A 45,576-nucleotide genomic window follows, 5' to 3' on the forward strand; every position below is an offset into this window, starting at 1 on the left:
GGAGGTGTTGGAGTTGGTGTTGGTGTTGGTAACGGAGGTGTTGGAGTTGGTGTTGGTGTTGGTAACGGAGGTGTTGGAGTTGGTGTTGGTGTTGGTAACGGAGGTGTTGGTGTCGGTGTTGGTGTTGGTAACGGAGGTGTTGGTGTCGGTGTTGGTGTTGGTAACGGAGGTGTTGGTGTCGGCGCAGTGTCGTTATCGGTAATGGCGACATTGACAGTCGGTATTGCAACTCCGTTATACTTCGTATCGGTACTCGTAACCGTATGTCCGATCGCCCCCGCATGATTTCCTTCCACAACCGTATCATCTGTAGCCGTTACTGTGACTGCTTTCGCTACATTCCAGTTAGTAGAGTCGAAGGTAATCGGTGCGATCGCACTTATTTGATTTCCCGCATCTAAACTGATAGTAACTGGTGCAGTTGGCTGCGAATTTAACTGGAGTGTATAACTGCCTGTTACACCGCCTTCTGTAGCAGTTGTACTCTCCGGTGAAATACTCGCGCCTGCTGTATCGTTATCAGCAATTGTGGCAGTCACGGGAGCAATTGTCAGGTTGTTATACTGAGTGTCGGTACTGACAGACTGGTGAGAGATCGTGCCGCTGCGGGTTCCTTGGGCTATGCTGTCATCGATCACCGTAACACTGACATTTTGCGCTACATTCCAATTATCCGGCGTGAAAGTGACAGGTGCGATCGCATTAATTTGACTGCCCGTGTCAAAATTAATCGTGACGTTTGCAGTAGGTGCGGTAGTCAGAAGTACGCCGTAGCTATCCGTTGCACCGCCTTCAGCAATAGCTGTCTCGCCTTCTGATTGCACAATAGAAATACCGGGACTATCGTTATCTGTAATTGATGCCGTCACATTGGGAATGACTTTCGCGTTATAATTCGCGTCGGTACTCGTAACTGTGTGAGCGATCGTGCCGCTGTGGGTTCCTTGTGCTAGATTGTCGTCGATCGCACTAACAGTGACAGTTTTCGCAACATTCCAGTTAGTGCTATCAAAAGTAATAGGTGTGGCGATCTGATTAAGTTTGTCGCCAGTATTGAAACTGATAGTAACCGGTGCAGTTGGTTGCGAAGTTGGCTGAATTTTGTAACTGCCATTTGCACCGCCTTCTGTAGCAGTTATGTTCGTAGGTGCAATGCTGAAATCGGCAGTATCATTATCGGTAATGGCGACACTAACAGCCGGAATTGTCATGCTATTATAGTTAGTATCGGTACTGGTAGCAGTAGGGGCGATCGCACCTGCATGATTTCCTTCAACTAAATTGTCATCAACTGCTTTCACCGCTACAGTTTGCTCGACATTCCAATTAGTAGCGGTAAAAGTAAGTGCGGTAATTGGTTGAATTTCACTGCCTGTAGCCAAGTTAATCGTAACAGGTGCTGTCGGTTGAGTATTTAATTTAACGCTATATTTTCCAGTTGCACCGCCTTCCGTCGCAATCGTGTTATTCGGAGTAATGCTAACGCCTGCGGTGTCGTTATCGGTAATATTAGCATTGACGGTATTGCCAGCAGTGCCATTAACCGTAAAACTTACACTCGCCCCGTTATAACTAGCATCGGTACTGATAGCAGTGTGAGTAATCGGGCCGCTGTGTGGCGAAGTTTCTGTTACTGCATCCTCAACTGCACTGACTGTCACTGTTTGCGGTACAAACCAGTTAGTTGGAGTGAAACTAATGCCAGCAATAGGTTGAATTTGAGTGTCGGTATTGAGTGCGATCGCCACATTAGCAGTAGGCTGATTAGTTAGCACAACTGTATAAGTATCTGTCGTGCCGCTTTCAGCTACATTAGTGCTGCCGCCCGACTCAACAATCTTTACCTGCGGCCCGCCAGGAATTATTTTAGTAATAAAAGCATCAGAAGCACCTCCCCCATTAGCCGCTTGCAAAGGATTCGCAGTAGGCAAATTAGTAGAGGTAGTAGATCCCGCCACATAAACTGCACCAGAAGCATCCACCGCAATACCACTACCGTTGTCGTCGCCGCTGCCACCCAAATAAGTAGAATCAACTAAGGCTTCACCCGATGAATTTATTTTCGTGACAAAAGCATCTTTCCCGCCACCGCTGACACTTTGAATAGCATTCTTAGTCGGGAAATTAGTCGAAGTAGTGTTTCCCGCCACATAAGCATTACCCGCACTGTCAGCAGTAATGCGAACGCCACTTTCATCTCCGCTGCCGCCCAAATAAGTTGAATAACTACTCTCCCAATTGGCAGGCTCAAGACCGTTGTTGTCAATGAAATAATCTTTGCTAATCTTGGTAATGAAAGCATCTTTCCCACCTGCATTAGCCGCTTGAAGTTGACTTAAATATAGAGGAGATTTACGAAAATCAGTTGAACTGGTAGTTCCGACAATATAGACGTTTCCAGAACCGTTTACAGCGATATCGACACCTTCGTCATCGCCGTTACCGCCTAAGTAGGTAGAACTGTCAACCTGTCCTCCCTTGTTCAGTCTAGTCACAAAAGCTTCTTGACTGCTAATATTGGAATCGAACTTGCTGCTATTGAACTCCTGCAAAATCTTGTACTGAACACCTCTTGGGCTAATACCATCCAAAGCGCCACGAGTGGGGAAGTTAGTAGAATAAGTAACTCCGGTAATGTAGGTATTTCCTTCACTGTCTACGGCAACAGCTTTGGCATCTTCTCTTGCACTCCCGCCTATATAAGTAGAGTAAACTAAACCACTGCCAGTGGGATTAACTTTAGCAACAAAGGCATCAATTCCGCCTCCGTAAGGTTGAGAGGAATTTCCGACGATGGGGAAACCATCGCCTGTCGGTCCGGTAACATAAGCATTGCCGCTACTGTCTACCGCAATGCCGTTGCCTAGGGCGCCACTGGTGCTCGTGCCTAAAAAGGTAGAATAAACTAACGCATTGCCGGCTGCATTGAGTTTTGTTACCCCAGCAGTGTAATTAGGTGCTGTCGGTTGAAAAGCACCCGGTGTAATTGGATAACCCGGATCGATTTGTCCGGTTAAATAAGCATTGCCTTGACTGTCTACCGCAATCCCAAAACCGTATTCATTGCCAATACCGCCGATATAAGTAGAGTAAACTAACGCAGTTCCTTCGGGGTTAATTTTGGTAACTAAGAAATCAGCGTTACCTGCTGGGGTAGTTTGGAATGCACCAGGAGTAGTCGTAAAATTGTTAAAAGTAGTGCCAATAATGTAAGCCGCACCTGTACTATCTACAGTCATGCGGTTGGCGTAGTCATTGCCGTTGCCGCTTATGCCATCGCCACTGCCACCTAGGTAAGTAGAGTAAGCTAAAACCGGGTCAATAACTAGGGGTTGAGTGGGGTCAAAATATCCCAAACTAAAATTAACTTGATTGTTTCCTAATAAATTGTAAGCTGCGGGAACATTCACCCGCTGTCCGTTGATGTCTTGATAAACGATCGGTGCGTTATCGATTAATTCACCTAGCGGTGTTTCTAAAATCAGTGCTCCGTCGTCACGCAAGCGGATGTCGTTAACACCACTATAGTTCATCTTAATTTGACTCGGATCGGCAAAAGGTGCAACTAAAAACTCGCTCTTAAGTTGTCCTTCTGTGCCTTTGAAAACGCGGTCAATTCCTTGATAGACGTTTTGATAAACAACGCCGTTAAAAGTAGGCACATTAGTCTGCCATTGACTAGAATCTTCGCCTAAAAGAAAGTTAGCAACTCCCGGCAATTGTTCCAGCCCGGAAATTGTGGGGTTCGGGTTGCTGTTGGCTAAGCTGCTGCGGACAACTGAAGAATTTGTTGCTTCCTTCCCCGGTTCATTCGGTGCCTGGAAAGCGACGAAAGAAATTTCGTTTGGAGTGAAATAGATGCTGTGACCGGCGCCTTTTACCTGGAATTTCACATTGGGGTCTGTTTGTCCAGCATTTGCAATAAAACTTAAGGGAATTTGACCGTAAGATGCCTGTTGATTTTGAGAGCTCATAGCTGGTACCCCTGGTTAATGTTATGCGAGCAACTCTACAAAATTACGAGCTCGGCTGTATTGTAAATTCTTGCGGAAAATTTGCGAAAAATACAATTTTCTTGCGAAATTTCACCTAATTTTATGAATATTTGTAACAACGCTGACGGGTGCGATCAGTCAGTAAGTGCCAGAGTCCGACATTCCGCCAGTTCGATATTCCGAGAGTCCGATATTCCGCCAGGGGTTAAAAACCCCTGTCTCATAGCGAAAGTCCTCTCAAAGAGGACTGGTGTTGATGATAATTTAATTGGATTGATCAGTCGGTTGAAACCGACTTTCGCTATGAGACCGGGAATTAATTCCCCGCCGGACTTGTGGGTGAATGCAAAAACTCAAGAATGCCAAAAACTTTGGGTAAGTCCGAGAGTCCGACAGTCTGGCAGGAGTTTTTAACCCCTGCCAGACTGCGGGTGTTACCTTTATTAAAGTTGAACGCGATATTTCTTAGGAGTCAAACCGACGATTTTGCTGAAAGTCTTGCTAAAGTGACTTTGGTCGTGAAACCCGACTTGCTGCGAGATATAGGTTATTGATAAATCTTGCCTTTTCAATAACTGTTTGGCTTTTTCAATCCGGCACTGAATCACGTACTGATGGGGCGTGACTCCAATTGATTGTTTAAACAAACGACCGAAATAATAAGGACTCATCTGCACTAAATTAGCAAGTTCACTTAAGTGCAAATCTCTGTGTATGTACTCATTTATGTAGTCAATAACTATTTGTAATTTGTGAGGATCAAGACCGCCTTCAAAATCTCGCATCTTGGTTTTTTGTGCACAATAGCGGTGCAGTATATGAAGTGAAAGCGCGTTTTTCAGGGCATCGACATAAAGAGTACCGTTTAATCCACCGGATGCGAGTTCGGTTTTGAGGGCCCAGCCAATGCCGAGAATCAACGGATCGCGGATTTGCCAGTGCGGTATAATTTCAATCTGATTGGGATTTGTCGATTCGCAAACTGTATTGTCGAAATCGGTAGGTTCTAGTGCGATCGCAATAAATTCATGGTCTTCGACTGCATAGGGGTGGTAATCAGTACCAGCAGCAGCGATAAAAATCTGTCCACTCTGGCAGGGTTCGCTACCGTAGTGTTTCCCGTTCAGTTTGGCTCCCCCGATAGTTGGAGAGAGTATCATGCCAATGCTGTGCTGTTGCAGACAGTGTTCGGGGGATTCGCTTGGCGGCTGATGGTGATATTCGACATGAATTCCCTCCCAGTTTGCCCCGTGACTTGACAGGATTGCGGGATGGGGGAGAATCGATTTCATCGCGTCTGTCTGGGCAAAATCAAGAATTAATGCTTTCTCTGGGGACATAGCTTGCACCTGGGAGAGTTGCTATTATTCTATAGGTCTGAAGTTCTTCCAGTTATACAAAAGATACCCCGCACTTACGATACATATTCTCGCTCTGTTTGTCAAAATTTCGCAATAAAAATTAATGGAATTTGACCCTAGGGCGGTGGAGGGTCGATCGATCATCGGCACTTTTATACCAGTCGTTGCGCCTACAATTAATTACCGATAATTATTAAATTTTAAAGATATAAATATAAAATCCCCAATCCCAACTCTAAAATCTAAAATCTAAAATCTAAAATCTAAAATAAAATGACGCCCGCGAAAGTTTCCCACCAGTACCAAAGCACTTTAGAACAAACCCGCAGGCGTCAAAATCAAGCAAACTTAAATCTTAGAAAAGACCCAGAGTGAAAGATTTGTCGATCGGGAAAATAGCACCAATACCCAACCACAGAGTTACGGCAGTTCCCAACAGGAAAACAGTAGTAGCAACAGGGCGGCGGAACGGATTTTGGAACTTGTTAACATTCTCGATGAACGGAATCAAAATCAAGCCAACGGGAACACCAGCCATGCAAGCAATACCCAACAATTTGTTAGGCAAAACGCGCAAGAGTTGGAAAACAGGCCACAAATACCATTCCGGCAGAATTTCCAGCGGAGTAGCAAAAGGATTAGCAGGTTCCCCAACCAAAGCCGGGTCTAGTACGGCCAAACCCACGCACAGAGAAATCGTTCCCATGATTACTATAGGGAAAACGTAGAGCAAGTCATTAGGCCAAGCTGGTTCGCCGTAATAGTTGTGACCCATGCCCTTAGCGAGTTTAGCGCGGAGGTCTGGATCGCTCAAATCTGGTTTTTTGATAATAGACATAGTGAGAGTGTTCTCCTTTTAGTTTTACCCGGGCCTGGGATTCCACTGTATTCGTTAGTTTGAATCAGTGGCGCGATCGCAGGAAGTATTAGCCGTAAATAAATATCATGAGCGATGAATTCTGAATTTTCAACTCAAAATTCAGTGGGGGGCAAAAGAATACCGCCCCCACAACTCAAAATTTACAACGGGCCAGAGATACCTTGCTTGCGAATCATCAAGAAGTGAGCCAGCATGAAGACTACAATCAGCCAAGGCAACACAAAAGTGTGCAAGCTGTAGTAACGGGTCAAAGTGCCTTGACCAACGCTGACACCGCCGCGCAGCAGTTCAACCATCAAAGAACCGACAAACGGGATAGCTTCGGGGACGCCGGAAACGATTTTAACTGCCCAGTAACCGATTTGATCCCAAGGCAGCGAATAGCCGGTCACGCCGAAAGAAACAGTGATGACTGCCAAGATTACTCCTGTCACCCAGGTTAATTCGCGGGGCTTTTTGAAGCCGCCTGTCAGATAAACCCGGAAGATGTGCAAAATCATCATCAGCACCATCATGCTTGCAGACCAGCGGTGGATGGAGCGGATCAGCCAGCCGAAGTTGACTTCAGTCATCAGGTATTGCACTGAAGAAAAAGCTTCTGCTACCGTAGGACGGTAATAGAAAGTCATGGCGAAGCCGGTGGCAAACTGGATCAGAAAGCAAACTAAAGTAATTCCGCCCAAGCAGTAGAAAATATTGACGTGCGGGGGTACGTACTTCGTAGTGATGTCGTCGGCGAGCGCCTGAATTTCCAGGCGTTCCTCAAACCACTGGTAGGTTTTTGAGTCGGTGATTTGTTTAGAAAACATGGAGCCAGAATTCCTAAAAGAATATTGCTGTGGTTGAGGTTCAGGGCAGCAGCCACAAGGTTTTTTGTCGCCCCGCGCCGAGCAGCTTGCTTTTACTAGCAAATGCCTGAGGCTATTTTTTAAATTTGGAGCTGACGAAAGGAACTCTCTTGTGCGATCGCCTGCAAGCCCTGGGAAACTAAGCGGTGGCTTGTCCCTACTCGCTGGCGTTGCCCGATCGAATTCCAGACTGTGATAAAAAATGTAACATAATTGCCGTGCAATTTTCACGCGGGCGATCGGTTTTTGGACACTTAAAAGGCTTTTTTCGCAATCTCAACATCCGCCCAAGCTGATATGCGGGGAAGGCTGAGCTACAGCAAGCAGTCCGAGCCGAAAACAGGTTTGCCGGGAGAGCCCAAATTTCATCTCGATCGTAAAACTTCACTTTCGGGCCCAAACGCCCTCATTGTCGATCGAGTAACCCGAACCGGTTCGATCGTACAACCGAATCTTGTTTTGTAGTAAGGACTTCAGTCTTTTCTAACAAAATCTGATGGCTGCAACCTGCGTATTTCCGTAAAAAAAGCCGGTGATTGCCCCCATCCGTAAAAGTCCTATCACAATTGAAAAGAAGGCAAACTTTCCACAAAAACTGGCAGCAGTGGCGAGAAAGGAGAGGGAAGCGGCGGTATCGGGAAGGGAATTTCAGGAAGAGACGGGAAGGATGGAAAGTCTCGCGATGGCGGTGTAAACCCACTCGAAACGATCGCGCAATCTGATAGATTCACATCAGTAATATTTTGAACATCGGCGATTAAATCCGATCCGGCTAATATCCGAGTTCCCCGTCTCGTACCGTCATCATAAGATTCAAATTGATAAAAGAAGAAGCGAGGACCGTTACGATCTTGTACGAAACCAACGACTTGGATTTTGTCGCCTTCGCTCCGCTTAAAATCTTGAATAATGGCATGGCGACCTTCACCGCCATAGAAGAGGTAAGGACTGGCATTTAATGAACCGAGAACAAATATGTCAGCTTCACTTTGCCCAATTAAGTGATCGATTTGTTCTCCAGTTGATGAAAAGCTGTAACCCGATATGATGTCCTTACCCGGCCCGCCAATCAGGGTGTCGCTGCCTTCATTTCCCTCCAGCAAATCGTCTCCTGAATTGCCGTTAATGTAGTCATTATCTAAGTCACCTCTTAAAGTGTCGTTCCCACTGTCTCCCAACAGGCGATCGTTACCCTTGCCACCAATTAACAAGTCGTTGTTGCTGCCACCAAACAAGCGATCGTCTCCATCTCCTCCGATCGCCGTATCATTGCCTTGACCGCCGTAAAGACAGTCATTGCCAGCCCATCCCAAGATACTGTCGTTATTGTTTTCTCCTCTGATTAAATCCGCCCCTTCGCCACCCTCAAGAATATCATTCCCGGCACCTCCTTCAAGTTTGTCATCGCCTTCGCCACCGCTGAGACTGTCGTTACCAGAGTAGCCCAAAAGGCGATCGCTACCGCCTCCACCTACGAGACTATCATTTCCTTCTCCGCCATCTAAAGTGTCATTACCACCCAAACCAGATAGAATATCATTGCCTCCAAGCCCGCACAGCGAATCATCGCCAATTTCACCGGCTAGCAAATTATCGAGATTGTCACCGCATATAACTACCATAAACTTGTCCTCCTGAAAACTATTTCACAATTACAGTCACTCAATTTTAGATTTTGGCTTCTTCCCGTCCACTCAATTTTGAATTTGGGATTTTGTAAAGACTTTAGTCCTGATATCAAGTCTCTTAGCATCGGAATTATTCCTATCTCTCTTCTCGACATCTGCGTGAATCAGCGTCCATCCCTTGTCATCTGCGGTTAATACATTCTCTTTTTTTCACCGCAGATGATGGCAGATAAACACAGATTAACGCAGATGAATTAGAGCGATTCCGGTTGCATCATCCGTGATTGTTGAACGAATTTCAGGGACACAGAATTTGCCTGTGTCCCTAATGTTTTAACTGAAATTGGCGAGGCTAATTTGGTTAGCTGTCACGCCACTGATAGCAGCTAAAACTTCACCTGTTGCTGTCAAGCTGATTAAAGTTGCACTGTTGCTGGGGATAAGAGAAAGTTGCGAGAAGGTTAAATTGTCGGCAAGGGCTAGGAAGTCGATGCCCGGTTCAAAATCGAAAATGATATCGCTGCCCGAATTGGCTGAAATTAAGAAGCGATCGCTCCCATTTCCTCCTATCAAACTATCATCGCCGTTTTCACCGCTGAGAAAATCAGATCCGTTACCGCCCAGCAGAATATCGCTAGCTTGACCGCCGTAAAGACTGTCATTGCCTTCACCTCCACTCAAGCTATCTTGACCGCGATTTCCAAATAGGATATCTTCCCCATTATTGCCCAACAAATTATCGATTTGTTTGCCGCCGTAAACAGTGTCATCGCCGTCGCTACCGTCGAGGGAATCATTGCCTTGATTGCCGTGTATCCAGTCGTTGCCACCCAAACCGCTGAGAGTATCATTGCCGCGTTTGCCGGCCATTGTATCGCTGCCACTGTCGCCGTCGAGGCTGTCGTCGCCGTCAGTGCCGGTGAGATTGGAGTTAGCTGCGATCGCATCTATTTCTCCTTCAATCACCGCAACAGCAGGTGTATCGGGCAATGTCGTTTGTTGAATTTTGGTATCTAAGGCAGTACCCGTATTTTCGGCAATAACTTGGGCGATCGATTTCGTACCTGTACCGACTGCTTTTAAGTCTTCAGAGGTTGCGCCTAGGGCTACTTTTTGGACGCGGGCAACTTCTCGGTTAATTGAAGCTGTTGCAGTGTTGGATACAACTTGGTCAATGCGCTGATTTGCTTCGGCCATTACCTTAGCTGCATCCGGGGCAATTTGCAACAATTGCTGAGTGTTTAAATCCGAGTCAAATTGTTGCGCTGCTGTGACGGCGCGATCGACAATTGTTGCTAACTGGTTTGGATCGCTGAGATTGAGAGTTGTTCCCGATTGAATTTGTTGAACGATCGCACTTACAACTGCTTTTACGCTGTCGGTATTGTCCAGAATCGACGCACCGTCTATTAAAGCAGCAGTTTGGGTAATGACGTTTTGTACCTTGACCATTGCAGTCAAAGTTTCTACTCCACCAGCGATCGCGTTTTCGGTAGCTGCGATCGGATCTAAGTCAGTGATGTCAACATTAGCGGGAATTGAAAGAGCAGATTTGACGAGAGATTCGGCGCGATCGCTGTCAATTCCTTTGTCAATTAAATCCGCTACTAAACTGGTTAATAAGGTGACAACAGTAGCGTAAGGCGGGGCAGTGACAGGCGTTTCCAAAGGCAAACCCGTAGCAGTGTCTATACCGCCGAAAGCCACAATATTGCCTTCTTCCGGATCGAGTTCGCCGTTGCGATTTTTGTCAAAAATTTCCAAGGAAATATCGAGTTCGTATTCACCTTTTGGGCCAGTTGTTGCAGAGGGTTCGCTAGCATCAAGTTCGCCATTTTTGTTAGCGTCTAAGAAAACTGTAGCCCCAGCGATGTAGCCGTCAATAACAGAACCTCGACCTCGATTATAAAGATCGAAAAATGCTATATCTGATGCACCAGTAGCATCCCTTGCTGTTACTCGAATCCAGTAGTTGCGATTGCGCTGCAAGCTATCATCAACCCTGAAAGTACGGCTAGCCGGATCGAAACTCATGCCAGTTGGTAAGGGGCTAATGCGACTCCAACTTGTCGGAATTGGCGATCGTCCTCCGCTGACATTTCGCCACTCAAAGTTGGTGACATTTTCATACCAATCTGCTGTATAAGTTAAGGTATCGCCCGGATCGGGATCGATGAAAGTGTCGTTTTGAAAAGTAAACTGCAATTGAGGACTCGAACCCGGTTGCAAACTCAAACCTTGTTCCCGGAACGGAATATTTAAGACTGGCGGACGGTTGACAGGATTGAGAACATTGCGAAGATTTAAACGTCCTCCGCTAACAGTTCTGCCTGCGAGAGAAGGCAACGGGTCAACTGTTGAGAGAATAGAGTTTCTTAGTTGGGCGACAGTCAAGGTTGGATCTTGGGCTAACAGCAACGCCGCCGCACCTGCTACGTGGGGTGCTGCCATTGAAGTTCCGTCATAGAAACCGTAGTTATTACCGGGAACTGTGCTCAAAATGTTTCTTCCGGGCGCACCTAAGTCTACGGTACTGGCTCCAAAATTGGAGAAAAATGCTAGTTGGTCATTGCGATCTGTTGCTGCAACTGAAATAACATTGGGAAGGTCATAGTTAGCTGGGTAAGAAGGTCTGATGTCATTATTAGAGCTGTTATTACCTGCTGCTGCAACAAAGAGAACTCCTGCACTGTTAGCTTCACTGATAGCGTCAAATAAAGCTCTAGAGTCAGGAACATTCCAACTAGCATTAATGACATCTGCACCCTTAGTGGTAGCGTAACGAATCCCTCTGGTGATAGAGACTAAATCTGGTGCTATGCGACTGCCAATCTTCAAAGGTATCAAACTAACATTATGGTTAATTCCAGTAACGCCAATGCGGTTATTACCAATTGCACCAATGGTTCCAGCAATGTGGGTTCCGTGACCGAGATCGTCACTTGGATCGTTGTCGTTGTTATAAAGGTCATAGCCGCGAACATCGTCTGTGTAGCCGTTACCGTCGTTGTCAATACCATCGCCAGGAATTTCTCCCGAGTTAGTCCAAATATTGGCTATTAAATCTTCATGGTTGTAGTCTACGCCACTGTCCGTAACTGCAACAATTATCCTTCTGTCACCTGTTTGACTATCCCAAGCTTCCGAGGCATCGATATCAGCATCTGATGTGCCTCCCTCTAATCCAGTATTATTTAAACCCCACAGTTCGCTAAATCGGGTATCGTTTGGTATGAAATCATAGGAACCTTGGTAATTCAGTTCTACTGCCTCTACGTTGGGATCTCGAGCTAAGTTTTCTTGAATTTGCAGCAAATCTAATTCTGAAGAAACTTTGACAATTCGCCACCGATCTAATGGACTGGGTGTGAAGTCAAATTGGGAGCTTGATGGTACTAGGTTTTCTAGCGCTATCTCTCCATTAGCTTGAAAATTGCCTAGAAAATCATTGCTTGCACCGGGTCTCAGTTTCACTAAAAGTTCGCCTGGTTTGTATTGTGAACCAGTGACAGGATCGATTGGTGGCAATTGACCGCCGTTATCATTCGATCGATCGTTATCAATAGAGACCGCGATCGCATCTGCTGCATTTAAACCGGAATAATTGCGATCGTTGCTGACAGCAGGTTTGGTAACAATCCTGTAAGTTTTATCACCGTCAACAACCTTGTCATCAACACCAGTTACCGTCACCGTTTGCGTTTGATTCCAATTAGCAAAGTTGAAGTTCAGCGATGGTGGAGAAATTATGCCTTCTACTGGATTGGAACTTTCTAAATCAATTCTGACATCAGCAGTTGGCGGAGTATTTAGTTTGACTGTAAATGTTGCTTTACCTCCCGCTTCTGTGGTGACTAATCCTGATGTCGGATCGACAGTAATGCCAGCAGGTATCGTCGGAGGCATGATTACTGGTAGCACCGACGGTGTTGGAGTTGGTGTTGGTGTTGGCGTCGGTGGAGTTGGCGGAGTTGGCGGAGTTGGTGTCGGTGGAGTTGGCGGAGTTGGTGTCGGTGGAGTTGGCGGTGTCGGTGGAGTTGGCGGAGTTGGTGTCGGTGGAGTTGGCGGAGTTGGTGGAGTTGGCGGAGTTGGTGGAGTTGGCGGAGTTGGCGGAGTTGGCGGAGTTGGTGGAGTTGGTGGAGTTGGCGGAGTTGGTGGAGTTGGCGGAGTTGGCGGAGTTGGCGGAGTTGGTGGAGTTGGCGTTGGCGTTGGCGGAGTTGGCGGAGTTGGTGTTGGCGTCGGCGTTATATCGTTATCAGTAATGGCGACAGTGACAGGGACGATCGCAATTCCGCTATATTTCCCGTCGGTACTTGTTACCGCGTGATTGATTGTGCCAGTGTGACTACCTTCTACAACAGTGTCATCCGTCGCAGTCAAAGTTACAGTTTGGGCAATATTCCAATTAGTGCTGTCGAAGGTGATGGGGGCGATCGCACTTATTTGATTCCCCCCGTCAAAGCTGACTGTTACCTGCGCTGTTGGCTGCGAATTTAGCTGAAGTGTATAACTTCCCGTTGTACCGCCTTCTGCTGCTGTTGTACTGGCGGGATTAACGGTAACGCCGACTGTATCGCTGTCGCTGTTAGTAACGCTGACATCGGAGGGATTGAAATTGTTGTAATTGCTGTCTGTACTAACAGCAGCCTCAGTAACAATAGTGTAAGCAATATCACCGTCAGCGATATTGTCGCCAACACCTGTCACCGTTACCGTCTGCGCCTGATTCCAGTTATTGGGAGTGAAACTTAAGGTATTAGTAGAAACTGTTCCTTCTGCAGGATTGGAACTGCTTAAAGCTACCGTAACAGGTGCCGTAGGTTGAGTGTTGAGGACAACACCCAAATTAGCCGTACCTCCCGCTTCTGTTGTAGTTAATCCTGCTGTGGGATTAACGGTAATGCCGGGAGTTTCGTTGTCGCTATTCGTAACGCTGACATCGGCAGGATTGAAATTGCTGTAATTGCTGTCTGTACTAACAGCAGCCTCAGTGAAAATAGTGTAAGTTTGAGTGCCGTCAGCAATATTGTCGTCAACGCCTGTTACCGTTACAGTTTGTGGGGCACTCCAATTGGCGGGAGTGAATGTCAGCGATGGTGTAGAAACTGTTCCCTCGGCAACATTGGAACTGCTTAAGCCAACAGTCACGTTAGCAGTTGGTTCAGAGTTGAGTTGGACAGTAAATGTTGCTGTTCCTCCTGCTTCTGTTGTACTTAATCCGCTATCGGGATTGACTGAAATTCCAGCAGTGTCGTCATTAATAATCGTAGTTGTAGCAGTAGCAGTACCAATTGTCGAACTGCCGCCGGGAAAACCGCCATCAGGCAATGTGACGGGATTAGATAGAGTGACGGTAATAGTTTCGTCTGGTTCAACGCTACCATCACCCAACACATCTAGGGTGACAGTTTTCGATGTTTCGCCAGAGGCAAAATTAATCAGGCCAGTCGTACTTGTTGCGCCAGAGGTGCCGCCGATATTGTTGTAATCGCTGCCGTTGGTTGCAGTGCCACCAATTGCATAATTGACAGTACCTCCTGAATCAGTACCGCCACTGCGACTAACAGTAAATATCAGCGGATTTGTGCCGGAGTTGCCTTCAGGAACAGTACCAGCACTAGCACCAACTGTGTAAATAATCGGATCGTTAGCAGGAATTGTTAAGGTAGTTTCAGAGATTGTACCTGCAAACCCTCCCCCTCCCGGACTCGTACCAAAACTCAAGACAACTGCTTCATCCCATTCTGCAAGGTTGTCTGGTTTGATAGTGACAGCTAGATTTTGAGTGGAACTGCCGCTACCTGCGGGGAAAGTAAGGGTATTAGTAGAAAGAGTATAGTCAGAACCTTGAAAAGCTTTTACGGTACCAGGAGGAACATCTAAAACAGTTGCGATCGGTACAATCAAGTCTGTAAATCGTAAACCGTCTTCGACTGTCACAGGAATATTAACAGTCGCATCTGCGTCTCCTTCAAGACTGCTGTACGCAGAATTAGCAAAACTTGCTTTCAATAGCACATTCAACAGAATTGAAACTCTGTTACTGTTGGTATTTGCGACAGCAATATCTGGTCTGGTATCAGAGTTAAAATCTCCAACCGCGATCGCGCTAGGACTGGTTCCCCCAGTATTATAATTAAACGGCCCGTTAAACGTTCCTTGACCGGTGCCAGTTAAAATTGAAACATCATTAGAACTGACGTTCGCTACAGCTAAATCGGGTTGACCGTCAGCGTTGAAATCACCAACGGCAATATCCTCAGGACTTAATCCAACATTAAAGTTAGCAGGATTGCTAAAGGTGCCTTGCCCTGTCCCTGATAAAATTGATACGTTCTGACTGCCTGCATTGGTTACAGCCAGATCTGATCTGCCGTCAGCGTTAAAATCTCCAACGGCGATCGCGCTGGGACTTGTGCCGACATTCCAGTTGGTTGGATTGCCAAAAGTGCCTTGACCAGTACCGAAAAAAATAGAAACGCTGTTAGCCGGATTCCTGTTAGTGGCAACAACATCTAGATTGTTGTCGCCGTTAAAATCTCCGATCGCGATCGCTAAGGGGTTGGTTGCAGTCCCCACATAGTTGAAGTTACCAAAAGTTCCTTGACCATTGGCTAAAGCAATAGAAACTTGGTTGTCTTCTGCCACAACTAAGTCAGCCAATCCGTCTTGATTAAAATCTCCCGCAGCGAGCGCCTCTTTAGTGATGCCGGGGCCAAAGTTGTTAGGATTGCTAAAGTTGCCTTGACCTGTTCCTAAAAAGACATACACCCCTCCTCCTATATCGCCGCCAATCGCTACCGATACAGCTAAATCGGGAAGCGAATCCCCATTAAAATTCCCCGCCACAATACCGCTGGGAGATCCTGCACTCCCCAAGGTCAAGTTAGTAGCAGTTCCAAAATTACCTTGACCTGTTCCCAACAATATCGAAACACTGTCAGAACTTCTGTTAGCTACGGCTAAATCGGGAAGGCCATCTCCATTAAAGTCCTGGCTAACAATAGCTGTAGGGAGATTTCCTGTTGTCAAGCCAGTAGGTGTTTGTTTAAACGTATTGAGGACGTGGCCGTAAGCTGCGATCGCTTCTGGCCCAAATGCAATGCCAGCTTTGATTGTCCCCGCTGTCACTGTTAATTCCCAGTCGCCGCCTTTTTCTGCACAACCTGTCAGATTCTCAGAAGCAGCAACACTTGCCCCTGTTAGTTGACTCAAACGCTGTACAAATGCTTTGCCTATATTTCCTTGGCCAACATTACAGCCGTAGAGGATAATTTCGGCATTTGGTGTCAGCGATCGCGCCCATGCTTGGACTGCTTGCACGAAATTACTGGCGCGATCGCTCAAATTTTTCCAACTCAATTCAACGTTCCCCAGTTGCACGCAGCCTGGGTGCCCGTGGGCAATAATATGAATTATTGAAAATTGCTCTCCCTGCAAAGCTTCGGCAATTTGTTCGAGGCCGTTGCGGTTTGACTCTAATTTAATTACTTCGGTTTCAGAGATAACGCCGTCGATTAAGATTTGAGGGTCGGGGACGGCAGCATCGATAAATGCGATCGCTTTTGAGGAAAGTGGAGTTAGTGAGTTTAACATGACACACCTGGTAAAATTTAAATAGGATATCAGAATATCCTATGACTTATGTTCTTGTTGAGCAGCTCTCCAAAAAATTTTTGTTTTTCCCACTTTAGTTATCAAAAATTCATATAAGTTTTGATAACTTAACCAACTATATAATCATTAATTTTTAACGTATCGATGATGTACGGAGGCCACTCAATCTTGTTGCATCCAGACAGATAGTCCTGGACGCACTGCGAGACTCAAAAACCAAGTTTTTTACCGAATCTGAGGGCGAGAATGCGTCTTCTCATACATCAAACCCGGTTTCTCAACTCCGATGCGTCCACGACTAATGGAGATAGTCAGGCGGTTTTTAGTATCTCTGCGGAGAGTCAAACAAGGTTTACAAGCAATCCCTCGCTGGTCGCGCCAGCCGAGGGCGCAAGCGAATCGCGCCCTATTCCTGAGACGATCGCGTAATATCATCGACGACCGATCGCCTATATTTATTTACAAGTGCCAGCGGGAAGCTCGCGATCGTTCAAAAGGCGGGTTAAATCTGCAACAGCGTTCCCAGCGTACAAACGTAAAATACATAAAATGTAATACTTACTGGTATTTTACAGAACAATCATGCACAGACGAGTTTTCCAGATTGCTATTGTACTTTTCCTCCAAGTCGTCCTGGTTCTAGGCGGGTGGGCCCAGCCTGCCGCGGCGCTGACTCCTGAACAGCAGCTATTGAGCGAAGCTTGGCGAATTGTCAATCGCTCTTATGTGGACGACAGCTTCAACTCTCAAAACTGGTGGTCGATTCGCCAAAAAGCTGTCAAGGAACCGCTTAACGACAGACAGCAGACTTACACGGCGATTCAGGGGATGCTGGCGAAACTTGACGACCCGTTCACTCGACTGCTGAAACCCGAACAGTACCGCAGCTTGCAGGTTAACACTTCGGGAGAATTGACTGGTGTGGGGCTGCAAATTGCGATCGACCCCGAGACAAATACCCTCACAGTGGTGGCTCCTTTGGCCGGCTCACCGGCGGATAAAGCTGGCATCCAACCCCTCGATCGCATTCTGAAAATTGATGGCACTCCTACCTCAGAATTGAGCCTAGACGAAGCAGCAACTCGAATGCGCGGCCGCATCGGCACTGCCGTTACCTTGACCTTGGGGCGCGAGGGAAGGGACGTTGCTGAGGACATTGAGCTAGTGCGCGATCGCATTGCTCTGAATCCGGTTTACGCCGAATTGCAGTCGGGTTCAGAAAATTTGCCGGTGGGCTACATTCGCTTGAGTCAATTCAGCGCTAACGCCACTGAGGAAGTCGCTCACGCGATCGACCGCTTGGAAAAACAAGGAGCCGCCGCCTACATTCTCGACCTGCGGAACAACCCGGGCGGACTGTTGCAAGCGGGGATTGAAATTGCCCGCCTGTGGCTCGATTCCGGGACGATCGTCTACACGGTGAACAGACAAGGAATTCTCGGCAGTTTTGAAGCCTCTGGACAAGCCCTAACTAACGATCCACTGATTGTTTTGGTGAACAAGGGAACTGCCAGTGCTAGCGAAATTTTGGCGGGTGCGCTGCAAGATAACGGCAGAGCTCAACTGGTAGGAGAAAATACTTTTGGCAAAGGGCTGATCCAGTCGCTGTTTGATTTGTCTGACGGTTCCGGGTTGGCCGTGACTGTTGCTAAGTACGAGACACCGAACCATAAAGATATTAACAAGCTGGGGATTGCGCCCGATCGCGTAGTGCCTTTGGAACCTATCGCGCGCGATCAAATCGGCACCGAAGCAGACTTGCAATATCAAGCTGCACTGCAACTACTGAAAGAAAAAACCGTGCTGGCAAAGTCAGTATAAGCCGGAGTTTGAAGTTTTGAGCTTGCAGCAGGCGTCAATACACAGGTCTAAGTCTGTCTCTGCGTTTCCTTCGCAAGGACAGACAACAATGATCCTAAAAACTCTTTAACTCAAAAGTGATATCACGTCCGACAGATTCATCTGTCATTGTTCGCTGTGCGAAGCAATGACATAAAAGAATGATGCACATCGGACGTGATATCCAAACCCAAAACAGCCGTTTCCTTAAGGTTGCGGGGTTGATTCCTCGGCGTCGGGTACCTCGGCTTCTTGCAAAATCACCGGACGCTGCTGCGGGTCACCTTGGTTGCTTTGCTCTTGCATCACAGTTTTAGCAAGACTAGGGTCAAAGTAGCGGTTAAAGTCCGATCGCGACTGATTTACTCGCCCTTGGGTAAGATTGACTTCAGCTTGGATTTCGTGCAATTTTTCTTGCACCGCCCGGTAGTGAGGCCAAAGCTGAAGCAAAGCAGAAGTGGCACAGACTGAAAGTACCATGTTGACTGCCAACTTGACGCCTGTTTCGGCCGCGAGGGTTTGGTGAGGGTAGGAACGCTGGCGGCTGCTGCTGCGACCAGGAGTAACCCGAGGGGAGTTTTTTACAGGACGCAGTGGGGTAACGGTGGGTTGAATCGCTTGCATAATTTTTTTTCAAATACCTGAGACTGACGTTTTAGAGTTCAACAGAGCAAATTCTGAGCTTAACGCACACTCGCCGCTGTTAGTCAGGGTGCTGACAGCCAAAATTGTTGAGACAAAGGTGACGCCTGAAGACGGAATTTTCCCATAAAAATGCCTGCCCTTGCAGTCTCGTCTTGCTGAACACAAACAATCTACTGCACTGGGACAGCAATTGTCTGTATCTGTAATGCGAGAGATTTAACTGCTCAGGCAGGCGTTTTGCGGTTCGCAACTGGTGTCTGGAAACTATTTGTACAGTTCAGTTGACAGCCGGAAAGCCAAGATTCCGGGAATCAAAGCAATTACGAGCGCTACGTAGACTTGGGTATCTGTTAAAGACATATTCGCAAAACTCCTTTTCGCGGGGACGAGCTTTCACCAATTTGAGACAAATTGGCGCTTTTGGGAATCATTTGTTACAACTTGCAACACAAATGCTGCCTCCGGGAAGGAGTTGCCCAGTGCCCCTGTGCCCCTGTGCCCCTGTTTTTGAGTATCGGAGGGGAGAATTTTTCCTTGTTTCCTGGGACTGCTTGCTTAGGACGTTGTTCGGACGATCGCCTCCCACAGAATTACCGCGTTAGGTTAAGATTTAAGTGAAGGTGACACTAATGTTAGACAGAGCGGGTAATTTGCGCTGCGCTCAACCCTTGCAAATTTTAGGTGCACAAAATAGTTAATGCTAGATCAATTTCTCGACGCTTCACCCAATTTTGGAGTTGACGGCTTTTTATTATTGTTGGTTTTGGTGGCTTTGGAAGCTGTACTTTCGGCTGACAACGCGATCGCCCTGGCGTCTATCTCTAAAGGTTTGGAAGATGCCAAGCAACAGCAAAAGGCTCTCAACGTTGGTTTGATAATTGCTTTTGTACTGCGGATCGCCCTAATTTTAACAGCTACTTGGGTGATCCAATACTGGCAGTTTGAGCTGCTTGGTGCTCTCTACCTGCTGTGGCTTGTTTTCCAACATTTTACTTCAGAGACAGACTCCGAAGGAGAGCATCACGGGCCCAGATTTGCGACTGTGTGGCAAGCAATTCCCATGATTGCTTTTACGGATTTAGCGTTTTCCTTGGATAGCGTTACTACGGCGATCGCTGTTTCTGATAACACTTTTATCGTCGTAACAGGCGCTACTATTGGAATTATTGCCCTGCGATTCATGGCCGGGTTGTTCATCCGCTGGCTGGATGAATTCGTTCACCTAGAAAGTGCTGGTTACATCACAGTTGGGTTCGTGGGAATGCGGTTGTTGGTGAAAGTAATTAATCCAGATTTAGTTCCTCCGCAATGGCTGCTAGTTTCCAGTATCGTCTTGATGTTTGTCTGGGGATTTTCTAAGCGTACTCCTGAGTCAGTCGAGATTGCAAAATCTCTAGAAATGGCTCTGAATCAGCCGGATTCAGAAGTTGCTGTGCGAGAATCACAAGGACAGAAGTCCGAAAATTAACATACTTTCATTTGAATAAAATTAGCTTAAATCTGTCAAACCAACAAGATTGAAGGCTGGTCAAAACGTGCAAAAGCCTTTCATCCCGGTGACTTTAGTCTGGGGATGAAAGGCTTTTATTTTTTGGTAATATTGTTTCTTTCACTAGCAGATCGAACTCATTGGAGTACAATTAAGCCTATGGGAAGACCGTTATCAAAATCAGACTCAGCAATGGTTAGACTGGTGGGATAGCGAGGGGAATTGGTGGCTGAGGGGGTTGGCGGCATATTGGCGATCGCAGGCGATCGATCCGGATCTGATTTGAGCCTTGGTGGTGGCTGTATTGTTTGAGGCTTTAGGGAAATAAGGCGGGCGAGGGGAAGAGGTTGTAGGCGATCGCGTTTCACCTGTCGGTAAAAAATGTAACCTTCCGGTTGAGCGGCTGCCAGAAAAATTCGCAATGCACCAGAAATCTGAGTCAATCCACTCCCACAGAGATGTGATACGTCAGTCACCTACAAGTTCATTAGGAATCAATACAGGATTACGGCTCTTCCGAATTCTCTCAGAGCCGCCAAGACTAAGATTTTGTTCGGCTTTAATAACCCTAAGCTGCGCCATTTTATGATGATATCGTCGAAACTTATCCTTTAACTGTTGATCAATCATAGTTGTTTGAAACTGGGAATCCTGGGACATTAACAACATTTCAGGTTTTATTTCAATATCATTAGCGCCAATAAAAGTGTTCACAAGAACCTGAAATGTCAAGGGTTTTTTATGGTCAAGGTGGCTCTCATAAATAGCTACTTTATCACCAGTAATATCGCATTCAACTCTTCCATCCTGATCGGCAAACTTTTCAAAGAATCTTTTTTTAGTTAGCCGCAGATCATCTTGAACAGCAGCACGGCAGGCTTCTAAAAAATCTTGCTCAATAGACTTTACTTTAGCAGAAATCGCTGTGCGATAAGAAAAATCCGTTCGAGAGCCATCTGTTCTTTCTATCCAAAAGCAACTTGTCGGCATATCTGTTCTATCTTTGTACAAACGTTTTACACCACATCCAATCTTTTTATCTGCTTCAGGATGGCGCTCCAGAAGAGCCAGTAACATATCGCGATCGTCACCTGCTATGGTTTGACCATTTCGATAGCGCTCCAACATATTTCTGAAATGCTCAATAGCATCTTTTTGGAATTTGAACTCTATTCGCTTGAGAACAATTGGTTGCCTTGCCATTTAAACTCCCTACCAGTTTTCTATGACGTATAACTTAAATTGTATCGCAGATGTGTTACCCTAGATCATAATAAGCGATATCTGCAAGACATAGGAGTTCAAAAAGTCCCTGCTTATCTCTCCTAACCTCAATTCTCGAATGTCGAATGTCTAGACGCGATAATTTACACTTCTCCCTACGTTGCACCCTCGAAAAAGACGGGTGGACAATTACGGACGATCCTTTAGTCTTAGTGTTAGAACAGACACTTTTGAAAGCCGACTTAGGAGCAGAAAAGTTTTTTACTGCGGAAAAAGAAGGGCAGAAAATCGCTGTTGAAATCAAAGACTTCGATTCACCCTCAGTCATCAGTGAACTGGAAAAAACGATGGGACAGCTTCAGCTTTACCAATGGGCATTGGAAGGGCAAGAGCCGGAGCGTCAGTTGTTTTTAGCTGTGAGCCAAGCGATATACATTAAACACTTTCAAAAACCGATTTTTCAGTTAGCCGTCCAGCGAAATAAAATTAACTTATTAGTTTACGAACCAAATCAAGAGGTGATTCTCCAATGGATAACTCACTAAGCTATGCAGACATCCTCAAAAAAACCCTGCAAGAAGCAACTCGCGCCCAACCCCGTTTACAAGCGATCCAGCTTTACCCCGTCTGTGATGTCGATTCGGGTCAGTTTCTGATTCTGGCTACAGGCTGGGATAAACAGCGCTGGATTGACACGATTCTGTTTCATGCTCGTTTAGTCCATAATCAAGTTGTAATTGAAGAAGATAACTTCGAGGAAGGTCTAAGCCAAGCGCTGATTGCAGCGGGTATAAAAGCAGAGGATATCGTGACTAGCTCCTTCCCTGACAACAGCGATAGACAGAAAACCTATCAGGCAGTATAAGGAAGAAGGAAGAGGGGGAGACTGAGAGACGAGAAGAGGGGGAGGATTTTTTCCCAATTAGCAATTAGCAATTAACTATGGCTTAGGCTTACCGACAAAGAAAGCTAAGGGAGAATTATCACCACAAGATAACCGAACTTTAGAACCAATGGGAAAAACATTTCCTGTGGTTGTAAGTGCATATAACTTTTCGCCAGACGGAGTTTTTAAACAATAACGATTTTCTCTGCCTAAAAATTGGCGATCGCAAATCACAACAGCCGAATCTTCATCTAAGAATAAACTTAAATCTTCCTGCCGGATCATCAATTCTCCTTCAGTAGAAGCATCACAAGGAACCTTTACAAATGAATCTCCTTTAACAGCAAAACAACCTACTTCTGTTTCCCAAAAATCCTCCTTTAGCGATGCAGACACAAAATTAGCTTGCGTCACAAACTCAGCCACAAATCGAGAGGCTGGTTCTTGATAAACTTCCTCTGGAGTGCCAAACTGTTCTAATTTGCCTTGACGCATCACCGCTACCCAATCTGAAATCGAAAGTGCTTCTTCGCGATCGTGCGTGACAAATACACCAGAGGTTCCCGTTGCTTTGAGAATCTCGCGGACTTCCTGACGCAATCTTAACCGTACTTGTACATCTAAATTACTCAATGGTTCATCTAGTAAAATAATCGCAGGTCTAGGGGCTAAAGCACGGGCCAGGGCCACTCGCTGTTGCTGACCCCCCGATAATTCATGGGGATAACGGTTTTCCAATCCTTCTAATCCCACCAGCGCTAATGCTTCGGTGACACCTTTCTGAATATGATGCTTTGACTCTTTTCCTTGATGCGTCAAGCCAAAAGCTACATTTTTCGCGACTGTCAAATGGGGGAAAAGTGCATAGTCTTGAAACACCATACCAATGTCTCGCTGTTCCGGCGGGACTGACATATTAACACTGGCTACAGTTTTTCCTGCTAAAGCGATCGTCCCTGCTTGTAGCTGTTCAAAACCAGCAATTAACCGCAGCAACGTTGTTTTCCCACAACCCGATGGCCCCAACAACCCCAGTATATCTCCTTGATGTAAGGTCAGGGTGACAGATGCCACCGCAGGTGATGCTGCTTGGGAATACTGTTTTGTTACACCATCCAAATGCAGAATTATCGGTCGAGCCATTATTGCTATAAATAATCAACAACTTACTATTCTACAATATACCAGTTTAGTGAGATTAATTATCAGAAAGGCTTGACAAATGTTTACACCTACTGATAAACTAGCAAGCTAGACTTTTTACTAGCGATGAAAAATTCTCAAAAATCACTACAACAAACAGCAATCAGGACAATCCAATGGCGATCGACCTTACGCGGTTTATCCGCTAGTGGGTGGACACTTGCGGTTATCGCTTTAGCATTGCCGATCGCCATACCAGTTCTCAGTGTCTTATCCAGTATCTTTGTTGAAGCTAAAGATACATGGCAACATTTAACCGATACAGTTTTAACCCGTTATATAGTCAACTCTTTATTGTTAATGATCGGTGTAGGCTTTGGTGTTGTCGTGATTGGCGTAGGATGTGCGTGGCTAGTAACAATGTGTCGCTTTCGGGCCAGCCGCGTATTTGAATGGGCATTACTGTTACCCTTAGCGGCCCCAGCTTATGTTTTAGCTTATACTTATACAGACTTTTTAGAATTTTCAGGTCCAGTTCAAACGGCTTTGCGTTATATTTTTGGCTGGAGTTATGGAGACTATTGGTTTCCTAACGTGCGATCGCTCCCTGGAGCCATCTTAATGCTAATCTTAGTTTTATATCCCTACGTCTACCTATTAACAAGAGTTGCTTTTTTGGAGCAATCCACTTGTACGCTAGAAGCTAGTAGAATACTGGGTTGTAGCCCTTGGCGGAGTTTTATTACAGTTGCCTTACCAATGGCAAGACCAGCAATTATAGCAGGTTTAGCACTGGCTTTGATGGAAACTCTCAACGATTATGGTACTGTTCAGTATTTTGGAGTTGATACATTTACCACAGGTATTTATCGGACTTGGTTTGGCATGGGAGAACGAATTGCAGCCAATCAATTAGCTGCCCTGCTCTTATTATTTGTTCTGGGTTTAATTTTACTAGAACGCTGGTCGCGAAGTCGCACTAAATATTATCAAGCTAGCAGCCGGTATCGCCAACTGCCAACTTATAAACTTAAAGGAATTAGGGAAATTCTAGCGGTAATTGCTTGTTTTTTGCCACTGTTTTTTGGTTTTTTATTGCCAGCGGGTCTTTTAGTCAAGTTGACCTTAGCTAATTGGCAACTCACTTTAGATGAACGTTTTTGGATCTTTGCCCGTCATAGTTTAATTTTGGCAACACTGACAGCAATTTTAGCAGTAGTTATTGCCTTGATTATGGCTTATGGCTTACGGTTATTTCCTAATTTAGGAGTGCAGTTTGGAACGAGAGTTGCGGCAATGGGCTATGCTGTACCTGGTTCTGTGATTGCAGTGGGGATTATGGTTCCCATTGGAAAATTTGACAATCTATTTGATAGTTGGATGCGCCAGCAATTCGGGATTTCTACAGGCTTGTTGTTAAGTGGTACGATCGCAGCTTTAGTATTTGCCTATATAGTTCGCTTCCTAGCTGTTTCTTTAAATGCGGTGGAGTCAAGTTTGAGCAAAATCAAGCCTAATTTAGATGATGCGGCGAGAAGTTTGGGTTATAGTCCGATGCAAACTTTAGTTACAGTTCATACACCAATGATGACCGGAGGTTTACTAACTGCCATGATGTTAGTATTCGTTGATGTAATGAAAGAGTTACCTGCTACTATAATTATTAGACCGTTTAACTTTGATACCTTGGCTGTGCGAACTTATCAACTTGCCTCAGATGAGCGATTGGCTGAAGCTTCTGGCCCAGCCTTGGCAATTGTTTTAGTGGGGATGTTACCGGTTATTTTATTAAGTTGGAAAATTGCGCGATCGCGCAAGTCTTCAACACTATAACCGCCAAATCTCTTCCCTGCTTGCAGAGGTGATTGATTCTTTTAAAGCTATACGCCGACAGGGGTTGAAACCCCTGTATCATAGCGAAAGTCCGACAGGGGTTGAAACCCCAGTCTCATAGCGAAAGTCGTCTGAAGACGACTATACAGCTAGGATTTCAGTCGGTTTCAAACGACTTTAGCTATAAGAGGGGGAATTTATTCCCTGGCGGGTTTCAGAAGAATGTATCAACCCTTCTTCCCTCTTTCTTTTTCCTTCATAAATCAAGATGATTAATAAAAAATTAGCAATGTTACTCCGCACTACTGGCACGATCTCTTTCTTACTACTTACTGTTTTTGTCACCTTTGGATGCCAAAAACAGGCGGCTGGCCCCCTCGAAACATTACAAAAAACTAAGCAATGTCCAGGATGTGATCTGACTGATACCAAGTTAAGTGACATTGATTTAACCAGCGCTAATCTCAATGGTGCTAAGTTGGAAGGTGCAATGCTAGAAAAGGTCAAACTTAATGAAGCCTTACTCGATAGCGTCAATCTCAAAGGTGCAAATTTAAAAGGTGCTTCTCTGGAAAAAGCAGGTTTATTTTCGGCAGATCTCACAAATGCTGATTTGAGTAATGCAAATCTCAAGGGGGCTTTTTTGCGAGGGGCAAAACTGAATAATGCCAATCTTAGTAATGCCGATTTAAGTGAAACTGACTTAAATAGTGCTGATTTGACTGGGGCAAACCTGAAAGGGGCAAATCTGAAAGGCGCTATAATGCCGGATGGTAAAATTAAAAATTAAAGTTGATGGGATTCGGCGGTTTCAACCGCCGAATCACAAAGAGTAGCTTTTTGTTCAAAAAGCCTCTATTTCCATCCTGCCCGATCGGCAATCTTTAAAGCTTCGGGGTTATTTTTCCCAAACACATCAGGGTTGAGAGGGTCAGATTTGAATGTACCAAAACTGGCAACCGTAGGATCGATCGCCACACCTGAAATCACAGGGTATTCATAATTACCCCTAGCAAAAATTTGTTGCGCTTCGCGACTGGCTAAGTGTTCCAAGAATTTGATCGCGCCTGCTTTGTTACGCGAGGTTTTGACTACACCGGCACCACAAATATTGACATGAGTACCTCGATCGCGCTGGTTCGGGAAAAATACACCTACTTTCGCCGCGATCGCCTGTTCTGCTGGATCTTTCGATTTCATTAAGCGAGCTACATAATAGGTGTTAACAAGGGCAATATCGCCTACCCCATCAGCAACCGCCTTGATTTGCGCTGTATCATTTCCCTCTGGAGGACGCGCAAAATTAGCCACCAATCCTCGCGCCCAAGCTTCTGTTTTTTGAGCTCCATGAGCCGCTAACATAGCCCCAACCAGAGACTGATTATAGATATTAGTGGACGATCGCACTAAAACTTTGCCTTTCCACCGAGGTTCTGTCAGCGCCTCATAGGTTGACAACTGGGTAGGGTTCACCTTGCTTTTGTTATAAACAATCACCCGTGCCCGGCGCGATAGACCAAACCAGAAACCTTGAGGATCTCGCAAACTTGCTGGAATTGCCGATGTCAGGACTGTTGAAGAAACAGGTTGCAGAATACCTGCTTGTTTTGCCCGCCACAAACGGCCACCATCCACCGTGATGAAAACATCAGCAGGGCTATTTGCACCTTCACTTTTGATCCGTTCAATTAGTTGGTCAGCCTCCGCTTCAACGAGGTTAACCTTGAGGCCAGTTTTTTTGGTGAAGCTTTGGTACAACTCATTATCAGTATCGTAGTGACGTGCTGAATAAAGGTTGAGAGTCCCGGTTTGGGCTGCGACAGGGGCTTTTTTGCTTAGTTCCCCCACGGCCACGACAGCCATTGCTGTACCGCTGGCAAGAAAAATACGCCGAGAAATGCTCATTGTTCTATAATGATAGATTTTTTCATCTGGTAATTGACACGATGGTCTCTCTACAGCCATCTATAGTCAGTGCTTTACTATATTAATGCAACTAATTCTTATTTGATGATCGAGATCGTAACTATTTTAGGGCTGACGCACTGCTGGTCAGAAATCCGGTCTCGACTTCGCTCAACCGGCAATTTTTTTTACGCAAAGACTTTGTTATAAGCTGTCGGGCATCTTGCGTTGTATTTTTCGGGCGGGCGGGACGCTCAACCCCTACTCCCCACAACAATTTCATCTGAGATGTTGCACCATTCTCAATAAGCCTTTTATTAACAGGCTTTCCGGCCTGTGAAGCGAGAAAACTCATTCTTTGTGGAACGGGCCCCAGAGCCCGTTCTTGACAATGGTGCAGCATCTGAGATCCTACGGATTATTTGTGTCTAATTAGCTCGTAAATTTCCACATAGTCTTTAGCTGGATAGTTCCACGAATTGTCACAATTCATGCCTTGAAGCATCAGTTTTTCAAATTCATCATGATAGTCATACCACAATCCGATCGCCCGATCGAGCGCCGACTCCAAAGCGGCGTAGTCGGTTTGGTAAAACACGTAACCGTTGCGTTCTTCCGGGAGGTGGCGAGTGTCGTAATCTCGATCGAACACAGTATTCACCAAACCCCCAACTCCCCGCACGACAGGAACAGTACCGTACCTCAACCCGATCATCTGAGTCAGCCCGCAGGGTTCGTAATTACTCGGAACCACAATCATATCCCCACCCGCGTAAATTAAATGCGACAGTTCCTCATTAAAACCTAGTTCTAAATGGCAGTCTGGATTATCATTTAAAAACTGTCTTTCGTGCTGGAAATGCGCGTTAATTCCCGCTTCCGTCGCGGAACCCAAAAGCACGAATTGCGCTCCCTTACTCAGAGAGTAATAAATTGCATGGTGGACGAGATGAACACCTTTTTGGTCGTCCAAACGACCGATAAAGGTAATAATAGGCTTGTCAGCCTCGCGCAGTAACAGCCGATCGCGCAAAGCTTTTTTAGTTTTGGCTTTTCCTGCCAAATCATCCTTAGTGTAGTGGTGCGGAATATAGCGATCGGTCTCGGGATTCCACACATCATAATCAATGCCGTTGAGCACCCCGCGAAACTTCTCTTGATACAAGTGCAAAGTGTGACCCAAACCGTAGCCGAACTCGCCGAGGTGAGCTTCCCAGGCGTGGTGCGGCGAAACCGTGGTGACAAAGTTCGAGTAAACAATGCCGCCTTTCATAAAGTTGATAGCAAAAGGGTTAAAGTTATCTCGGAGGCGATCGTAATCAAAATAATAATCCGGTCTGTGCAAACCCGTTGCTTGCAAAATATCGCTACCTCCCATGCCTTGATGTTTGAAATTGTGAATGGTATAGCAGACTCGCTGATATTCCATCCAATTGTATTTGTATATTTCAAACAGCAGGACTGGAACCAAACCAGTTTGCCAATCGTGACAGTGAATCACATCGGGACGCTTGTTGCTTCTGAGCAAAAATTCCAAAGCGGCTTTGCTGAAAAATGCAAACCGCATATTGTCGTCATTGCAGCCGTAATAACAGCCGCGATTAAAAAAGTTATCTTGAGAGCGAGGTTCGATGAAAAAACACAACTGCCCGTGCACCCAGCCGCACAAGACATCGCAGAGGATTTCGCCGCCGTACCAGGGCACAGCCAGATCCCGGTAGGCTTCGTGAAGTCCCCAAATGTGGTCGTACCTCATGCAGTCGTACTTCGGTAGAATAATCTCGACGCAGTGGCCGGAATTCTGCAACTCCCGGCTCAAGCCGTAAACTACGTCGCCCAAACCTCCTGCTTTGATGACGGGGGCGCACTCCGAGGCAATTTGTACTATGTACATTTTTTTTTCTCGCTCCTGGATGAATCAAAAAAATATTTTCTTAACTTGACAAAGTATATGAGTTCTCGGCAAATAAGCAAGTCGGCCATTGGGAATACAGGGAAATACGCACAGGTAGGGGATGTTAGGGCAGATTCGGGCGATCGGTGATATCGTTTCGGCTCAGATCTGAATTATTTAAACCGCAGACGAGGCAGAGAACGCATCCGTGGGTTCAATCTCAAATCGATTTAATACCCCATTTGCTGGCATTTGTCAACTAAATATTTTAAAAATTTTTGCCTAATTTGCGCGAAATTTTATCGCACGATGCTGATAACTGATTGGCACAGAGCACCTGTTCGGCTGCCAAACATCCACAGGACTTACGCATTCAAGGGGGGTGTTACAAGGGTTTGAGATTCTTCGTTTCACTTGCCAATGACACAATTACCTTGAAATGCGTCCAGGACTAATCAAATCAGGGATTCTATCTTGGAATTTAAACCAGCAAATGCCGTGTCCAGCATTCATCCAGAGACTCTTAAGGAGGCGCTCGCCGATGCCCGACACCAACGGTAAGGAAAACAATTTAAACCAACAACTGCAACAGCTAGTTGCTGAAGCCTGTTCGCATCCGCCCAAAAGCTTGATGCGGCGGGAAAAACTCAGCGAGATAGTGAGGCTGATTGTAAAATCCGGCAAACTTTGGCAAGAAGACACGCCTCATTACAACGATGCTTTACAGCAAACTTGGGTGTATTTTTGTCGCAATGTTTGCGAAGCGAACACCGCAAACAAACCTTACGATCGCAATCTGGGCAGCGTCATTACTTGGCTGGACAAATATCTCAAGATGCGGCTGAAAGACTTCACTATCGAACGAACACAGGAAAAAATTAGACGTGATTTACCGTTAATTTCAGAAGACTCAGCAGAAATTAACCCGATCAATAATATCGAAAACCCGCCTACTTATTCTGACAGTCCGCTAGCCATCCTAGAAGAGACAAAAAAATGGGTGCGGGCCGATCCGGAGGGGGAATTGAGAAGCGTTCACATCAAAGAACGCCCCGATGTCACTTGCCAAATCTTAATTCTGAGGCGTCTTCCCCCAGAGACTCCCTGGAAAAACATTGCTCTTGAATTTAACTTGCCGCCGTCAACCGCCCCCAATTTTTATAAAAGAGAATGTCTGCCCCGCTTGCGAAATTTTGCCAAAAATCAAGGATATCTGGAATAAAGGCAGGACAAATCCTGTCCTAAAAAAAATCTGTCAAACAGGAAAACCGTGATGAATAACAGCACCGAAAATATCAGAGAAAAATCTATTACCCTGCCCATTACAGCCGCCGCCCTGCGGGTGGCACAGAAGTTTTCAAATCTTGACGGAGTGACATCCCCGGAAAAAAAAGAGCAAGTTTATTTCAACACTTTAGCTGTATGTGCAGTGAAAGATTACATGGAAATGATGGACATTCCCACCGACTTGAATGCCAGCGACAGTTGGAACGCGGCCATGCGCCTTTACACCGATGCAGCAGACTTGAAGTTAACTCAACTAGGTCATTTGGAATGCCGACCTCTGAAGTCTGGCAAGTTTTGTTACATTCCGCTGGAAATACCGGACGATCGCATTGGTTTAGTAGCAGTTGAAATCGATATAAAGCGACAAAAAGCTACTTTGTTGGGATTTATGAAAACTGCAAACGCTGGCGATTTAGCTATTGATAAATTGCAAAGTTTCGACAAACTTCTTCAACATTTGGATTGTCTGGAACGCCGCCAAAAAACAGTAAAAGTGCACCAGTGGCTGCACAATATTTTTGAGGCTGGTTGGCAGTCTATAGAAGATATTTTAGTGCCAAAAGAACCTCATTTAGTTTTTCGTTACAGCAGCGCAGTCGTGCGGGGCAAGATAATCCATCTGACAGCAGATACCTCGGAAAAAGCATCCGCAACCATCGATGCTTTTCAAGAAAAACCTAATTTCTGGAGGGGTGTAATAGAACCAGCCCCAGCGGTAGCTTTGCTGGTGGCGATCGAACCAACAACCGATACTGAAACTAATATTAAAGTACAGGTGCATCCCGCCGGCGGGGCAGACAGCTTGCCGCTCAATCTGACTCTCAAAGTCACCGACGGCGAGGGAAAAACTGTCATGGAAGCTTGCGCCGGCAGCGGTAACGGCTACATGACTCTAGAATTTGCCGCCGATCGCGGAGAATGTTTCAGCGTTGTGGTAAAACTGAAAGAACTCTGTTTTGCAGAGAATTTTGCCGCCTAAAGTGGCTCGCTTGCCATAAGTTGTTCAGCATGGAAATTGAACCTTTCGGGCGGGCAGGATGCCCAGCCCACAAGAATTTAATCGCGCCGTGACTGTAAAATTTAGATGCGCCTCGGCTTATCAGTTGTTAGCCATGCCGAAATTAGTTGTTTTGAAGCTAGATGATAACTTGATAAAAGGGGTGCGAGTTTCTCTGGAAATCGGCGCGGAAGGAGCTCGCCCCGCAGTGGAAATCCAAGCCTTCCTGCCTCCGAAACCAGAAATAGCGGAACACTACGATCGCTGGCAGTCAACCTACCGCAGTTTGGGAGATTTTCGCATTAAGCCGATCGAAATTAGCATTATGGGCTCTCGTGCAGAACAGTTGTCCAAATGCCGCTTGTTGCGGGAACAGTTAAGCCAGCAAATCAATAGCTGGCTCAACTCCGAACCGTTTCGCAAACTCAAAGAAACATTGCTCGAACAATTAATGCCGTCGGACACGATTCGATTTTTAATCAAAACTGACGACATCGATTTGCGGCGGCTGCCTTGGTACTGTTGGGATATTTTTGAGCGCTACCCGAAAGCCGAAATTGCTTTGGGCCCCCCAACTTCTATAAAATCGGCTATCGCCAACAGAAATCCCGCTAAAGGCAGCGTCAAAATTTTAGCAATTTTGGGGAACAGTCAAAAAATTGATATTGAGCAAGATCGAATTATACTTGCAGGATTGCCCTCAGCCGAAGTTACTTTTTTAGTAGAACCAAGTCGCCGCCAAATCGGCGATCAGCTTTGGGAAAAAAGCTGGGATATCTTATTTTTTGCAGGACACAGTTCTACCCACAGCGACGGCCGCTCGGGTAAATTTTATATTAATCAAACTGAGAGTTTAACAGTAGAAGAACTGAAACACGGTTTCAAGCTAGCGGTTAGCAGCGGCTTGCAGTTAGCCATTTTGAATTCCTGCGATGGATTGGGAATAGCGCGACAGCTTGAAGATTTGGGCATCCCGCAAACGATCGTAATGCGGGAACCGGTGTGCGATCGAGCTGCCCAAGATTTTTTAAAGTATTTTCTTCAAGCTTTTTGCAGCGGGGAACCTTTGTATGTGGCAGTGCGCCTCGCGAGGCAAAGATTGGCAGAATTAGAATCAGAAATTCCCGGCGCGGATTGGCTGCCGATAATTTGTCAAAATCCGGCATCCCAGCCGCCAACTTGGCAAGAGTTGCTGCACAAACCCGATCCGGAAACTGTCAGCAATCCGCCATCTTTATCTCGGCTGCGCCGCTTTCAGATCGGGCTGTTGGCGATCGCAACTGCTGCTGTTTCTGTCATGGGAGCGCGATCGCTGGGCTTGCTCCAGATATGGGAATTGCAAGCTTTTGACCAACTGATGCGGCTGCGTCCTGCTGAAAGCTCAGACTCGCGTTTGCTGGTGGTGGAAGCCACGGAAATGGATATCAACAAATACGGCTTTCCACTGCCGGATGCGACGATCGCAAAAGCAGTGGGAAAATTGGCACAGTCTGGGGCGCAAACGATCGCCCTGGATATCTTCCGCGATCGCCCTTTACAACCCGGTTATGCAGCATTATCCGCTCGCTTTCAGGGCGATCGAAATTTAATTGGTTTGTGCAGCGTCAAAGAAACCGGCAAACCCAACAAATACGGCATCAAACCGCCGCCCGCACTGCCAAAAGAGCGCCTCGGGTTCAGCGATGTGGTGGCAGATGCCGATGGCATTCTCCGCCGCCACTTGCTGTTTATGCAGCCGCACAGCAGCGATCCTTGTACTACAGAGCACTCTTTGAGCGCGAGGGCTGCCCTCCATTACCTAGCAGCAAAAGGCATCCAACCGGAATCTCTTCCTAGAGATAAGATAAGGCTGGGCAATGCAGTTTTTGCACCGATTCACGGCCCTACAGGCGCTTATCAAAACTTGGACGATCGCGGTTTTCAAATAATACTCAATTACCGACGACCAAAAAATTTTGTTCACCGAGTCATGCTGACCGAACTGTTAGAAGGAAAAGTCAAGCCCAATTGGATAAAAGACCGAATTATCTTTATTGGCGTGACGGCGCCGATTTCCAATCCAGATTATTTTTTGACGCCCTACAGTGCGGGAGAATCGCCTTCCCAGAAAATGCCGGGGGTATTAATTCAAGCGCAAATGTCGAGTCAAATTATCAGCGCTGTTTTGGATCGGCGCCCGCTGCTGCAAATTGCTCCTGAATGGGCCCAAATGCTGTGGATTGTGGGTTGGGCAGCAGTTGGTAGCGCGATCGCGATTGTCAGCCGACGCAGGCTGCACGTGGTGTCGGGGGCGATCGCATCTGCGGGGATTTCGTGCGGGGTTTGCTGGTTTTTCCTAATCGGGGGCTGGTGGCTGCCTTTGGTACCCTCAGCTTTGGCAATGGTAGCAGCGGGTTTAATTGCGATCGTTTTTACTTTTCGGCCGAAATGACAATATCAATTGGCAATCGTTAGATGACATCGCCAACCAATAATCTCAAGCCATTAGAGAGATGTAGAGGTGGAGCATTTGGGCGACAATTCATGTTTCCCACCTTTGATTTTATGCCCAAATGCTTCACCCTCCCCAGACTATTCAAATAGAAACTAAGTAGGTAGGCAAGATTAAACCGAATAATATAACACTAGGTAAACAGGTTTAAGTTAGTCAGTAGAGAGCATTTGGAGACTTTGCCCTCGTTTACATAGGGGCGTTTTTTGGCACCGACTTACTTACAAGAGATTTTGGTCAATACTCCGGACAGTTTTTCAAGACGGATGCTATGGCTTCGGCAAGCAACGCTTACGCAATAAATCACAGAAGCGAAAAAAGTGAGTGCAATCTGAACCAAAAATGAACAGAAAAAAAGGCGCTCTTTTAGGTTAAGCTATAAAAACACACAAGCTCAACAGATTGCATACATGAAGATTATTGAATCCATCTTACAACAAATGCCAGGGATTAGTCAACCCCAAAAGAAGTTTTTAATCACTTTATTCTCAACTATTTTGCTGGTTTATGGTAAAGTCAACTTCACGAATCTAAGTCGTTATAGTTATTTGAGCGAAAAAACCTACCGTCGTCACTTTCTCAAAACTTTTAATTTTCCACAATTTAATCAATATTTCCTCGAATCTGCCTTAAATCCTGAACACAGAGTCATTGCTGTTATTGATTGTTCTTTTGTCATAAAAAGTGGCAAAAAAACTGACGGTAAAGCTTATTTTTATAATGGTGTAGCTGGTAAATCGGAACAGGGGTTGGAAATTTCTGTGATTTCTATTGTCGAAATTGAGAGTTGTTTATCTTATAGCTTAAGCGTACAGCAGACTCCATCACGCCCTCAAATAAAGTCGGTGAAAAAACTGCCACAAAATCCGAAGAATTGCTGGTCTAAGAAATCTCGCAAAAAACCGGAGCCTCAAAGCTCAACGCCTGACATCACAAGAGTTGATGACTATGCCCAACATCTAAAGAATACTCGTTGTTACTTCCCAACTTCTGTACGTTATTTGGTGGCTGATGGCTATTACTATCGCTCTAAATTCTGGGATGCTGTGCGGGACTTAAATTTAGACTTTATTGGCAAGTTAAGAGTTGATGCTAACTTACGCTATCTCTATAGAGGTGAACAAAATAAACTGGGAGCTCCACGTAAATATGATGGTAAGGTTGACTGCCATGATTTGAGTCGTCTTAATTTTGTTAAATATCTAAAGCCGGGAGTTTCATTATATACATTAGTTGTGTGGAGTTGTTGTTTAAATTGCCAAATTACTTTGGCTTGTATCTCTGAGGTTCAAGCCAACGGAAAAATTAAAAATGCTTTATTATTTAGCACTGATATTCACTTGCCACCTGAGCAAATTGTTGAATATTATCAGGCTCGCTTCCAGATTGAATTTATTTTTCGTGATGCCAAGCAATTTACGGGATTGTCTGATTGTCAAGCTCGTCATTTACCACGGCTTGATTTTCACTTTAATGCCAGTCTAATTGCCTTAAACTTAGCCAAACATGAACTTTCTAGTTGTCATTCATCTGCCAAGTCGTTTGTGTTTTCTATGGCCTCTTATAAACGTCTGGAATTCAATAAGCATCTACTTTGTACCTTTATTGATAAGTTAGATTTAGACCGGGATTTGATTTTAAATCACCCTAATCTTCCTTCAGTCTTGTCTTATGGTACTTTGGCTGCTTAAAAACTGTCCGGAGTATTGTTTGGTGAAAAACCCGGTTTCTGCGTAAGTCCGCAACCTTGAGAAATCGGGTCGATCGCGAGGGAGCATCTCATATTTGTAAAAACACTTCTTCTGGCTCCTTCCTTCTTCCTCTTTCCTCCTAGCTCCTGGCTCCCAACTCCAATTTCTAGCTTGGCGCCAAAAGTGAGATGCTCCCGATCGCGATCGGCTATTTTTGGTTATTTGTGCTGGTGCAGATAGTTGTTAATCGCTTTAGCGATTTTTGCTTGCTGGTATGGGTTCATCGTGCGGGGTAGGGAGATGCGAGAGCCTCCACAAACTAACAGTCTAACTTCGTACCAAATATCTTGATCCCGATCTTTTGTTCGATCGACTTCCACGCCATAAATCTCGCACAGAGAGTATTCCATTACTTTACGTGCCAACAAACCCCGCTGTTTAACAGTCAAGGTGTTTAAAGTTTCATCGAAGCTGTAAGTTTCATTATTTCTCAAGACGATCGCTGCGATTCCTGCGAGCAAAAATATGCCTCCTGTCCATCCCAACCAGCGATCGTCTTGTCTTAAGCGCAGCAAGCGATCTTTGGCATTTTTAACAAAAAAATTGATGTCAGAAGCCACAGCGTCTTGGGTTCCCCAATTAGTGGAGTTAGCAGTGAAAGGAACATTGCCAACAGAAGTCAAAAGTACAACTCTGGTTTTATAGCCGCATCTTTCAACTTTAGCTCCCTGCAAAGAAGCAAGCTCAATTTCTTTGATGTTCGACCCCAGTAAATTCGATCGCACAATCTGGCAATTTCCTTGTTTTGCCTGCAATCGCTGGCAGCTCAGGGTTGCTGCATGATAGTCAAAAGTCAGCGATATCAGTCCAACTGCCATTAATAAACAACTAGGGAGCCAAAAATCAAATATGCTTTGAGTCTGAATTATTAATTCACTTGCTGTTTGCTGGATTATTTTCATTTATCTCACCCTTTTATTCCAAAAATGAGGCTAAGTAGGTAGGCGCTGTAAAACACAATTATGTAAACGGCTGTAAAGTATTCAAATGCCCTAAGCGTGGCTAAGTTAGCCCTGTTTACATACAGTTACATAGCTGTGTTTAATCCCGCTTACCTACTTACCTTGTTATTGCGAGCGATCGGAGCGAAAGTGTAACCGTATCCCTGAGTAGTTTGAATAAAATTCGGAACAGCCGAATCGACTTTAGCCAGTTTCCTGCGAATCATACGGATATACACGTCCACCACTTGCTCGTCTCGTGCGTCATTGCATTTCCATCCCCAAACTTTTTCGATTAGCTGTTGGCGGCTCCAGGTTTTACCTGGATAAGTTGCCAAAAAATACAAGAGTTGATATTCTAAGGCCGTCAGAGCTAAAGTTTTCTCTTTCAATCTCACCTCCCTACTCATTAAATTTATCGCTAGTTCACAGAAGACAAGATTGCGCGGACTGACGGTTTTCATCTCCCTCAACAAGATTTCTATTTTAAGTGCCAAGTCCTCAAGACTGAACGGTTGGCTGATAAAATCATCAACACCTGCTTTTATGATTTTAATTCGAGCTTCTTCGCCTGTAACGCTGCTGAAAATCACGAGTAAAAAAACATTCTTCCGTTTCTGCATTTCTTCGCAAAGTTTAACGCCGATATTATCGTCGGGCAAATTCCCATCCAAGATTACTAGGACTGGGTTGAATTCCTCAAAGATTTCTAAAGCTGTTTTTCCGTCTGCTGCAGATTGTACTTGATATGTCTCATTCTGATATCCGTCGATGAAATTACGGACGGGGGCGTCATTCTCTACAACCAGAAGTTTAAAATTTTGCTCAGTAGATATCGTCATAATTTTTGGCTCTCTTGTTAATGGTTCACACTTGAGAAAATCGAGTAAGTATGCTGTCTTTTGATTAGCCCCTCGATTCTCTATAAGTCGTGTTTTCTTTACTCGTAGATGCCCCCTTAGCTTACCCCCTACTCAACCCATACTCCCTTTAAAAAGGGGATTAGGGGTGGGACAATAGCGAATTAACTGGTTCGCGCGCTCTACCTAGGAACCAGTCGTAATTATAATGATTGTTCAATTACCAACTACCCTGTCCCTGCGAGCGATCGGAGCGAAAGTGTAACCGTATCCCCGAACAGTTTGAATAAAATTCGGAACAGCGGCATCAACTTTAGCCATTTTCCTGCGAATTTGGCCGATATGCACGTCCACCACTCGCTCTTCTGATCCATAATTGGATTTCCACCCCCAAACTTTTTCGATTAGCTGTTGGCGGCTGCAAGCTTTACCTGAATGAGTTGCCAAAAAACACAATATTTCAAATTCTAAGGCTGTCAGCGTTAGAAGTTGCTCCTTCAATCTCACCTCCCTACTCAGTAAATCGATCGCTAATTGACCGAATACAAGGTTGGGCGGAGTGACGGATCTCGCCCGCCTCAACAAGACTTCTACTCTAACTGCCAATTCTTCAAGACAGAAGGGTTTGCAGATAAAATCATCGGCACCTGCTTTCATGATTTTAATTCGATCTTCTTGGGCGGTGCGGCTGCTGAGAATTGCGACTAAAACATTAGTGCGCTTCTGCATTTCCTGGCAAAGTTTATAGCCGCTAATATCGGGTAAATTCCAATCCAAAATCACCAGGACAGGGTTAAATTCTTCAAAAATTTCGAGAGCAGTTTGGCCGTCGGCGGCAAATTGTACTTGATATGTTTGATTCAGAAAGCGGTAGATGAGAGTGCGGATAGGGTCGTCGTCCTCTACAACCAGAATTTTGGCTTTTCCATCGGCAGATATTGTCATAATCTTTGACTTTATTGTTAAGGGTGCAAAGTTAGGAAAGCGAGCAAGTGCATGAAAACAGTCTTTATTGTTTAGTCCGCTAGGAGTGGACTAAAGTTTGTGCAGTAGGGGCAATCCCCCCGTGGTTGCCGGGATTTCAATTGCAAGCGTGACTTTTTTGAAGAAATTAAATCGACACATGACTTATCGCTCCTGGCGCGATCGAGTTTATGTGGAGCTTTCAGCGAAAAAACTAATTTTTTCGCTGTTTTGGCAATTTTTTACAAAATTTAATCAATTATGTTTCGCCGATCAGTGTGAAAGCCGCCCAATCTCTGGGATTTGGATGCTGCTGCATTGTCTCCAGCATGGCGTTTCGCAGGGCTTGAGCTTTGTTGCCCGTTCGATCGAGATTTTGATAAAATTTCACCATCAAATCGGCTGTAGGAGCATCCGGCACGGCCCACAAAGACACGATCGCACTGGATGTACCAGCCGAAATTAAAGCGCGAGACAAACCGATAACGCCGTCGCCGGTTATCCGCCCCATGCCGGTATGGCACGCGCTCAAAACTACCAAATCCGCGTTGAGGTGCAGGTTCAAAATTTCCTCAGCAGTCAGCAAACCGCTATCAGTGCGATCGGGTGCAAGGGCGATCGCGCTGCCGAGCCCGCGAATGTTATCGAGCAATCCGTGGGTGGCAAAATGGACGATGCGGGCGTTTGGCAACCGCTGAAGTACAGCAGCTTTGGTAGCGGATTTGCCAGTCAGGGCTTTAGTTTGGAACAATTGGGCGATCGCGTTAGCTTCGGTTTCTGAATGCGGCAAAGCAGATAACCGCTGCGGGGGTTTTCCCGTTACCAGAGCTATTTCGGGCATAGTCGGATTTCCTACTATTAGAATGTCCCAAGCTAAATCGGAAATCTCTTGCCGTTTTTGGCGGGTTAATTCCAGAATTTGAATCGAAGGAGCAGTCAGAATAGTATGTTTTTCAATTAAGAATTTCCCCGCACCATCTTGCAAGGCCGGAAAGGGAACGAAAAACAGTTCACCTTGAGGGATAAAGATAATCCGGGCTTCTGGATCGGCTGGCAACAAATCGGCAATCGGTTCGATTAACAGTTGATGGAGTTTTTGCAAGCGCGGGTGATTGGTGAGGCTCGATTTCACTTTGGTTCTGACATCAATTGCAGGCCTGGGAATAGTCAATCCTGCCGGAAAAGAAGGTTGCCAGAGGGACAGAATGCCGTGAGTTTCATCAACAGATATTACTTGCCACGGTTCCCAATTAGGGGCATCGTCGTGGAGTTTAACTAAATCGCCTGGGTCAATTTTTATAGTTGGATTGAAGTCGCGATCCCTGATGCCGATCGCCTCGCGAGAGTCGGAAACCAAGTCTTTGAGCGGAGTATGTTGATAGTTGAGGTCAACTTGGCGAAATGCAATTTCGCCCGTCGGCTGAATTACCCAGATAAAAAGTTCTTCTAAAAAAGAAATCGAATATTCCACAAAAGTTGCATTTTGTGCATTGGCAATTTCTTTAATTCGATAGATGTTAGGCGGTTTAATATCGGGTGTCTCATCTAACTTCGCAGATAACCGAACACCCAGTAACTCCACAAAAGCCCGCGCCCGCCCCCGCTCGGAAATTTCCAGCGCTTGTTCTGTTTTTGACTGGGCGATCAGGGCTTTTTCCAGGTGGCGGTAAGTTGCTGCTTGGGTTTCAAAAATAGATACTTTAAAGTTATCGTTTTTGCCCAATCTTCCTCGAAGCGATTCCCAAATTTGAATCGCATTGCGGAGGAATGTTTCAGCTTCTGCAAACTGTCCAGAGTCAAAGAAAGCCAGTCCTAAATTGTTAAGAGTTGCCCCTTCTGACGCCCTTTCGCCGATCGATCGCGCGATTTCTAAACTCTGCTGGCTGTATTCAATCGCCCGTTGGCACTGCCCCAAACAGCGGTAAGCATTGCCAAGATTTCGCCAGGAAGTCGCTTGCCCAGAGCGATCGCCGATTTCCTGCTGAATATCTAAGGATTTCTGGTAGTATTCGATCGCCCGCAAGTAATTCCCCAAATTACTGTAAGCATTGCCCAGAGTCACAAAGGAATTCGCTTCCCCATAGCGGTTGTCGATTTTCTGTGCAAGAGTCAGGGACTCTTGAGAGTATTCGATCGCCCGTTGATACTGCCCCAGGGAAACGTATGTACGGCCCAAAGCGTTCAAGGAGTTCACTTCTCTATGCTTAGAGTTGATTTTTCGCGCCATATCTAGGGACTGCTGGTGGCACTCAATTGCTTGCAAGTATTCTCCCAGAGAATGATATGCACTCCCCAAATCGCGCCAGGAACTAGCTTCTCCGTGACGGTTGTTGGTTTCTCGCTCAATATTTAGCGACTGTTGGTAACAGTCAATTGCTTGCAAGTATTCCCCCAGGGCATCGTAAATATTTCCCAAAGCGTTTAGGGAAGCAGCTTCCCCACTGCGGTTGCCTATGTCTCGCTGAATATTTAGCGACTGCTGGTAACAGTCAATTGCTTGCGAGTATTCCCCCAGCAAACTGTAAATTTCGCCTAGATTGTTCAGAGAGTTCGCTTCTCCGTAGCGGTTACCACTGTTTTTATGAATATTTAGCGACTGCTGATAGTATTCGATCACCTGCGAGTATCTTTCCAGGGAATTATTAGCACTGTCCCAGAAGGAATCTTTCTCGCGAGGCTGTCTTGCTGCTCTTTTCATCATTCGATCGGGAACAACAATTTTATTATTAATAGGAGACTTAATTGCTCGATATATCGACTGCACCTCGGCTGCCAACAGCACCCTTTTGTATAGCCGAATATCTGCAATATTGCCCCGAAAAATACCGCCAAAATCGTCCGATCGCCTGCCAAGAGTTACGAGCATATTATTGCTGAGAGAACCTTGTTGGTCTATAGGTCTGAACCGCCAACCTAGTTCCTTGCCATCGACATACCAGCGCCCGCCATTCATGCGATCGCGATCGACTGTTACTGCAACATGATGCCATCGCTCGTCGCTAACAATAGGGAAAGTATCAATTTTTTCATGATAGTCGCCACCACAGTTTAGCCAATTTTTTGCATCCGCTATTTGCAGGTTAATTTTGCGTTGATAAATAAACAAAGACCAGCCTTGCCTGGGGCCGGAATTTTCAACTCGCTTCTCGATAATTTTAGCAATTCCGGCATCTCCCGTGCGAATCCAGGCACAAATAGAAAAGTCTTCCGTGCCGATATCCAGTAAAGGAGTTACTGGAAAAGTAACGTAACCTCCTGTCAGCAACAAACTTTCCGGCGGCCCGTTTTGTAATGGTTCAACAGCACGGGAAACGCTGTCAATTAGGTTCGCCGGAGGGAGATCCGGGCGATCGCTCGTCAAGTTGCCTGCTTCATCAAATGACCAACGGGCGATCAGGTCTGTATTGAAAGTATTGTAGACGCTTAATATCGGGTATTTCATCGCTTAGTTGACTTAATTTGTGTGGAACAGGCATCTTGCCTGTTCCTGATGGGTCGGCAGGATGCCCACCCCACAAAAAAAACTTACTCTTTGTGGAACAGGCATCTTGCCTGTTAAAGTGGTGAAACTATCCCGTGCAAGCGGACAAACGGATGCTGCAATAAAGCCTCCCAGTCAGCATCCAAAGTCGCCAGAGAAGATATTTTCTCAAATCCAGATAGCTCTGCTAGCGCTTCATACCGCAAATCATTTTCAGCATAAATTACCAGCCGCTCCTCTAAAGTAGCTGTCTGTAATTGGCTCAACAGTTTGCCGCGCAGTGCAACTAATTCTGTGAGAGTTTCATACCACAAACCGTGTTGAGCAAGCAGAAAAACGCGCTCCCTTAGAGATGCTGTTTCTAGCTGAACCAAAATTTCTGGTTTCATTGCCACCCGCTCAACCCACCCGTGGCGGGAGATATTCCCGCACAAAAAGCACCATTGATACTTCTTGCCAGTTTCCAGAGGAGGTGAAGTGGGCGGCAAGGAAAAACTCGCAATTCCCGCTGCTTTTTCTAGCTCAAAAACAGTTCGGAAAACTACCTCTTGCTGTTCGTCCCGCAGCACAAACTCAAAGGGAATGTCATCGGGCAATGAAGCCGGCAAGTACAGCCAAAAAGTCGGATGTGCGATCGCTGTCAACCCTAAATTTGTAGCGGGAATCAAAGCTAAAAAGTTGTGAGGATCGCGGCTTCCTGCGTCTTTGCGATCGCCCGGTGCTCCGCGCGCGGGCGGCTCGTAGGCGAGTACCTGTGGCAGCAAATTCGGTTCCCCCGATGATGAATCAGCGAGCATCGCTGCCAAGCCAGGTTGAACCATTGTTAAAGCAACAAGCACATTAAGCGTCGCCTGCTGTAGGAGCAGTTTTGTTACATTCATAAAATATCCGCCAAGTAGAGGTGTAAAATCTCAGTTCGATCCAACTGCACCCTGAAAATAATCTTGCCAGATTTTTTATGCTAGCGTCTATAGTTTCGCGTAATTTTTTTAGTATATTTGCCCAATAAAATTCCGCGATCCCTGCTCCAGCAACCTCTACTTTAAAAATGAAACAACTCAACCCAAACCCATAGCATCATTTTCACATACTAATAATTTACCTTTCCCCTGATAATACCAAACATAACCCTCTCCACCCCCTTTGCCAAAATGACCTAATTTTCGATAATCTTCTTCAATCCCCTTGGTATATCCTTTAACCAAATCGCAATCAGCTATCAAAGTTTCACCTTGTCTGAGCTCGACAACCTTACCCGGTGAATTTGTAGCTGCTACAACAGTAGCTTTTTGTTCGCGCAAAGCTGTAACAGCAATTCTCCACCTACCGTCATTAGAAGCAGCCACTTGTCGGAATTTCAGTTTTTTAGCACCGATAACTACATTGTCAGAACAAAACTGAAATATACCGTCATCAAACTCCCACTGCTCCGCATCCGAAAGCTCAATCTGCGTATAATGCAGAAAATGCCCTTTTTGTCTCGGTTCTAGTTTCACAGTACCAGTCCCTTGATATACGGGAGCGTTGTAGTCCATTTCCGTTGTCAAAGATACCCACATATCTTTCAAACGGTTATCCGTTTTATAAACACCGGAAGTCAATTTTCCCATACACCAATGCAGCGCACCTTTTTGAATGATAACTCCCGAATTATTCAAGTTAATTTCCGCTTGCTGAACGAGGGGAATATTCTTAGTGGGATGGTAAAACTTATTGGTTTCAGGATTGATGTTATTTTGGATGTACCACAAATCCGTTGGTTCCAAAACCTTGATTTCGTATTTCATAATTTACCTCGCCTATTTACGTGAAATGTGTTAAACATTTGACCCGTGATTTGGAGATTCCGCGATCCCGGACTTATCCTGTGAAATTTATCTTTTGCAGACATCCTCTGCTACTGTTAAATTATCAAGCTATATTAGCAATAGCAGACAGCGCCCCTCCACAATTGTTGAGAAAAATTTATGCCTGCGATCGCACAATCTCCCAATTTACCCATTTTACAAGAACTCAACTCAGGATTGCCCAATATTTGCGGCTCCGAAGCAGAAATCAGTGCCGCAGCCAATAGCAACGAACCTGTCTTTCTACCTACCACAAATCTGCGCTTGGAAAAGATTCAAGCCGGATTCGCCTGCGCCCTGCATATGCACCAACCGACAATTCCTGCAGGTGCAAACGGCGAACTGATCAGCAATCTCCAGAATATGTTTGAACATCCCAACCAAGGAGACAACCACAACGCCGCAGTCTTTGCTTGGTGCTATTCCCGCATGGGAGAATTCATTCCCCAACTGATTGCCGAAGGCTGCAACCCGCGAATTATGCTCGACTATTCGGGCAATTTATTGTGGGGATTGCGACAAATGGGACGCGACGATATCTTCAACAATCTCAAGCGGATTACCTGCGATCCTCAATATCAACCCCACGTAGAATGGCTGGGGACAATGTGGAGTCACGCCGTCATTCCCTCAACTCCCATTCCCGACATTAAACTTCAAATTCAAGCATGGCAACATCATTTTGCGGCAATTTTTGGCTTGGATGCCCTGAAGCGCGTTAAAGGTTTTTCGCCCCCAGAAATGCACTTTCCCAATCATCCAGATACACTGTACGAATACATCAAAGCTTTGAAAGAATGCGGCTACCGCTGGCTGATGGTGCAGGAACATTCTGTAGAAAATCCCGACGGTTCGGGATTGTCGCAAGACCAAAAATATATTCCCAACCGTTTAGTTGCCCGCAATTCTCACGGCGAAACAATCAGCATCACTGCTTTGATTAAAACCCAAGGTTCGGATACGAAATTGGTGGGTCAAATGCAGCCGTATTACGAAGCAAAAGGACGCAATAAACAGCAAATTGGCAATGTCACAGTTCCTTCTTTAGTTACTCAGATTGCCGACGGCGAAAATGGCGGCGTCATGATGAATGAATTTCCCAGCGCTTTTGTCAAAGCTTGGCACGAAAACCGCGAACAAGGCGGGGGGAAATCCGGCGTTGTTGGTTTAAACGGCACTGAATATTTGGAGATAATTGAAGCGGCGGGCGTTAATCCTGAAGATTATCCTGTTTGTCAGGGGATTAACCAGCACAAAATCTGGCAGCTAGTCGATCCAGATAGCGCAACACCGGAAAAGGTCGAAAGTGCGATCGCCCAACTCAAGCAAACCGACCATAATTTTCACATGGATGGTGCTTCTTGGACTAACGATTTGAGTTGGGTGAAAGGCTACGAAAATGTTTTGGAACCGATGAATCTACTCAGCGCTGCATTTCACAAAAAATACGACCCGCTGTTGCAGCAAGATGCGACCGTTACCAAGCAGTTTGAATACCAGCAAGCTTTGCTTTACAACTTGTTGGTGCAAACAAGCTGTTTCCGGTATTGGGGACAGGGAACTTGGACTGATTACGCGCGGGAACTTTACAACCGCGGCGCTGCTTTAATGAAGTAGCAGAATTTATTGTAGGGTGCCTCGGAAACAAACTGTTTGAGCCTCCTCAAATATCAGCGCAGAGACACCCTACATCTAGGGTAGAGTCGATAGGGGCATTTCTACCCCTACCTCTCTTTCAGAACGGAACGTGAAACTTTCGCTTCATTCCGCT

General features: G+C 45.7%; 32 protein-coding genes. 13 read left to right on the top strand and 19 right to left on the bottom strand.

The window, feature by feature from the left end:
- A partial coding sequence (locus QUA25_RS20695) for a DUF7948 domain-containing protein (protein WP_333040984.1) occupies positions 1-3,974 on the bottom strand: 3,974 nt, incomplete at its 3' end.
- A gap of 123 nt (positions 3,975-4,097) precedes the next feature.
- Here QUA25_RS20695 and QUA25_RS20700 point away from each other — a divergent pair.
- Positions 4,098-4,409 (top strand): hypothetical protein, encoded by a 312-nt coding sequence (locus QUA25_RS20700; RefSeq protein ID WP_333040985.1) that lies wholly within the window; start codon positions 4,098-4,100, stop codon positions 4,407-4,409.
- A gap of 29 nt (positions 4,410-4,438) precedes the next feature.
- On the opposite strand, the gene QUA25_RS20705 is transcribed toward QUA25_RS20700, so the two are convergent.
- The 3 genes from QUA25_RS20705 to petB form a co-directional block, all read right to left on the bottom strand.
- Positions 4,439-5,335: an AraC family transcriptional regulator gene (locus tag QUA25_RS20705; protein ID WP_333040987.1), complete on the bottom strand. Its 897-nt coding sequence runs from the start codon at positions 5,333-5,335 to the stop codon at positions 4,439-4,441.
- A gap of 376 nt (positions 5,336-5,711) precedes the next feature.
- Entirely contained in the window at positions 5,712-6,194 is a 483-nt protein-coding gene (gene petD, locus QUA25_RS20710; protein ID WP_333033520.1) for a cytochrome b6-f complex subunit IV, read from the bottom strand.
- 182 nt (positions 6,195-6,376) lie between these two features.
- Positions 6,377-7,045 (bottom strand): cytochrome b6, encoded by a 669-nt coding sequence (gene petB / locus QUA25_RS20715; RefSeq protein WP_015174799.1) that lies wholly within the window; start codon positions 7,043-7,045, stop codon positions 6,377-6,379.
- A 336-nt stretch (positions 7,046-7,381) separates the two neighbouring features.
- Between petB and QUA25_RS20720 the strand changes: the two genes are divergently transcribed.
- Positions 7,382-7,549, top strand: coding sequence for a hypothetical protein (locus tag QUA25_RS20720; RefSeq protein WP_333040990.1), 168 nt, complete (start codon positions 7,382-7,384; stop codon positions 7,547-7,549).
- Between the two features lie 95 nt (positions 7,550-7,644).
- Here QUA25_RS20720 and QUA25_RS20725 read toward each other — a convergent pair whose 3' ends face one another.
- Both QUA25_RS20725 and QUA25_RS20730 read right to left on the bottom strand, forming a co-directional pair.
- Positions 7,645-8,706 carry a calcium-binding protein gene (locus tag QUA25_RS20725; RefSeq protein WP_333040991.1) on the bottom strand — a complete coding sequence of 354 codons (1,062 nt, stop codon included), beginning with the start codon at positions 8,704-8,706 and terminating at the stop codon, positions 7,645-7,647.
- 339 nt (positions 8,707-9,045) lie between these two features.
- Positions 9,046-16,308 (bottom strand): S8 family serine peptidase, encoded by a 7,263-nt coding sequence (locus QUA25_RS20730; RefSeq protein ID WP_333040992.1) that lies wholly within the window; start codon positions 16,306-16,308, stop codon positions 9,046-9,048.
- Positions 16,309-16,911: 603 nt separating this feature from the next.
- Between QUA25_RS20730 and ctpA the strand changes: the two genes are divergently transcribed.
- On the top strand, positions 16,912-18,150 hold the full coding sequence (gene ctpA, locus QUA25_RS20735; RefSeq protein ID WP_333040993.1) for a carboxyl-terminal processing protease CtpA: 1,239 nt from the start codon (positions 16,912-16,914) through the stop codon (positions 18,148-18,150).
- Between the two features lie 225 nt (positions 18,151-18,375).
- On the opposite strand, the gene QUA25_RS20740 is transcribed toward ctpA, so the two are convergent.
- On the bottom strand, positions 18,376-18,792 hold the full coding sequence (locus tag QUA25_RS20740; RefSeq protein ID WP_333040994.1) for a slr1601 family putative cell division protein: 417 nt from the start codon (positions 18,790-18,792) through the stop codon (positions 18,376-18,378).
- A gap of 285 nt (positions 18,793-19,077) precedes the next feature.
- Positions 19,078-19,173: a photosystem I reaction center subunit XII gene (gene psaM / locus QUA25_RS20745; protein ID WP_015174804.1), complete on the bottom strand. Its 96-nt coding sequence runs from the start codon at positions 19,171-19,173 to the stop codon at positions 19,078-19,080.
- 337 nt (positions 19,174-19,510) lie between these two features.
- Here psaM and QUA25_RS20750 point away from each other — a divergent pair, with 337 nt between their 5' ends.
- Complete coding sequence (locus QUA25_RS20750; protein ID WP_333040995.1) at positions 19,511-20,281, top strand: TerC family protein; 771 nt, start codon at positions 19,511-19,513, stop codon at positions 20,279-20,281.
- Positions 20,282-20,439: 158 nt separating this feature from the next.
- Here the strand turns inward: QUA25_RS20750 and QUA25_RS20755 are convergent, their stop codons facing one another.
- Positions 20,440-20,745: a hypothetical protein gene (locus QUA25_RS20755; RefSeq protein ID WP_333040996.1), complete on the bottom strand. Its 306-nt coding sequence runs from the start codon at positions 20,743-20,745 to the stop codon at positions 20,440-20,442.
- Positions 20,746-20,770: 25 nt separating this feature from the next.
- Positions 20,771-21,505 carry a DCL family protein gene (locus tag QUA25_RS20760; RefSeq protein WP_333040997.1) on the bottom strand — a complete coding sequence of 245 codons (735 nt, stop codon included), beginning with the start codon at positions 21,503-21,505 and terminating at the stop codon, positions 20,771-20,773.
- 146 nt (positions 21,506-21,651) lie between these two features.
- Between QUA25_RS20760 and QUA25_RS20765 the strand changes: the two genes are divergently transcribed.
- Together QUA25_RS20765 and QUA25_RS20770 are read left to right on the top strand one after the other, a co-directional pair.
- Entirely contained in the window at positions 21,652-22,071 is a 420-nt protein-coding gene (locus QUA25_RS20765; RefSeq protein ID WP_333040998.1) for a XisH family protein, read from the top strand.
- The gene (locus QUA25_RS20770) at positions 22,056-22,391 is read left to right on the top strand and encodes an element excision factor XisI family protein (RefSeq protein WP_333040999.1); all 336 of its coding nucleotides are present in this window, start codon (positions 22,056-22,058) and stop codon (positions 22,389-22,391) included. The genes QUA25_RS20765 and QUA25_RS20770 overlap by 16 nt, the downstream gene beginning before the upstream one ends.
- Positions 22,392-22,466: 75 nt before the next feature.
- On the opposite strand, the gene QUA25_RS20775 is transcribed toward QUA25_RS20770, so the two are convergent.
- Positions 22,467-23,555, bottom strand: a complete 1,089-nt coding sequence (locus tag QUA25_RS20775; RefSeq protein ID WP_333041000.1) for an ABC transporter ATP-binding protein — start codon at positions 23,553-23,555, stop codon at positions 22,467-22,469.
- Between the two features lie 126 nt (positions 23,556-23,681).
- Between QUA25_RS20775 and QUA25_RS20780 the strand changes: the two genes are divergently transcribed.
- Positions 23,682-25,388, top strand: coding sequence for an iron ABC transporter permease (locus tag QUA25_RS20780; RefSeq protein WP_333041002.1), 1,707 nt, complete (start codon positions 23,682-23,684; stop codon positions 25,386-25,388).
- A gap of 268 nt (positions 25,389-25,656) precedes the next feature.
- Positions 25,657-26,178 carry a pentapeptide repeat-containing protein gene (locus QUA25_RS20785; RefSeq protein ID WP_333041003.1) on the top strand — a complete coding sequence of 174 codons (522 nt, stop codon included), beginning with the start codon at positions 25,657-25,659 and terminating at the stop codon, positions 26,176-26,178.
- A 65-nt stretch (positions 26,179-26,243) separates the two neighbouring features.
- Here the strand turns inward: QUA25_RS20785 and QUA25_RS20790 are convergent, their stop codons facing one another.
- Complete coding sequence (locus QUA25_RS20790) at positions 26,244-27,293, bottom strand: Fe(3+) ABC transporter substrate-binding protein (RefSeq protein ID WP_333041005.1); 1,050 nt, start codon at positions 27,291-27,293, stop codon at positions 26,244-26,246.
- Positions 27,294-27,711: 418 nt separating this feature from the next.
- Entirely contained in the window at positions 27,712-29,187 is a 1,476-nt protein-coding gene (gene glgA / locus QUA25_RS20795) for a glycogen synthase GlgA (RefSeq protein WP_333041006.1), read from the bottom strand.
- A gap of 541 nt (positions 29,188-29,728) precedes the next feature.
- On the opposite strand from glgA, the gene QUA25_RS20800 reads away from it, so the two are divergent.
- From QUA25_RS20800 to QUA25_RS20815, 4 genes are all read left to right on the top strand, one after another.
- Entirely contained in the window at positions 29,729-30,409 is a 681-nt protein-coding gene (locus tag QUA25_RS20800; protein WP_333041008.1) for a sigma-70 family RNA polymerase sigma factor, read from the top strand.
- A 51-nt stretch (positions 30,410-30,460) separates the two neighbouring features.
- Positions 30,461-31,453 (top strand): DUF1822 family protein, encoded by a 993-nt coding sequence (locus tag QUA25_RS20805; protein ID WP_333041010.1) that lies wholly within the window; start codon positions 30,461-30,463, stop codon positions 31,451-31,453.
- Between the two features lie 58 nt (positions 31,454-31,511).
- Positions 31,512-33,902, top strand: a complete 2,391-nt coding sequence (locus QUA25_RS20810; protein WP_333041011.1) for a CHASE2 domain-containing protein — start codon at positions 31,512-31,514, stop codon at positions 33,900-33,902.
- Between the two features lie 470 nt (positions 33,903-34,372).
- The gene (locus QUA25_RS20815; protein ID WP_333041012.1) at positions 34,373-35,653 is read left to right on the top strand and encodes a transposase; all 1,281 of its coding nucleotides are present in this window, start codon (positions 34,373-34,375) and stop codon (positions 35,651-35,653) included.
- A gap of 218 nt (positions 35,654-35,871) precedes the next feature.
- Here QUA25_RS20815 and QUA25_RS20820 read toward each other — a convergent pair whose 3' ends face one another.
- From QUA25_RS20820 to QUA25_RS20845, 6 genes are all read right to left on the bottom strand, one after another.
- Entirely contained in the window at positions 35,872-36,615 is a 744-nt protein-coding gene (locus tag QUA25_RS20820; RefSeq protein WP_333041013.1) for a hypothetical protein, read from the bottom strand.
- A 149-nt stretch (positions 36,616-36,764) separates the two neighbouring features.
- Positions 36,765-37,496, bottom strand: a complete 732-nt coding sequence (locus tag QUA25_RS20825) for a response regulator transcription factor (RefSeq protein ID WP_333041014.1) — start codon at positions 37,494-37,496, stop codon at positions 36,765-36,767.
- Positions 37,497-37,730: 234 nt separating this feature from the next.
- Entirely contained in the window at positions 37,731-38,459 is a 729-nt protein-coding gene (locus QUA25_RS20830; protein WP_333041015.1) for a response regulator transcription factor, read from the bottom strand.
- 277 nt (positions 38,460-38,736) lie between these two features.
- Positions 38,737-41,919 carry a CHAT domain-containing protein gene (locus QUA25_RS20835; protein WP_333041016.1) on the bottom strand — a complete coding sequence of 1,061 codons (3,183 nt, stop codon included), beginning with the start codon at positions 41,917-41,919 and terminating at the stop codon, positions 38,737-38,739.
- A gap of 113 nt (positions 41,920-42,032) precedes the next feature.
- Positions 42,033-42,839 (bottom strand): DUF928 domain-containing protein, encoded by an 807-nt coding sequence (locus QUA25_RS20840; RefSeq protein ID WP_333041017.1) that lies wholly within the window; start codon positions 42,837-42,839, stop codon positions 42,033-42,035.
- Positions 42,840-43,016: 177 nt separating this feature from the next.
- A complete protein-coding gene (locus QUA25_RS20845; RefSeq protein WP_333041018.1) occupies positions 43,017-43,745 on the bottom strand; it encodes an AIM24 family protein in 729 nt (242 codons plus the stop codon).
- 180 nt (positions 43,746-43,925) lie between these two features.
- Between QUA25_RS20845 and QUA25_RS20850 the strand changes: the two genes are divergently transcribed.
- Positions 43,926-45,422, top strand: coding sequence for a glycosyl hydrolase family 57 (locus QUA25_RS20850; RefSeq protein ID WP_333041020.1), 1,497 nt, complete (start codon positions 43,926-43,928; stop codon positions 45,420-45,422).
- Positions 45,423-45,576: the final 154 nt, after the last annotated feature.

Origin of the sequence: Microcoleus sp. Pol17C6, assembly GCF_036701145.1 — a bacterium.
Lineage (GTDB): Bacteria > Cyanobacteriota > Cyanobacteriia > Cyanobacteriales > Microcoleaceae > Microcoleus.

Bases quoted from the DNA above. Each gene is read 5' to 3' on its own strand.
- QUA25_RS20700 (WP_333040985.1), top strand. From the start codon at position 4,098: ATGAATATTTGTAACAACGCTGACGGGTGCGATCAGTCAGTAAGTGCC.
- QUA25_RS20705 (WP_333040987.1), bottom strand. From the start codon at position 5,335: ATGTCCCCAGAGAAAGCATTAATTCTTGATTTTGCCCAGACAGACGCG.
- petD (WP_333033520.1), bottom strand. From the start codon at position 6,194: ATGTCTATTATCAAAAAACCAGATTTGAGCGATCCAGACCTCCGCGCT.
- petB (WP_015174799.1), bottom strand. From the start codon at position 7,045: ATGTTTTCTAAACAAATCACCGACTCAAAAACCTACCAGTGGTTTGAG.
- QUA25_RS20720 (WP_333040990.1), top strand. From the start codon at position 7,382: ATGCGGGGAAGGCTGAGCTACAGCAAGCAGTCCGAGCCGAAAACAGGT.
- QUA25_RS20725 (WP_333040991.1), bottom strand. From the start codon at position 8,706: ATGGTAGTTATATGCGGTGACAATCTCGATAATTTGCTAGCCGGTGAA.
- QUA25_RS20730 (WP_333040992.1), bottom strand. From the start codon at position 16,308: ATGTTAAACTCACTAACTCCACTTTCCTCAAAAGCGATCGCATTTATC.
- ctpA (WP_333040993.1), top strand. From the start codon at position 16,912: ATGCACAGACGAGTTTTCCAGATTGCTATTGTACTTTTCCTCCAAGTC.
- QUA25_RS20740 (WP_333040994.1), bottom strand. From the start codon at position 18,792: ATGCAAGCGATTCAACCCACCGTTACCCCACTGCGTCCTGTAAAAAAC.
- psaM (WP_015174804.1), bottom strand. From the start codon at position 19,173: ATGTCTTTAACAGATACCCAAGTCTACGTAGCGCTCGTAATTGCTTTG.
- QUA25_RS20750 (WP_333040995.1), top strand. From the start codon at position 19,511: ATGCTAGATCAATTTCTCGACGCTTCACCCAATTTTGGAGTTGACGGC.
- QUA25_RS20760 (WP_333040997.1), bottom strand. From the start codon at position 21,505: ATGGCAAGGCAACCAATTGTTCTCAAGCGAATAGAGTTCAAATTCCAA.
- QUA25_RS20765 (WP_333040998.1), top strand. From the start codon at position 21,652: ATGTCTAGACGCGATAATTTACACTTCTCCCTACGTTGCACCCTCGAA.
- QUA25_RS20770 (WP_333040999.1), top strand. From the start codon at position 22,056: ATGGATAACTCACTAAGCTATGCAGACATCCTCAAAAAAACCCTGCAA.
- QUA25_RS20775 (WP_333041000.1), bottom strand. From the start codon at position 23,555: ATGGCTCGACCGATAATTCTGCATTTGGATGGTGTAACAAAACAGTAT.
- QUA25_RS20780 (WP_333041002.1), top strand. From the start codon at position 23,682: ATGAAAAATTCTCAAAAATCACTACAACAAACAGCAATCAGGACAATC.
- QUA25_RS20785 (WP_333041003.1), top strand. From the start codon at position 25,657: ATGATTAATAAAAAATTAGCAATGTTACTCCGCACTACTGGCACGATC.
- QUA25_RS20790 (WP_333041005.1), bottom strand. From the start codon at position 27,293: ATGAGCATTTCTCGGCGTATTTTTCTTGCCAGCGGTACAGCAATGGCT.
- glgA (WP_333041006.1), bottom strand. From the start codon at position 29,187: ATGTACATAGTACAAATTGCCTCGGAGTGCGCCCCCGTCATCAAAGCA.
- QUA25_RS20800 (WP_333041008.1), top strand. From the start codon at position 29,729: ATGCCCGACACCAACGGTAAGGAAAACAATTTAAACCAACAACTGCAA.
- QUA25_RS20805 (WP_333041010.1), top strand. From the start codon at position 30,461: ATGAATAACAGCACCGAAAATATCAGAGAAAAATCTATTACCCTGCCC.
- QUA25_RS20810 (WP_333041011.1), top strand. From the start codon at position 31,512: ATGCCCAGCCCACAAGAATTTAATCGCGCCGTGACTGTAAAATTTAGA.
- QUA25_RS20815 (WP_333041012.1), top strand. From the start codon at position 34,373: ATGAAGATTATTGAATCCATCTTACAACAAATGCCAGGGATTAGTCAA.
- QUA25_RS20820 (WP_333041013.1), bottom strand. From the start codon at position 36,615: ATGAAAATAATCCAGCAAACAGCAAGTGAATTAATAATTCAGACTCAA.
- QUA25_RS20825 (WP_333041014.1), bottom strand. From the start codon at position 37,496: ATGACGATATCTACTGAGCAAAATTTTAAACTTCTGGTTGTAGAGAAT.
- QUA25_RS20830 (WP_333041015.1), bottom strand. From the start codon at position 38,459: ATGACAATATCTGCCGATGGAAAAGCCAAAATTCTGGTTGTAGAGGAC.
- QUA25_RS20835 (WP_333041016.1), bottom strand. From the start codon at position 41,919: ATGAAATACCCGATATTAAGCGTCTACAATACTTTCAATACAGACCTG.
- QUA25_RS20840 (WP_333041017.1), bottom strand. From the start codon at position 42,839: ATGAATGTAACAAAACTGCTCCTACAGCAGGCGACGCTTAATGTGCTT.
- QUA25_RS20845 (WP_333041018.1), bottom strand. From the start codon at position 43,745: ATGAAATACGAAATCAAGGTTTTGGAACCAACGGATTTGTGGTACATC.
- QUA25_RS20850 (WP_333041020.1), top strand. From the start codon at position 43,926: ATGCCTGCGATCGCACAATCTCCCAATTTACCCATTTTACAAGAACTC.